This is a genomic window from Singulisphaera chitinilytica (assembly GCF_049331405.1).
Lineage (GTDB): Bacteria > Planctomycetota > Planctomycetia > Isosphaerales > Isosphaeraceae > PoT.
On record NZ_CP186274.1, the window covers coordinates 6,724,943 to 6,782,613 of the forward strand.

Annotated in this window: 40 protein-coding genes (2 of these 40 running past the window's edge); 23 read left to right on the plus strand and 17 right to left on the minus strand. The window is 65.9% G+C overall.

Annotated elements, in window-relative coordinates; all coding sequences use genetic code 11:
* The 9 genes from ACOYYX_RS26515 to ACOYYX_RS26555 form a co-directional block, all read right to left on the minus strand.
* Positions 1-402: the 5' portion of a 6-pyruvoyl trahydropterin synthase family protein gene (locus ACOYYX_RS26515; RefSeq protein ID WP_422925288.1), read on the minus strand. It extends 90 nt beyond the left edge of the window; only the first 402 of its 492 coding nucleotides appear in the window; it begins with the start codon at positions 400-402; its stop codon lies beyond the left edge, outside the window.
* Between the two features lie 77 nt (positions 403-479).
* On the minus strand, positions 480-1,394 hold the full coding sequence (locus ACOYYX_RS26520; protein WP_422925290.1) for a triphosphoribosyl-dephospho-CoA synthase: 915 nt from the start codon (positions 1,392-1,394) through the stop codon (positions 480-482).
* Positions 1,391-2,281 carry an ATP-grasp domain-containing protein gene (locus ACOYYX_RS26525; protein WP_422925292.1) on the minus strand — a complete coding sequence of 297 codons (891 nt, stop codon included), beginning with the start codon at positions 2,279-2,281 and terminating at the stop codon, positions 1,391-1,393. Before ACOYYX_RS26525 ends, ACOYYX_RS26520 begins: the two co-directional genes overlap by 4 nt.
* Before the next feature lie 33 nt (positions 2,282-2,314).
* Complete coding sequence (gene mch, locus ACOYYX_RS26530) at positions 2,315-3,259, minus strand: methenyltetrahydromethanopterin cyclohydrolase (RefSeq protein WP_422925294.1); 945 nt, start codon at positions 3,257-3,259, stop codon at positions 2,315-2,317.
* A 20-nt stretch (positions 3,260-3,279) separates the two neighbouring features.
* Positions 3,280-4,104: a formylmethanofuran dehydrogenase subunit C gene (locus ACOYYX_RS26535; protein WP_422925296.1), complete on the minus strand. Its 825-nt coding sequence runs from the start codon at positions 4,102-4,104 to the stop codon at positions 3,280-3,282.
* Positions 4,105-4,356: 252 nt separating this feature from the next.
* Positions 4,357-5,247 (minus strand): SPFH domain-containing protein, encoded by an 891-nt coding sequence (locus ACOYYX_RS26540; protein ID WP_422931667.1) that lies wholly within the window; start codon positions 5,245-5,247, stop codon positions 4,357-4,359.
* A 147-nt stretch (positions 5,248-5,394) separates the two neighbouring features.
* Positions 5,395-6,288, minus strand: coding sequence for a formylmethanofuran--tetrahydromethanopterin N-formyltransferase (fhcD, locus tag ACOYYX_RS26545; protein WP_422925298.1), 894 nt, complete (start codon positions 6,286-6,288; stop codon positions 5,395-5,397).
* Between the two features lie 79 nt (positions 6,289-6,367).
* Positions 6,368-8,014, minus strand: a complete 1,647-nt coding sequence (locus ACOYYX_RS26550; RefSeq protein ID WP_422925300.1) for a formylmethanofuran dehydrogenase subunit A — start codon at positions 8,012-8,014, stop codon at positions 6,368-6,370.
* Positions 8,015-8,105: 91 nt separating this feature from the next.
* Positions 8,106-9,443: a formylmethanofuran dehydrogenase subunit B gene (locus ACOYYX_RS26555; RefSeq protein WP_422925301.1), complete on the minus strand. Its 1,338-nt coding sequence runs from the start codon at positions 9,441-9,443 to the stop codon at positions 8,106-8,108.
* A gap of 315 nt (positions 9,444-9,758) precedes the next feature.
* On the opposite strand from ACOYYX_RS26555, the gene ACOYYX_RS26560 reads away from it, so the two are divergent.
* From ACOYYX_RS26560 to ACOYYX_RS26600, 9 genes are all read left to right on the plus strand, one after another.
* Positions 9,759-10,538 (plus strand): SDR family NAD(P)-dependent oxidoreductase, encoded by a 780-nt coding sequence (locus tag ACOYYX_RS26560; RefSeq protein ID WP_422925303.1) that lies wholly within the window; start codon positions 9,759-9,761, stop codon positions 10,536-10,538.
* 66 nt (positions 10,539-10,604) lie between these two features.
* A complete protein-coding gene (locus ACOYYX_RS26565) occupies positions 10,605-12,011 on the plus strand; it encodes a DUF6513 domain-containing protein (RefSeq protein WP_422925305.1) in 1,407 nt (468 codons plus the stop codon).
* Complete coding sequence (locus ACOYYX_RS26570; protein ID WP_422925307.1) at positions 12,008-12,580, plus strand: DUF447 domain-containing protein; 573 nt, start codon at positions 12,008-12,010, stop codon at positions 12,578-12,580. The genes ACOYYX_RS26565 and ACOYYX_RS26570 overlap by 4 nt, the downstream gene beginning before the upstream one ends.
* Before the next feature lie 83 nt (positions 12,581-12,663).
* Positions 12,664-13,635 (plus strand): beta-ribofuranosylaminobenzene 5'-phosphate synthase family protein, encoded by a 972-nt coding sequence (locus ACOYYX_RS26575; RefSeq protein ID WP_422925309.1) that lies wholly within the window; start codon positions 12,664-12,666, stop codon positions 13,633-13,635.
* 83 nt (positions 13,636-13,718) lie between these two features.
* Positions 13,719-16,064, plus strand: coding sequence for a hypothetical protein (locus ACOYYX_RS26580; protein ID WP_422925311.1), 2,346 nt, complete (start codon positions 13,719-13,721; stop codon positions 16,062-16,064).
* A 657-nt stretch (positions 16,065-16,721) separates the two neighbouring features.
* Positions 16,722-17,798: a sulfate/molybdate ABC transporter ATP-binding protein gene (locus ACOYYX_RS26585; RefSeq protein ID WP_422925313.1), complete on the plus strand. Its 1,077-nt coding sequence runs from the start codon at positions 16,722-16,724 to the stop codon at positions 17,796-17,798.
* A 153-nt stretch (positions 17,799-17,951) separates the two neighbouring features.
* Positions 17,952-18,284, plus strand: a complete 333-nt coding sequence (locus tag ACOYYX_RS26590; protein WP_422925315.1) for a hypothetical protein — start codon at positions 17,952-17,954, stop codon at positions 18,282-18,284.
* A 152-nt stretch (positions 18,285-18,436) separates the two neighbouring features.
* On the plus strand, positions 18,437-19,369 hold the full coding sequence (locus tag ACOYYX_RS26595) for an alpha/beta hydrolase (RefSeq protein WP_422925317.1): 933 nt from the start codon (positions 18,437-18,439) through the stop codon (positions 19,367-19,369).
* Between the two features lie 861 nt (positions 19,370-20,230).
* Positions 20,231-29,152, plus strand: coding sequence for a GH36-type glycosyl hydrolase domain-containing protein (locus tag ACOYYX_RS26600; protein ID WP_422925319.1), 8,922 nt, complete (start codon positions 20,231-20,233; stop codon positions 29,150-29,152).
* Positions 29,153-29,464: 312 nt separating this feature from the next.
* Here ACOYYX_RS26600 and ACOYYX_RS26605 read toward each other — a convergent pair whose 3' ends face one another.
* Entirely contained in the window at positions 29,465-29,740 is a 276-nt protein-coding gene (locus ACOYYX_RS26605) for a hypothetical protein (protein WP_422925321.1), read from the minus strand.
* Between the two features lie 1,242 nt (positions 29,741-30,982).
* On the opposite strand from ACOYYX_RS26605, the gene ACOYYX_RS26610 reads away from it, so the two are divergent.
* Entirely contained in the window at positions 30,983-32,875 is a 1,893-nt protein-coding gene (locus tag ACOYYX_RS26610) for an ABC transporter ATP-binding protein (RefSeq protein ID WP_422925323.1), read from the plus strand.
* A 7-nt stretch (positions 32,876-32,882) separates the two neighbouring features.
* On the opposite strand, the gene ACOYYX_RS26615 is transcribed toward ACOYYX_RS26610, so the two are convergent.
* Both ACOYYX_RS26615 and ACOYYX_RS26620 read right to left on the minus strand, forming a co-directional pair.
* The gene (locus ACOYYX_RS26615) at positions 32,883-34,085 is read right to left on the minus strand and encodes a hypothetical protein (protein WP_422925324.1); all 1,203 of its coding nucleotides are present in this window, start codon (positions 34,083-34,085) and stop codon (positions 32,883-32,885) included.
* On the minus strand, positions 34,082-35,359 hold the full coding sequence (locus ACOYYX_RS26620; RefSeq protein ID WP_422925325.1) for a glycosyltransferase: 1,278 nt from the start codon (positions 35,357-35,359) through the stop codon (positions 34,082-34,084). The genes ACOYYX_RS26615 and ACOYYX_RS26620 overlap by 4 nt, the downstream gene beginning before the upstream one ends.
* 524 nt (positions 35,360-35,883) lie before the next feature.
* Here ACOYYX_RS26620 and ACOYYX_RS26625 point away from each other — a divergent pair.
* Positions 35,884-37,587, plus strand: a complete 1,704-nt coding sequence (locus tag ACOYYX_RS26625) for a PAS domain-containing sensor histidine kinase (RefSeq protein WP_422925327.1) — start codon at positions 35,884-35,886, stop codon at positions 37,585-37,587.
* Between the two features lie 72 nt (positions 37,588-37,659).
* Positions 37,660-38,211 carry an opioid growth factor receptor-related protein gene (locus ACOYYX_RS26630; RefSeq protein WP_422925329.1) on the plus strand — a complete coding sequence of 184 codons (552 nt, stop codon included), beginning with the start codon at positions 37,660-37,662 and terminating at the stop codon, positions 38,209-38,211.
* A gap of 16 nt (positions 38,212-38,227) precedes the next feature.
* Here ACOYYX_RS26630 and ACOYYX_RS26635 read toward each other — a convergent pair whose 3' ends face one another.
* Together ACOYYX_RS26635 and ACOYYX_RS26640 are read right to left on the minus strand one after the other, a co-directional pair.
* The gene (locus tag ACOYYX_RS26635) at positions 38,228-38,755 is read right to left on the minus strand and encodes a hypothetical protein (RefSeq protein WP_422925331.1); all 528 of its coding nucleotides are present in this window, start codon (positions 38,753-38,755) and stop codon (positions 38,228-38,230) included.
* A gap of 195 nt (positions 38,756-38,950) precedes the next feature.
* Positions 38,951-39,448, minus strand: a complete 498-nt coding sequence (locus ACOYYX_RS26640; protein ID WP_422925333.1) for a hypothetical protein — start codon at positions 39,446-39,448, stop codon at positions 38,951-38,953.
* A 269-nt stretch (positions 39,449-39,717) separates the two neighbouring features.
* On the opposite strand from ACOYYX_RS26640, the gene ACOYYX_RS26645 reads away from it, so the two are divergent.
* The 10 genes from ACOYYX_RS26645 (at position 39,718) to ACOYYX_RS26690 (ending at position 49,735) form a co-directional block, all read left to right on the plus strand.
* Positions 39,718-40,542 (plus strand): sugar phosphate isomerase/epimerase family protein, encoded by an 825-nt coding sequence (locus ACOYYX_RS26645; RefSeq protein WP_422925334.1) that lies wholly within the window; start codon positions 39,718-39,720, stop codon positions 40,540-40,542.
* A 346-nt stretch (positions 40,543-40,888) separates the two neighbouring features.
* Complete coding sequence (locus ACOYYX_RS26650; protein WP_422925336.1) at positions 40,889-41,845, plus strand: sugar phosphate isomerase/epimerase family protein; 957 nt, start codon at positions 40,889-40,891, stop codon at positions 41,843-41,845.
* Between the two features lie 236 nt (positions 41,846-42,081).
* On the plus strand, positions 42,082-43,038 hold the full coding sequence (locus ACOYYX_RS26655) for a glycosyltransferase family 2 protein (RefSeq protein WP_422925338.1): 957 nt from the start codon (positions 42,082-42,084) through the stop codon (positions 43,036-43,038).
* A 40-nt stretch (positions 43,039-43,078) separates the two neighbouring features.
* A complete protein-coding gene (locus tag ACOYYX_RS26660) occupies positions 43,079-44,143 on the plus strand; it encodes a CDP-alcohol phosphatidyltransferase family protein (protein WP_422925340.1) in 1,065 nt (354 codons plus the stop codon).
* Positions 44,136-44,903, plus strand: a complete 768-nt coding sequence (locus tag ACOYYX_RS26665; RefSeq protein ID WP_422925342.1) for a glycosyltransferase family 2 protein — start codon at positions 44,136-44,138, stop codon at positions 44,901-44,903. The genes ACOYYX_RS26660 and ACOYYX_RS26665 overlap by 8 nt, the downstream gene beginning before the upstream one ends.
* Positions 44,900-45,610 carry a class I SAM-dependent methyltransferase gene (locus tag ACOYYX_RS26670; protein ID WP_422925344.1) on the plus strand — a complete coding sequence of 237 codons (711 nt, stop codon included), beginning with the start codon at positions 44,900-44,902 and terminating at the stop codon, positions 45,608-45,610. Before ACOYYX_RS26665 ends, ACOYYX_RS26670 begins: the two co-directional genes overlap by 4 nt.
* Complete coding sequence (locus ACOYYX_RS26675; protein ID WP_422925346.1) at positions 45,607-47,106, plus strand: hypothetical protein; 1,500 nt, start codon at positions 45,607-45,609, stop codon at positions 47,104-47,106. The genes ACOYYX_RS26670 and ACOYYX_RS26675 overlap by 4 nt, the downstream gene beginning before the upstream one ends.
* Positions 47,103-48,200 (plus strand): glycosyltransferase family 4 protein, encoded by a 1,098-nt coding sequence (locus ACOYYX_RS26680; protein ID WP_422925348.1) that lies wholly within the window; start codon positions 47,103-47,105, stop codon positions 48,198-48,200. Before ACOYYX_RS26675 ends, ACOYYX_RS26680 begins: the two co-directional genes overlap by 4 nt.
* Positions 48,181-49,542 (plus strand): glycosyltransferase family 9 protein, encoded by a 1,362-nt coding sequence (locus ACOYYX_RS26685; protein WP_422925349.1) that lies wholly within the window; start codon positions 48,181-48,183, stop codon positions 49,540-49,542. Before ACOYYX_RS26680 ends, ACOYYX_RS26685 begins: the two co-directional genes overlap by 20 nt.
* Positions 49,529-49,735: a hypothetical protein gene (locus ACOYYX_RS26690; RefSeq protein ID WP_422925351.1), complete on the plus strand. Its 207-nt coding sequence runs from the start codon at positions 49,529-49,531 to the stop codon at positions 49,733-49,735. The genes ACOYYX_RS26685 and ACOYYX_RS26690 overlap by 14 nt, the downstream gene beginning before the upstream one ends.
* Here the strand turns inward: ACOYYX_RS26690 and ACOYYX_RS26695 are convergent.
* Together ACOYYX_RS26695 and ACOYYX_RS26700 are read right to left on the minus strand one after the other, a co-directional pair.
* Positions 49,689-50,864, minus strand: a complete 1,176-nt coding sequence (locus ACOYYX_RS26695) for a mandelate racemase/muconate lactonizing enzyme family protein (protein ID WP_422925353.1) — start codon at positions 50,862-50,864, stop codon at positions 49,689-49,691. The two genes, ACOYYX_RS26690 and ACOYYX_RS26695, sit on opposite strands and share 47 nt — an antisense overlap.
* A 126-nt stretch (positions 50,865-50,990) precedes the next feature.
* Positions 50,991-52,868: a metallophosphoesterase gene (locus tag ACOYYX_RS26700; protein ID WP_422925355.1), complete on the minus strand. Its 1,878-nt coding sequence runs from the start codon at positions 52,866-52,868 to the stop codon at positions 50,991-50,993.
* A gap of 561 nt (positions 52,869-53,429) precedes the next feature.
* Between ACOYYX_RS26700 and glgX the strand changes: the two genes are divergently transcribed.
* The gene (gene glgX / locus ACOYYX_RS26705) at positions 53,430-55,601 is read left to right on the plus strand and encodes a glycogen debranching protein GlgX (RefSeq protein ID WP_422925357.1); all 2,172 of its coding nucleotides are present in this window, start codon (positions 53,430-53,432) and stop codon (positions 55,599-55,601) included.
* A gap of 89 nt (positions 55,602-55,690) precedes the next feature.
* On the opposite strand, the gene ACOYYX_RS26710 is transcribed toward glgX, so the two are convergent.
* Positions 55,691-57,671 carry the 3' portion of a DUF1549 and DUF1553 domain-containing protein gene (locus ACOYYX_RS26710; RefSeq protein WP_422925359.1) on the minus strand. The gene runs 212 nt beyond the window's last position, so only the last 1,981 of its 2,193 coding nucleotides appear in the window; its start codon lies off the right edge, out of view; it ends in the stop codon at positions 55,691-55,693.

Genomic DNA, 57,671 nt, shown 5'->3' on the forward strand with positions numbered 1-57,671 from the left:
AAACGCCTTGAAGAGTCGGTCGGCGATGTAATTGGCGAGGAGTTCGGCCGTGGTGTTGGCGATCGGCAGGAGGACGCATTCCTCGCGGGGGAAGCTCCAGTAGCGGTCGCCGTAGGTGACCTTCCAGTTGGAGCCGTCCTCGTGCAGCTTGATGAACCTGTTCTCGGTCGGCAGGAGCATCCGGTGGTCGAGCTCGTCGACGATCTCCTTGGTGAGATCCTTGAGCGCGATGAAGTCGAAGACGTAGTGATTCTCGTCGAGGTCGTCCTCGACCTCCACGGCGGTCCGGTAGTTATGCCCGTGGATCCGCTCGCACTGATCGCCGAGGTAGGTGATGAAGTGGCCGGAGCTGAAGACCAGGTAATCCTTGATGACGCGGACCTGATAGCGCGTGGCGGGCACGGTCGCGAGACTCCTCGAAGTGTGGCGATTCTCGGGGTTGGTTTGAACGGATCGGAGGCCTGTTCCCGCGGTGGAATTCAGGCGTCCGCGAACCCCGACTTGTCATCCGAGGCCGCACGAGACCAGGATGACGGGCCCAGCGTCCTGGGCATGCTGATTGTCCCATCCATGAGCGCCACGAACAAGGCGGCCGACACGAGATCGGCCGATGTCCCCGGGTTCCTCGAGTGCCCCTCGGTTCGCAACCAGGCGTCGAATTCGCGGAGGAGCCTCGGCCCTGCCGTCGAGTCGGGCCATCCTCCCGCAAGGACTTCGGAGGCCTTTCGCGACGCCTCCTCAGCCTCGGCGAGCCCTCGTTTCCTGGCGATCAGGCTGTCGGGATATTTTGCGAGCAAGGCGAGGAAGCAGGAGGTGATGGCCGTCTCGAGCGGGTGGCCGGCTTCGAGCGAGCGTCGCAGAGCCGGGCATGCCAGATCGAAGATATCGACATAATCGAGGGCGTATTGCCGTGCGATCAGGTCGCGATCGGCGGCCAGTCGCATGGCCTCGACGAGCGTGACGGTGGGCTCGTCGGCCACATCCTGCTCGCTGGCTGTTTGTAATCCGCCGGGCTGGGCCAGGCGGATCGCCTTGTAGACGAGGGAGGCGTCGGCCAGGGTCGTGCCCGCGAGGATTCGGCCCACCCCTTCGCGAAGCGGCTCTCCTTCGGGCACCGCCGCGAGCGGCGCAAGCAGGAGGATCATCCCCAGGTTCGTGTTCGACGCGACGACCCGGCGCGTGGCCCGGACAGCTTCGAAGATGGAGGCTCCGACCCCCTGCTCCCTCGCGAGGTCGAGCGGGTTCGCGATCGCCGAGGCGCTCAGCAAGAAATCGAGGAAGTCGATATCCTCGAATGCCCGCCCGGGGTGAACGTTCCCCGGTTTGCGCGCGGAGACTTCGAGGATGCAAGCGATCTGGGCGACCTGCCCCGGACTCAGCCCCTTCGTTGTCATCGCTTGCAACCTTTGAGATACGTGAGGATTTCCGAGGCCACATCGACCCCCGTCGCCTGCGCCAGGGCCCGCCAGCCGGGGACGGCGTTGACCTCGACGACGACGAGCCCACCCCGGTCGAGGTCAGGCAGCAGGTCGACCCCGGCAAGGGGCGCGCCCACGGCAGTCGCGGCCTGCAGGGCTAGCTCCTCGATATCGCGTTCAAGTGAAAAAGCCTCGGCCCGCCCGCCAACAGCGATGTTCGTCCGCCAATCCCCTTCCGGAGCGTGGCGTCTGATGACCCCCAGCACCCGGCCGCCGAGCACGAAGACGCGGAGGTCGTAGCCGGGATGCCGGACCATCTTCTGGACGTAGAGTACCGAACCGAGCCGCTCGAGCGTGGAGAAGGCCCTTCGCGCCAGCTCGCGATCCGAGACTCGCAGTAGGCCCCGACCCTCCGAGCCGAAAATCGGCTTGATCACCACGTCGCGTCCGAGCTCGTCGAAGGCCGCGAGGGCCTCCTCGGCCGACTCTCCGGTCCAGGTCTCGGGCACGGGCAGGCCCGCGGCCTCGAGCTGCGCCAGCGCAAGGTATTTATCGACCGCGACCTCGACCGCCCGCGCCGGATTGAGGACGGGGACGCCCAGAGCCCCAAGCCGGTGCAGCGCGTCCATCCGGAAGACGACCTGCTCGAGGGTCCCCGGCGGCATCATCCGCACGAGGATGCCATCGGCATGGGTCAGGTCGATGCCGCCCGCCTCGATCCGAGCGTGGCCCGACCGCACGCGCCCGACCACGCTCGGGAATGGCAGGGCGTCGAGCTGGACGTCGACGAGTCGGCTGGCACGTTGCAGGTCTTCCACATGCCAGCCGAAGCCGGAGACCAGGGCAATCAACCTCGGGCGCACGTGGGGAAGGCTCCGGTCCGGGCGGCTCGAGGGTCAACCGAAGAAGGAGCGTGCCAGCACGTCCGGGGCGAGCTGCCCGAACGAGTGGACGCGGCCGGTCTCCACGTTCTGGAAGACGATCTCGGCCGGGCTGAACAGGTGCGGGTCGACGTCATAGAAATTGTTGTTGTAGCGTGCGAAGATCGCGGCGAAGGGCTCGCCGTGGTCGTGGGAGGAGGTCGACGGGACCTTGGGCCCGACCTCCTCAATGCTCGCGTCGTCGCCGGTGACGTAGAGCACGACACGCGCACCGTAGAGGATCGCGTCATTGGTCCGGCCGATGGCCGCGAGGTCATTGGCCGCGACGGGGGGCAGCGGCGCCGTGCCGTGGGCCGACAGGATCCGGTCGAGGTCGAAGCCGAGCTCGTGCAGCTTGTGGAGGGACGTCTCGACCGAGCGGGCGACGATCTGCACGCTCCCCGCCAGGCTCGCCGTCGGCGCGACGAGGAGCGTGACGGCCGAGGGGGCGATGCGGCAGGCCGAGGCGATCATGGCGATGACCTCGGGGGTCGGCTTCTTGCGGGCCTCGAGCACGCCGACGACGCATTCGGCCTCCTCGATCCCCCCAAGCTTCTCGAAGATCGGCTCCCCGCCCCGGGCCGCCCGCATGGGGCCCGATCCCATCGCGAAGTATTTCCCCTCGCTGATGGCCCAGCCCGCGTACTGGCTGGCCAGGCAGGCCTGCACGGGGTGGTCGGTCACCACCTGCACATGCGGGCAAGACTTGCCGGCCACCTCGCCGGGTACGATCGAGACGTCGGCGAGGTCGGCGAGGCAGACCCTGGCCAGCTCGATCCCCGTCGCCAGCCCGCCCCGCACTTCGATCCCGCAGTCGACGAATCGCCCGCCGCGCTCGATCGGATGCTCGACGACCTTCCGCTCCTCGGCGCGAGCCAGGAGAGCCTCGACAACCCAGAGCGACCGCTTATTCAGATTCATCAACGCCTCACCCATCGGCATCAGATCGCGGCCAGGATTTCCCCCTGACCTCCCTCGACCAGATCCCCATTGTACCGTTGCAGCCTGCCGGAGAAAGTGGCCTCAGGCACGGGGAAGCCCCATTCCATCAGCCGCTTCAGGTATAGGTTGAGGAACGGCGGCCTGAGATGCCCGCTCGGCACGAACGTGGGCAGCAAGCTCTCTTCAATCTTCGTCCCGGCCCCGAACAATGCGAGCGTCCCCCGCTTCATCCCGGCCCCGAGCCGTCTCCCGACCTCGCCAAACGTGAAGATCGACCCGGCGACCATCCCCCGCCCGAGCCCATCCCCGCTCCGTCCTCCGACTGCGATCATCCCTCGCCGCATGATGTGCCCGACGTCCACCCCGGCGTCCCCCTCCACGAGGATCACCCCGTCGCGCATCCCGAGGCGACTCCCCGGAAAGGCCGAGCCGAGGTAATCCCCCGCATTCCCCTTGATGCGGATCAGACCCCCCCGCATCTCCGCCCCGGCCCAATGCCCCACATTTCCTGCAATCGTGAGCATCCCGCCCGTCATCTCCGCCCCGGCCTCGGTCCCGACGTCCCCTTTGACGGTCAGCGTCCCCGAGGCCATCTTGCGGCCGATCCGCCTGACGTTCTGCAGGTCCCCTTCCAGGACGAGGTGGCCGTCCGCGAGATCCCCTTCGACGACGAACAACTCTCCGATTTCAGCTTTTCCATTACCGATCGGCAACGCGAGGCTGGAAATCTCCGAGCTCGAGAGCCCGGCCAGATTTTCAGGGACGAGCCCTGTGGCGTCGATCGTCAGCCTGGTCGTCGCACGCCAGCGGAGGGTCAAGGGCATGAGGTCGTGTCCCCGCGTTCACTCGTACGCTTCGTAGATTCTGGTTCGCACATCTTAACCGACCGCATCGAAGCAGGAAATCCAGGTCAGGTTCGCTCGTCGTGCCGGAATGATATCGATTCGCAAGGATTCAAGTTGCTGGTCGTGTATTCCATGAAAATAGCAATGAATGTAAAAAAAAGAACGCGAGTAGTTGAAGCCGCTCGCGTTCAAATCGGACAGTGAACCATGAATTCACATCATTCGGAATGGTCACTTCGGCTTTTCCGCCGCACCATCTCGGTGCTGGATGTGGTGGACGGCGTCGGCCGAGATCATGGCGTTGCGCATCTGTGAGGTCAGGTCGGTGAGGCTGCCGGGGGAGTGGGGGATCAGGATCGTGTTGGTGACGGAGGAGGCCCCGACTTCCTTGAGCGTGTCGAAATACTGGGTCATCAGGACGAGGTTCATGACGTCCTGGGCGGTGGCGCCCTGGACGCTCTTCTGGAACTCGTCGACCGACTCGCGGAGGCCGTCGACGATGGCGCGACGCTGGTCGGCGATGCCCTTACCTTGCAGGGCCTTGCTCTGGGCCTCGGCCTCGGCGGCCTTGACCTTGAGGATCCGGTCGGCCTCCCCCTTCTCGGTGGCGGCGATCCGCATGCGCTGGGCGGCGTTGATCGCGTTCATCGCTTCCTTCACCGTGGCGTCGGGGTCGATGTCGGTGACGAGCGCCTTGACAATCCCGTAGCCGAAGTCGTACATGACGTGCGACAGTTCGTTCTTCACGGCGTCGGCGATCTCGTCCTTCTTCTCGAAGAGGTCGTCGAGCTTGATGCGGGGGACCCGTGCCCGGACGACGTCGAAGACGAACGCGGTGATCTGGGTGTTGGCGTTAGCGAGCCGATAGAAGGCGTCATAGACCTTCTCGGGCAGCACGTGATATTGCACGGCGACGATGACATGGACGAAGACGTTGTCTTCCGTCTTGGTGTCCACCCTCACGTCAAGCTGCTGGACCCGGAGGTTGAGCCTCCCCGCGATCGTCTCGATCAGGGGGATCCGGAAGTTGAGGCCCGGCTCGGCGACCCTCGAGAATTTGCCGAATCGCTGCACGATCGCGGCCGACTGCTGGTTCACCGTGAATAACGGCCCGAACGCCATGAAGATCACGCCGAGGATCACGATTATGACCAGGAAGCCCAAAAACCCTGAAAGCACGGCGATTCTCCCAAGAAAACACGTAATCTCAAGTTGAAGAGGCATTCGCCTCCTCAAAGAGAATATTGCGCGTGGTCGAATCCGAGCGCATTAATAACGGTTCAGGACATCATGCGGGCGGATGAGGAAGGGGCCGAGCTTCCCGCCGTAGTTACCCGACGTGATCGCGACGACCCCCGGCAAGGCCCCCGCGCGGATGCCGACGGCCGTGGCCCGCTCGACCGACTCGAGCGTGAGACCGTCGATCACGATCTCATACACGCACTCGACCTCGGGTGGGAGGGTCGACTCCACGAGGCCGCGTAGTGTCGGGGCGAAGGCCGTGTTCGTGCTCGCCCGCAGCGCCTTGTACTTGCTGCCGACCTTCGAGCCCGACCTCGCGATCCCCCCGGGGAACGGCAGGATGATATCCGGGCATTCCCGCATGGCCCTCACGGCGACTTCCGTCGCCTCCAGGGCCCGGGTCGGGTCGTCGCCGAGCAGGATGATGTTGCCGCCGGCGACCCCCTTCGTCGTGCCGAAGGTCTCCTCGCAGGTGAACTCCCCGTCCATGACCGGGATCCGCCAGTATCGTCTCCCTTCGAGCCGCTTGGAGATCTGCCAGCCGTCGCCGAAGTAGCGGAGCTTACTGCCGACACCGATCGTCTTGTCGGTGAGCGGCAGGCCGTTGTAACAGGCCGTCGTGGGGCAGGTCATGATGCATTGGCCGACCCGGTTCGACAGGGCCTTTTCCAGGGCGTCGCGGCTGAAGGCGAAGACCAGGATGCTGACGCCAGGGCGGCCGTCGGGGGTCTCGTCGGGGGGTAAGACGCGCTCGATGGATGCCTCGGCGTCGCAGGCGATGACGCTGGTGGCGTAGCCGGTCATGGTCCGCCCGGCGATCTCCGCCCAACCCGGGGTCGCCGCCGTGATGATCGCCCGCGCGGCGGTCATCGGGAACGCCTCGGCGAACGTGTCCTCGATCGTGACGCCTTGGATCTGCATCAGGGGATCTCGATTCCGGTCATGGACGTTGAGGGCCTCTGCCCGGCCGTTGGGCGATCGGTCTGCTTCTTCTCGAAGGCTACTCGCCCAGGTTTTCCGCCGAGTCGATCTCCTCGTCACCGACGAGGAAATTGGCGTACTGGATCGAATACTCGCGGGCGAATTCTTCCCGGATCTTCGGGATGATGTCCTGGTCGAAGTCGGGGGCCGAGTGCAGTGTGAGGCCCTGGGGCGACAGGCGCAACTCGCCGTCGTCGAGGATGATCTCGCCCGCCTTGAGGACGTATCGCGGCATCGAGAACATGCGGCGCTTGTCGTCGTTAGGGGCGTAGATCGCGACGTCCCCATCGGCCCCAACGCCGAGGTGCCCCTTGTTGGCGAGGCCGAGCATCCGGGCGGGGGCCGCGCGAGTGATGATGGCGATCTCCGAGAGGGAATACTCGCGGCCGAGGTCTCCGAGACCCGACCTGGCTCGCACACGGTCGGGCAACGCCTGGAGCATCTCCGCGCGGAGGCCGCGGTCCATCAGCAGGGCGATGATCTGGGGATAGGCCAGGAACGAGCCGCCATTGGGGTGGTCGGTGCTCATGGCGACGCGCCAGGGGTCATCGACGCGCAAATACCACTCGAGTCCGATCGCCCACTGGAGGGCGTGGACGAAGTTCTTGTCCTCGTACGTGATCGGGACGACGCCGCAGCCGGTCTCCACCTCGACATCGTGGCTGATCCACTTCCGGCCGGTCACCTTGTGGAGGAACTGCCCGACCGCGCCGTCGGCGGTCATGCTCGTCGTGTCGCCGAAGAGGACCTGGCCGACGTCGACCGTCAGGTTTTCATGCGTGTTGATGTAATCGGTGAGCGCGGGGACCTGCGAGTCGAATGCGCCGGTGTCGTCGGTTGAGCCGCCGTAGCTGTGGAACTGGATGTGAGCCAGGTGGGCCCGGTGTCCATCCAGCGTGCGGAGGGTCTCCAGGGTCGTGGCGGCGTTCCCCGGCAGGCCGAGGTTCATCGTATGCAGGTGGATCGGGTGGGGCAGGCCGAGGTCATCCGCCGCCCTCGCGAGCTCGACCATGATCTGGCGAGGGGTCACGTCGAAGTGGGCCACGCGGTCGTCGAGCCGGGAGATGTTGCCATGCCCTTGCTTCCAGTTCTCGACCCCACCCGGGTTGACGACCTTGATGCCGTAACCCTTGGTCGCCCCGAGGAGCCACGCGACCTGGTCGCGGAGTCCGGCCCGGTCCCCGGCATGGATCAAGTCCATGATCGTATGATTATTGCCCGCCAGGATCAGGATCGCCTTATCGATGATGGGGGTATCCCTGAGCTCGTGGTGGGCGTGGCGGGCGCCGAGCGGGGGGATCGCTGCGTCGACCGCCGACGTGTAGCCGAGCCCCGCGTAGCGATAGCCGGTGGTGAAGCTCGAGGGGACGCTGCCCAGCGTCCCCGAGCGGAGCCGGGCGGTCCGCTCGACGGCGGCCTCGCGCCTCTCCTCGGGGCGGAGCATGCGGGCCGAGTTCACCTTGGAGCCGGCGATGTGGCAATGGACGTCGACGCCGCCGGGCATCACCACGTAGCCGCGAGCGTCGATGGTGCGATCGGCCCTGGCGTCGGGATCGGTGGGCGGGCCGGAGACCTTGCCGTCGGTGATCCAGATGTCGCGGACCTCATCGTCGATGCCGTTGGCGGGGTCGACGACCCGTCCTCCCGCGATTCGGAGCGTCGTCATGCCGGGAAGACCCCATGGCCGCGAACGAGAATGGATCCCTTCGAGACCGGATGAAATGCCCACCTGATGGAATGAGTCATCAATTCCATGTTCACGTCGCGAGCCTGCCTTCGATCTCGGCCAACCAATGGGACACGGTGGGTCGCCCCTCGTCGATGGAGGCGCGGAGCGGGAGGCTCACGCCATCGACCCGGGTCACCGAACCCCCTGCCCCGATGCCATAGGTCGCGGCGTCGAGGGAGACGGTCGCGTCGGGCATCGCCGTCGTGGCCCTGGGCCCGATCATGACGGTCTTGAGCGGCGATCCCCCGGCAACTCGAAGCTTGGCCAAGAGTGCCTCGGATGGCGGCTCGCCGAGGATCACCACGGCGTCGAAGGCTTCCCGCTCGAGGAGGACCGGCGCTGAGGTGGCTCCAGGCAAGGATTCGGGCGAACCGCCCGCGAGGCTGAGGCTCGTGGCGAAACCCGTCTGCCAGGTCTGCACCGCCGAGGCCCCCGCGGGGTTGCCGCGCGAGCCGAGGTCGAGGATGACGAATCGAGTGAAGCTGTTGAGGTCCCTCACCAGCGACAACGCCGCTTCGGAGGCGGCCGAACCGCCTCCTTCGCGCACCAATCGCGAATCCACGAACATCGCGCCGTACTTCGCCCGCTTGAGGCGTTCGGCCAGGGCCTGCAAGGTTTCGAGCGAGAGGCCTGTGGTAGATTCGACGCGAGCCGGGTCGAGTTTGAGGCCCCGGAGGAGGCCCCGGAGGACCCAGAGCGTTTCGAACCACGTTTGCGGTGGTAGCGAGAGGAAATCGTCGGCTCTCTCGGCGGTCTTGGTCCGATGGTCGTCGACGACGATGACGTGGCGACCGGCTCGACCCTCGGGCACGAACCGACCTTTCGGCTCGACCGAGTAGCGGCTCCAGTGCCTCGAGTGCGTCACGACGGGGTCGACGCCCCAGAAGAGGACGAGGTCCGCGCGGTTCTTGACCTCGCCGAGCGTCGAGGAGACCCTCCCCACCCGCTGGACGGCCCGGACGTATTGCTCCGGTTCGGGGCTCCAGGACGAGTCGACGACCGCACCCACACGATCGGCCAGGGCCAGTGCCGAGGCCACGGCCTCGTTGCTGACCTGGGAGAGGCCCAAGATCAGGGGAGCTCGCGACGTGCGCAGGATCTCGGCGACGCGGTCGAGGGCGGCTTCCGATGAGGCGGGCGTTCCATCGACGGTCGCGACGGGCACATCGTCCCGCGAGCGATCGGCCAGGAACCAGGCTCGGCCGGTCGCGCAGGCGTTCTCGACCTCGCGCACCTTGCCGGCCTCGACCGAGACCGTGAGGTCGTCGCAGAGGCAGCCGCACTGGAGGCAGGTGACGTCGGAGACGCGTTTCACGGGCCCCGCATCGCTCGCGAGGGCGAGGCCTGATTGCGGCGGGTTGGACATCGCGCGACGTTCGCTCCCTGACTGGATCGTGGGGGCCGACACCCTGGGCCCGCCTGGATTCTCCCAGAGGCCCCCCGCAGTGTCAAACCGCCGACTGGACAGGCCTCGTTCTGTTCGTCCGGATGATCGCGTCGCGACAAACCTGACGGCGCCATCGTGACATCGGCTTCTCGGGGTTGGCCCGCGGTTTTCGGACGTGTGCGGAGCCTTGACGGCATGTCGAACCTTGAGAAAAGGGGGAAATCCGGCTACAAAGTAAGGGAACCCGACGTGACACAAGTGGCCTCCCCAAAGACTCCCTCGGCGCGAATTCGGATGTCAGATTCCCCGCAGCATTCACCATCGTGGCGAGGCCTTCGAGCGGTCGTCCTGGGCTCGACGTCGGGCATCGGCCGCGCGGTCGCCCTGGCCCTCGCGGATGCGGGGGCCGACGTGATCATCCACGGCCATACTTCGAAGGACGCCGCCGAGGAGGTCGCCAACGAGGTGGCCGATCGCGGTGGGCGATCCCACGTCATGCTGGCAGACCTTGCGGATCTCGGGGTCTGCGACCAGCTGGCCGAGCGGGCCTGGAACTACTGGGGAGGGCTCGATGCCTGGCTCCAGATCGCCGGGGCCGACACGCTCACGGGCGAAGGCGCGAAGCTCGGGTTCGACGAGAAGCTCGACCTCCTCTGGAAGGTCGACGTCCGCGCGACCATGCGCCTGACCCGCGCGATAGGCCAACGGATGAAGCAGCAGGGGCACGGCTCGATCGTCACGATGGGCTGGGATCAGGCCGAGACCGGGATGGAAGGGGACTCGGGCGAGATCTTCACCGCGACCAAGGGGGCGATCATGGCCTTCACGCGGAGTCTGGCCCTGAGCCTCGCTCCCGAGGTCCGCGTCAATGCCCTGGCCCCGGGTTGGATCAAGACGGCCTGGGGGGACTCGGCATCATCCACCTGGCAGGATCGCGTGCTCCGCGAGACCCCCCTGTCGCGCTGGGGGAAGCCGGAGGACGTCGCCCAGGTCGCCAAATTCCTCGTCGGCCCCGACTCGACCTTTGTGACCGGGCAAATCGTCCGCATCAATGGCGGGGCGGTCCGGGGTTGATCGCGACGGCGGATCGTGCGTGAAGGCTGGATGGGGTCGGTTCGAAGTGGAATGGGGGATGGTGCCGTGGGTGAAGACGTCGGGTCGGATCGGCCTCGACTGCTCTTCGTGACCGGGCGCCTCGCCGAGTTCTCGCTCCGGCAGGTGCTCGACGAACTCGCACCACGCGCGGGGTTCCACCCCGAGATCGCCGTGCTCCCGATTACGGTCGCCGCGCTGATGCCGCCGAAGTGGGTGGCCAGGCACCTGGAAGTCCCCCCCGGCATCGAAAAGGTGATCCTGCCGGGATTCTGTCGAGGCGACCTGAGCATGGTCATCGAGAAGGCCGGCGTCCCCGTCGAGCGCGGCCCGGAAGACCTCCGCGACCTGCCCCGCCACTTCGGCCAGGCCGACACCCGCATGGAAGGCTACGGCGCGTTCGACATCGAGATCCTGGCGGAGATCAACCACGTCCCCCGCCTCTCCCCGGCCGAACTGGCCGCGGCGGCCAGCAGATTCATGGAAGAAGGGGCGGACCGGATTGACGTCGGCTGCGACCCGGGCGGACCCTGGGCGGGCATCGGCGACGCAGTCAAGCTCCTGGTCGACCTCGGGTGTCGCGTCTCCGTCGATAGCTTCGACCCCGTCGAGGTGGCGCAAGGCGTGGCGGCGGGGGCCGACCTCGTGCTCAGCGTCAACAATACGAACCGCGAACATGCCGCCGACTGGGGCGTCGAGGTCGTCGCCATCCCAGACAAGCCGGGCACGCTCGACGGCCTCGACGAGACGATGGAACTGCTCCAGCACCGGGGCGTTTCTTTCCGGGTCGACCCGATCCTCGAGCCGATCGGCTTCGGCTTCGCCGCGTCGCTGGGCCGGTATCTCGACTGCCGCAGGCGGTATCCCGAGGTCCCCTTGATGATGGGGATAGGGAACCTGACGGAGCTGACCGACGTCGACTCGGCGGGCATCAACACGCTCCTCATCGGGTTCTGCCAGGAGCTTTCGGTCGGGAGCGTCCTGACCACGGCGGTGATCAACTGGGCACGGTCGTCGGTCCGCGAGATCGACCTGGCCCGCCGGCTCAGCTATCATTCGGTGAAGAAACGGATGCTACCCAAGCACCTGGAGCCGCGCCTGGTCATGCTCCGCGACCCCAAGGAGCCGCGTCACGGCCCGGAGGTCCTGGAGGAACTGTCGCGCCGGATCAAGGATCCGAACTGGCGGATCTTCGCCGAGGATGGGATGATTCATGCGATGAACGGCACGGCCTACCTCCGCGACCCGGATCCGTTCGTGCTGTTCGACCAGATGCAAGTCGCCGACCCCTCCCATGCGTTCTACCTCGGGGTCGAGCTGATGAAGGCGAAGACTGCGCTCACGCTGAACAAGGCTTACCGCCAGGACCAGGCCCTCGACTGGGGCTTCCTGACCGAGCCGGAAGTGAGCCACCACGAACGCAAGAAACGTCGGGAAGGCGAGGCGGGTCCGTGATCCTCGAAGGCATCGTCACCACGCTGAACCGCCAGAAGGCCCTGAACATCGCCCCCATGGGGCCGATCGTCGAGCCCGACATGCGTCGGTTCGTCTTCCGGCCATTCAGGACCTCGACGACGTATGCGAATTTGAAAGAGACGGGCGTCGGCGTCCTGCACGTCACGGATGATGTCCTCCTGCTCGCCCGCGCGGCGATCGGCGAGCCGGTCTCCCCCGCGACCCGGCCGGCCGAGGTCGTCGAAGGGGCAATCCTCCGGGATGCCTGCCGCTACTTCGAGTTCCGGGTCGTCGAGTCCGACCTCAGTAACGATCGCGCCACGTTCGTGGCCGAATGCGTCGCCGAAGGGCGCCTCCGCGACTTCTTCGGCCTGAACCGCGCGAAGTTCGCCGTCGTCGAGGCGGCGATCCTGGCGACCCGCGTCGGGATCCTGCCGTCCCAGCAGATCCTCGACGACTTCCGGCGCCTCGTCCCCCTCGTCGAGAAGACCGGCGGAGACGCCGAGCGCGAGGCCTTCGAGCTGCTGAGCCGATACGTCCAGGACGCGCGGCCGGCCGCCGCGAATTGATCGGCGTATGATGAAGTTTTCGTGCTTTTGGTTTTTAGCTTGAATTCGCACCGCCTGATTTCCAAACCGGATCCGCCCCGCTAATGACTCGACTTCGCATCAAGACTCCCAGCCGTCTCCACTTCGGACTCCTGGGCTGGGGTCCGCACTCGACGCGACAGTTCGGCGGGTTGGGCTTGATGATCGACGAGCCGGGGATCGAGCTGGAGGCCGAGTCCTCGGCGAGCTGGCAGGCCGAAGGTCCGCTCGCGTCGAGGGCGCTCGAGGTGGCCGAGCGGATCTCGGACCGACTGGCCGACGCGGGGACGCCGCCTCCCGCGGCAAGGCTCGTCATTCGTAGTGCCCCGGACGAGCACATCGGCCTCGGCGTCGGGACGCAGCTCAGTCTGGCCGTGACACGGGTGCTGTGGGCGCTGGCCGGCAGGGACGAGCCGCCGATCCGCGAGCTCGCCAATCTCTCCGGGCGAGGGCTCCGCTCGGGGATCGGGCTCCACGGCTTCGAACGCGGCGGCCTGATCGTCGACGGAGGTCGCGGGCCGTCCGGCTCGCCCCCTCCCCTGCTCGCCCATTATGATTTCCCCGAGAAGTGGGGGATTCTGGTCGTCATGCCCAGCCGACTCGCCGGGCTGCACGGCAGCGAGGAGATCCAGGCCTTCTCGACCCTGCCCCCGATCCCCGAGGCGACGACCGACCGCCTTTGCTCCCTGCTCCTGCTCGGCCTCCTGCCGGCGCTCATCGACCGCGACATCGCGAGCTTCGGCGTCGCCTTGGCGGAGATTCAGCGTCGGGTCGGCGAGTGTTTTGCTCCGGCCCAGGGGGGGATCTTCGCCAATCCCGAGGTTGCCGCGATCGTCGACGAGTTGCAGCAGCAAGGATTGCACGGGGTCGGCCAGAGTTCTTGGGGGCCGACGCTCTACGGCTTCAGCGCCGAGCCCGAGGCTCGCCGCGACGAAATCGTCGACCGCCTCCGGGCGCGCCTCGGCCTCGACGCCGCCTCCCTCTTCTGGACCAGGGCGAACCGTAGCGGAGCTATGTTGGAGTGGATCGAGACATAGGACTGGCTCCTCCCGCATCCCTGGGAGGGCCGTACCCGGTCCGGCAGGCCATCCTTCTCATATCAAGGTCGGGGACGTCCACGATGACCGTGCGAAGGCCATTGCGAATCGCCCTGGGATGGCTGTCCCTGGCCATTGCGTCGTCATCGAACGCCCAGCAAATTGGCCCATCGGATCAACTCCAGGAGCGTCGGGGGCGGTTCGAGTTCGAACTTTCGAAGCCGGCACTCACGAGTGCGGGGATCTTCGACGCCAAGGGGCGGCTCGTCTGCTCGCTATGGTCGCTCAAGACCCTCGAGGCGGGCAAGCACTCGGGTCAGTGGTTCTACCGAGACCAGTTCGACCGGCCGGTACCGGGGACCGGGTACGAACTCCGGGTCATCGCCAATCGCGGGAGCTACGAGAACGTCGCGATCATCGGGAACACCGGCAACGACCGCCCGACGCATACGCCGGGGTACATGCAGTCGGTGGCCGTCGACGCCGAGGGCTCCATCTATACCGCGAATTACTGGGACGAGGCCGGGGCCGACTTCAAGAAGTGGGATTGGCAGGGCAAGAGCGTCTACGACGCCGACTTCCAGATTCGCAACGGCGACCCTAATGGCGGACCCTACGCGATCGCCGTCGATGATACCTTTCTCTACTGCAGCGTCGGAGGTTGGGACCGTCCCCCCTACAACTCTCGCCAGCAAATCCAGCGCTTCCGACTCCGGGACGGCAAGCCCGAGCCGTTCACCGAAGCCGCCGAGAACCAGGGGCACATCCAGCTCCACGAATGGCCCGAGAAGCGGCTCCCCCGAGGGGTGCAGGCGAAGGACGCGGAGTTGATGAAGATGCCGCTGAGGGCCCTGGCCGTCGGCGGCGAGAGGCTCTACGTCTGCGATGCGCTCGAGGGCAAGATCCGGATCTTCCACAAAGGGACGGGCAAACCCCTCGGTGAATTCCGCGTCCCCTTGCCGACGGCGATCGCCGTCGGCCCCGACGGCCGGGTCTGGGTCGGGCACGAGCACCGGAAGGTCACGGCCTTCGACGCCGACGGCGGCAAAGGCTCCTTGATGATCGAGGACCTTTCGGACGTCGGCTCGCTCGCCATCGGGCCCGAGGGACGTCTCTACGTGGCCGACACCGGGGATGCCCGCGTCAAGATCTACGAGACCGACGACGGCGGGGCCCGGATCGTCGATTTCTTCGGACAGAAGGCCAAACCTGGGGACTCGGAAGCCGATCACTTCCACTCGCTGCTAGGTGTCGCCGTCGACTCCAAGGGGAACCTCGCCACGATCCAGAAACTGCCGATGGGGGGAGCCTGCCTGGCGCACTGGTCGCCCGACTTCAAGCTCCAATGGGAGCATCGCGGGCTCGAGTTCGTCTCGCTCGGGACCTATTCCAGGGAGAGCCCCGACGACTTCATCTCGCTGACCTATCATCGCTATCACCTGAATCGTTCGGCGAGCCCTCCCAGGGCCGAGTACCGTGGCTGTCTGCTCTCGGAAGACTCGAAGTACAAGGCCGACGTGCATGGGGTCCCCCGTCTGGTCAAGCTCGGTGACGCTACGTTCTATTACACGGCCCAGGGGGACGGGATGCAGGTCTTCCGGCTCGAGGGCAAGGCCTTCCGTCCCGCCGCGATGGTCGGGGGCCGGGCCCCGTCACCCGAAGGCAAGGTCGACCTCAAGGGGCCGCTGGGGCAATGGGCCTGGAGCGACCGCAACCGCGACGGGAAGGTCCAGGCCGGCGAAGTCGTCTGGTTCCGAAAGCCGGGCCAGGGGAAATACAGCGTCTTCGGCATCAACGTCGACGAGCGCGGGAATTTGATCCTGTGCGACCAGGAGACGCGATCGATCAAGGAACTCCCCATGCTGGGGCTCGATGAGCACGGCAACCCACGCTACGACTGGCGATCGGAACGCGTGATCGTCCCTCGCGACTCCTCCATGGCGAGGCTGACCCCGCTCATGGCCGTCCGGGCCGACGACGGCCGGCTCTATGCCTTCTGCCGGAGCGAGACCTGGCCCCAGCCCAAGGACGGCGAGGGGGCCTGGATGGCGGGGTGGGTCGTGAGCAGCTACTCTCGAGTCGGAGAGCTGCTCTGGGCCACCCCCTTGCCCCAGATGTGCGTCGGCCTTGACTATGTGCCGGGGGGGGGCGTCCTCCTCGGTTGGTATGAGAAGGCACATGTCTACCACTATAACGCCGACGGCCTCCTGATCGGCACCGCAGTCCCCGGCGCGGTTGCGGGGGGGACGACCGGCTACCTTGACAACACCGCCGCCCTCGCCGCTAATCGCGACCCGCGCGATCACCTCATCGACGTCTTCACGTCGGACAACTACCTGTACCGGATCCTCTGGTATCGCCTCGACGACCGCAAGATCGAGACCATCCGCGGCGCGATCGTCGACGCAGGGCCCTCGGCCAATCGTTGAAACGGATTCGTTATTTCGGGCGGGCGAGCCTTCCCTGGCCGGATGAAGCGGAGAGCAGGGAAAGGAAGTGACCTCCCCGGCGTGTCCCGACGCCGGGTCACGCTTTGCGTACGAGATGCCGGGGAGGCGATGGGGCGGGTCCGAATCAGAGCTTCCACGAGTGTACGATTCGAGTCGTGAACAAAAATGCGATGATTGAAGTCGGTTGGTTCGGAGTGCGCGGCGCGGACCACGAACGTCCGGATAGGCCCATCGGCCTCGCCGCGATTGCGCCCCGATCCCTGAGGCAGCCGGTATTTCGGATCAAAGATTGAATTGAAGATGTGCGTCTATTGAACGCGTGTCATCCTTCGGCTTGCCTGGAGATGGTTGGCCATGGTTGCTCCGGAAAAGCGATCGTTGTTGAGGACGAGTGACATCATTCTGCGAAACAGCTTCCGAGTCAAGTCTGATTTTCATCATTCCGATCAAATTGATCGAGATTGATGCTGCGCGCCATTTCCGACTCGAATCGATGATGACGCCTCTCGCCTAAAACTCATCTCCGATTGCACTAAAATTTCTTGACTAAAACGGTCGACAAAAGCAAGATAGGCGACGCGTGGAAGGGCATCTCTTCGAAAAGAAGTGTCGACGTGTCCGCACTGGACGATTGGCATGAGTATTACGATCGACGGAGTCAAGAAACGCTTCGGTTCTTACGTCGCGTTGGATGGCGTTTCGTTCTCGGCGCCGGCCGGCAAGCTCGTGGCGATCCTGGGCCCCTCCGGCTCGGGCAAGAGCACGATCCTGAGGGTGATCGCCGGGCTGGATGCTCCCGACGAGGGCCGCGTCTTACTGGACGGCGAAGATGTCAGCAAGCGACCGACTCGCGAGCGCGGCGTGGGCTTCGTCTTCCAGCACTATGCTTTGTTCCGCCGGATGACGATGCGTCAGAACATCGCGTTCGGACTCGAGGTGAGGAAGCTCCCGAGGGCCGAGGTCCGCACCCGGGTCGAGTCGCTGATCGACCTCGTCCAGCTCGAAGGCCTGGCGGATCGCTACCCCGGCCAGCTCTCGGGGGGCCAGCGTCAGCGAGTCGCGTTGGCGAGGGCCCTGGCACCCCGGCCTCGCCTGCTCCTGCTCGACGAACCGTTCGGCGCCCTCGACGCCAAGGTGCGGGTGGAGCTGCGTTCGTGGCTCCGGGAGCTCCACAACGAGTTCCCCGTCACGACGCTCTTCGTGACCCACGACCAGGAAGACGCGACGGAGGTCGCCGACCGGATCGTCGTCGTGAACCGAGGGGTCGTCGAGCAGTCCGGGCCCCCTGGAGAACTCTACGACAACCCATCATCGCCGTTCGTGACCGAGTTCCTCGGGCAAGTGAACGTGCTCCGGGGCCAGACCGTCGGCGGCATTGCGATCCTTGGCCAGGGGATGCTGATCCCGACGAGCGCCGATGTCCCCGACGGGCCCGTCTCCATCTATGTCCGGGCCCATGATTTCGACATTCGGCGCGAGCAGAACGGGCATCACTCCTGGCCCGCCGCCGTCCGCCGGCTGACCCCGATCGGTGGCGCCGTCCGTCTTGAACTCGAGCTGCGCAACGGTTCGAGCCTCGATGCCGTCATCACCCGAGGCCGGAGGCAGGATCTCGACCTCGTGCAAGGTGACGACGTCTTCGTCGCCCCCAGGAATATCCAGGTGTTTCAAGACGTCGCGGCTCCCGCGATGACGGGCGTGGCCTTGGCCTGAGCGACGCATGCCAGGAGAGCACCCGCCGCCGTTCTTCTGATCAGCATGAAACTCGATGGGTGAGACGTTGCTGATGAAACGTCGCAAACCATTGTTCAACGGTTGGATCTGACGAGAGCCTAATTCATGGTCGCGAGGAAAAGGAGGCCGACGATGTCGAGAACGGGATCTGGCCTGGCCGTGGCGACGCTCAAGCAGCAAGTCGAGATCATCGACAGCGGGACGATCAGCCTCGATAGCCTCTGGCGGGCGGCCGGGCAACCGGCCGGCAAGGACCCGAGGGCCTGGGCGAGCCTGGCCTCTCCCCTGGTCGCGAGCCTGGCCGACTACCTGGCCACGGTCTCGCGAGGGAAGACGACCAGGAAGGGCGAGCCCGCGCCCATCATCTGGGAGTGGCAGGCGGCCGACAGCGACCCCTGGCATAAGGGGGACCTGATGAGCGTCCCCTACGTCGCGCAGATCTACGCAGCCTTCCTCGACTCATAACCCTCTCGACCGACAGGAGCTTCGCCCGGTCTGCCGCCCAACCCGAAGGGGGAACCGAGTCGCCGCTAGAGGTTTGACAGGGCCTTTTGGCACCGCCAAACTGGGCCGGTCGTGACCTACCCTCAACGGCAGGCTGAAGGCGAGGCAACTCCATGCAGATGATCCTGGGATCCTTGTTCGTCCTGGCCCTGGCGGCCTCGACCCTGTCGGCGGCCGAGATGCCGAAGACATTACCGCTCTGGCCCGAAGGGGCGCCCGGCGCCCTCGGCAAGGAGACCGGCGACGAGTTCCACGCGGGCGACATTCCCACGCTGACCGTCTATAAACCCGAGGCGGAGAAGGCGACGGGCGCGTCTGTGGTGGTCTGCCCCGGCGGGGGCTATGGCTTCCTGGCGACCGAGCACGAAGGCAAACACGTCGCCGACTGGCTCAACTCGCTGGGCGTCACGGCCGTCGTCCTGAAATACCGCCTCGCGCCGAAATATCATCACCCGGCGATGATCGAAGACGCCCAGCGGGCGATCCGCACGGTCAGGGCGAACGCCAAGGAGTGGAAGCTCGACCCCAAGCGCGTCGGGATCCTCGGCTTCTCTGCCGGCGGGCACCTGGCCTCGACCGCCGCGACCCACTTTGATAAGGGGAAGGCCGATGCGAAGGATCCGATCGACCGCGAGAGTTCCCGGCCCGATCTAGCCATCCTCGTCTACCCCGTCATTGCCCTGGCCACCCCTTATGGCCATGCCGGCTCGCTCAAGAACCTTCTGGGCGACTCCCCATCCAAGGAATTGGTCGAGAGCCTCTCCAACGAGACACAGGTTACCAAAGAGACGCCGCCGACCTTCCTCGCTCACACGAACGAGGATTCCGCCGTGCCTCCCGAGAACAGCCTACTGTACGCGCTGGCCATGCGCAAGGCCGGCGTGCCCGTCGAGCTCCACGTCTTCGAAAAGGGGCAACACGGCCTCGGCATCGGGATTGGCTGGCCGAGCCACAACATCGCCCCGGACGAGGCCTTTCAGGCCTGGCCCAAGCTTTGCGCAACCTGGCTGAAGCACCGGGGCTTCCTGGCTCGCCAGGGTCTGTGATTTTAACAGATCCGCGATAGTTTCAGGTTGAACCCTCGGAGTGATGTCTTCGTTCGCCCCGGAACGAGGACGTTTCCCTCCGAGGTTTTCCTTCTCTCTCCTCGCAAATTGCATCCTGCAGTTACGCCACTTTTCGCTTCTTTTGCCCGGATATCGCATTCGGACATTCTTATGCCTTTCCGAAAGAACCTCTCTCCCCTCCCGACTTTGGGACAAGAACGAGAGCGGACTTGCCACCTGACGTCGGCTCATCCGCCTTCATCGAATCGAGATGCTTCGAACGATCAATCCGCTTGAGGTCGGACCCTCGGAGCGATTATCCTGTGGAAGGTGCGACCTGGCCTATGTGCCGGAGCGTGTCATTTCTCCGTCCGTCCTTACGTTCACCTGGCGGATTCCCGGTTAGCTCGATGCGATTCGAGCGATTTTCCCCTCATGCGGATCGGGATCTGGCCAGTCGAGGACGAGCAGCGGTCTTGTCGCCTTCTCCCTGCTCAAATCCGTTTCGGGATGATCCCCATGTTCGCCCGGATCGAGACTGACCCCGATGGTTCTCGCCATCTTTCCGGTGGCTCGCCATCTTGGGCACATAAATTGCCCCTGTGTTCGCCCGAGTCGGATTGCCCACACGAACCTCCCGAGCGACGTCGCAGTTGCCTCGCCCGGGCGGTTTCCCGCCAACGCCCTTGACTCGTGATCTCCACTCCGAGTTTTATCGTTGCGATCCTCCATTGAGTGAACAGATAGCGAGCGCGTGGGCTCGGCCTCAGACTACGCCCGTGCTGGATATGTTTCCGGAGCTGTCGGGCTCCGGATCGATCGGGTACGGGTCCGAATTCGCCCTGGGAGATTGAGAACGGGATGAGTATTTCTTTCGCCGCGCAGGCTCCCGCCGACTCGTCGGCGGGCGGGACGTTGGCCCAATTGTTGGTGGATCCCCTGGGGCGAGATCCGATCCGAGCAGAGCTCCTCGGCCAGGAAGGCCTCGATGCCCAGGCCAGGCAACTGGCGGAAGTCTGCGAGTTGGAAGAGCCGAAGCTGGCGAACAGCCCCCTCCTGCGGCGTTTCGAAGAGAATGCGAAGCTGCTCCATCAGGCGCTCACGCAGGTCTCGGCCACGGACAAGAAGAATCAACGGCGGAGCCTCGATGCCGAATGGCTCGCCGATAATTTCTATATCGTCGAGGACGTCCTGCGCGAGGTGCGCCGGGACTTCCCGCAGGGCTACGACCGCGAACTCCCCAAGCTCAATGACAATCCCGTCCGCGGCTATCCTCGCGTCCATGCGATGGCCCTCTCGCTCGTCGCCCACACGGATGCCGAGCTCGACGAGGCCAGGATCACGCGCTACATCCAGGTCTTCCAGGAAGTCAGGCCGCTGACGATCGGCGAGATCTGGGCCTTGCCCACGATGTTCCGCCTGGTCCTCGTCGAGAACCTGCGGAGGCTCTCCGACCAGATGATCTGGGGCTGGGCCGAGCGAGCCCGCGCCGAGGCCCTGGCGCCCGCCTCCGCCCCGGATAAGGCGGTCGCGAAGGAGCTGAGCTCCCTGTCCGACCCGTTCGCCGTCCGCCTGCTCCAGTTACTCCGAGATCGAGGCCCGGCGGGCTCCGCCGCCTTGCAGTTGCTCGAAAAGACGCTCGCCTCCCAGGGGGGCGAGGCGAATGAGGTCATCCGTCGCGAGCACGGCAGACAGGCCGCCAACCAGATCTCGATCGGCAACTGTGTCATCAGCCTGCGCCTCCTGTCCGCTATGGACTGGAATGCGGTCTTCGAGAAGGTCAGCGTCGTCGAGCACCTCCTGCGAGAGGATCCGGCCGGGGTCTACCTCGCCCAGGACTTCGGGACGCGCGACCGCTATCGCCGCTCTGTGGAGAAGATCTCGCGAGCCTCGGGAGAAGACGAGCGCGACGTAGCCCGGCGTGCGCTGACCCTCGCGCAAGAGTCTAATGGTCAAAATACCGCCAGGAACCACGTCGGCTACTACCTGATCGATGAAGGCTTGCCGACGCTCAAGTCTTCGTTCTCGAACTACAAGGAGCCCTTCCGCGAGCGGCTCCTGAGGATGGTCCTTGAACACCCTCGCGCGGTCTACTTCGGTTCGATCGGCCTGCTCTTCGCGATTCTGGTCGGCATTTTCTTGCCCAAGGGCGGCACGGCCGCTTCCTTAACTTTGGAAATGTGGGCGATCCTGATCCTTGTACTACTCCTCCCGGTGAGCGAGCTGGCCGTCGGGATCGTGAACCACGTCCTCACGTTGGTCCTTCCCCCTCGGGTGCTCCCCAAGCTGGAGTTCAAGGAAGGGATCCCGGCCGACTGCTCGACGTTCGTCGTGATGCCGAGCATGCTGATCGGGCCCAGGAGCGCGGCCAACCTTCTGGAGCGGCTCGAGATCCACTACCTGGCGAACCCCGACGCCCAGCTCAGGTTCGCCCTGCTCACGGACTTCGCCGACTCGCCGCAGGAGCATGCGCCGGAGGACGAAGGGTACATCCAGGACGCCCTGGCCCGCGTCCGAGAGCTCAATGAACGCCACTCGCCGAACGGCCCCGACCTCTTCTTCATCTTCCATCGCCGTCGCGGTTGGAACCCGGCGCAGGGTTGCTGGATGGGCTGGGAGCGGAAGCGAGGCAAGCTCCAGGAGTTCAACCGGCTCCTGCGCGGGGACCGACGAACCGGCTATGCCTACGTGAGTTGCGACCTCGCCGACCTGCCTCGGGCCCGTTTCGTGATCACGCTCGACGCTGACACACAGATGCCGCGCGACACGGCCCGACGCCTGGTCGGGACCCTGGCCCACCCGCTCAACATCCCGAGGATGGACGCGTACAATCATCGCGTGCTGGAAGGGCACGGGGTCTTGCAGCCGAGAGTGAGCTTCCACCTCACGGCGGCGACGCACTCCCGGTTCGCCGCCGTGCTCGCGGCCTCCGGAGGGATCGATCCCTACTCGTCGGCGGCCTCCGACAGCTACATGGACCTCTTCGGCGTCGGCAGCTTCACCGGTAAGGGTATCTACGACGTCGACGCATTCGAAGCGGCCACGGGGGAGGTCTTCCCCGAGAACCGCATCCTGAGCCACGACCTGATCGAGGGGAACTTCGCCCGCTGCGGGCTCACGACCGACACGGAGTTCTTCGACGACTTCCCCGCGCGTTATCACGCCTATGCTCGCCGCGAGCATCGCTGGATCCGGGGTGATTGGCAGCTCCTCCCATGGCTTGGGAGCCAGATGCCGACCCCTTATGGGATGCGTCGAAACCCGCTGCCGATCCTCGAGCGCTGGAAGCTCTTCGATAACCTGCGGCGCAGCCTTGTGCCGCCTGCGTTGGTCCTCTTCCTGATTCTGGCCTGGACCGTCCTGCCCGGCTCGGCCTGGCGCTGGACGGCGATCGCCCTCACGATCCCCGCCCTGCCCTTGCTCCAGACGGTGTTCGCCACCCTCGTGAGCTGCGGGCGCAGCGGCTCGCTGTCGGGGCTCCTGAGGCTCCGAGATAGCGTCCCCGCTTTGATGGCTCAGGTGCTGTTCTCGATCACGTTCCTGGCGAACCAGGCGAGGATCTCGCTCGACGCGATGATCCGGACGCTGGTCCGCCTCTTCGTGACCCACCGGAACCTCCTCGAGTGGGAGACGGCCGCGTCGACCGAGCGCCGCCTCGGCTCGGGGATCGCCAACTTCGCCCTCACGATGTGGCAGGCACCCGCACTGGCGATCATGATCGCCGGCCTGATCCTGGCCGTTAACCCGGGAGCGATGTGGGCCGCGTCCCCCTTGCTGCTCGCCTGGTTGCTCTCCCCCCTCGTGGCATATTGGGTCAGCCAGCCGAAGCCGATCGCCGAGTCTCCCCTGACGACCGAAGATCGTCGAGAGCTGCGCCGAGTCGCCAGGAGGACGTGGCACTTCTTCGAACGGTTCGTCGGCGACGAGGACAACTGGCTCCCTCCCGACAACTTCCAGGAGATCCCCGACGGCCGGATCGCCCACCGGACGTCCCCGACCAATCAAGGTTTGCTACTGCTCTCGACCCTGGCCGCCCACGACCTAGGCTACCTCGGGTTCCGCAACCTCGTCGAGCGGCTGGAGAAGACCTTCGACACGTTCGAGAAGATGCAGAAACACTGGGGGCACTTCTACAACTGGTATGACACCAAGACCCTGGAACCGCTCGCCCCGCAGTACGTCTCGACGGTCGATAGCGGCAACCTGCTCGGCTGCCTCGTCGCGCTCCGGGCGGGCCTGAAGGAAAAGGCAAACGGCCCCCTCCTTGGAGCCGAGGTGGCCGACGGTTTCCGGGACATCCTGGGCCTAGCCTTCGAGGCCTTCCGCTCGATCCGGACTCCGTCTGGCTCCGAGGCCGCCGCGACATATAAGGCCATTGAGGAGGGCTTCCGCCGGCTCGAGGCCCAGCTCGACGTGATCCCCGCTGACCTGCTCGGCTGGGATGAGTGGCTTGGGCAGTTCGATTGGGCCGTGAGCGCACTCCTCGGCCAGTTGAAGACGCTCGCGGCCGAGTCGGGCATCCCCGCCGGCGCGATCACCGCGGTCGACGAGCCCAAGCCCGGACGGCTCGCCACGGCCGATACCGAGCAGCTCTCACGAGACCACTCCGACAGCCTGGTGAAGTCGCTCGAACGAGCCGAATACTGGTCGCGGAAGACCCTGTCCACGGTCCACGAGCGTCGGGCGGAACTCGCCTCGCTCGCGCCGTGGGTCGGCTCGTTGCGGGATTGGCTCGAGAAGGCGAAGGCCGATCCGTCGAGCCTGGATCATCGCCAGGCGGCCCGCGAGATTCTCGCGCGTCTGAATTCCCTGAAGGCGGTCTCGACGCTTCCCGAAGACGTCGTGAGCCGGTTTGAGGCCTTGACGCAGGATGGGCAGGCCGGTTCGGGGCTGTCCAAGGTCGTCGCAGAATTGCGGGAGTCGAGTGGGGGCGATCTGCTCGCTCGCATCGACTCCTTGATCGCTCGGTCCTCGGCGCTTGCCGCCGGGATGGACTTCCGCCCCTTGTACAAGCCGGAGCGTCACCTCTTCGCGATCGGCTGCAACCTCGTACAAGGTCGGCTCGACGGGGCCTGCTATGACCTGCTCGCCTCCGAGTCGTGCCTGACCAGCTTCCTGACGGTGGCCCGCGGCGAGGCTCCTCGTCGGCACTGGTTCCAGCTCGGCCGGCCTTACATCCGCGCGGCGGCCAAACTCGGCCTGGTCTCGTGGGGCGGCACGATGTTCGAGTACCTGATGCCCCGCCTCATGCTCAAGAGCCTACCGGGGACCCTGCTCTCCCAGGCCTGCGAGACGGCCGTCGGTCGCCAGATCGAGTACGGCAAGGAGCACGGCATCCCCTGGGGCAATTCGGAATCGGCCTACAATGCGCAGGCGGCCGAGGGGGACTACCACTACCAATCGTTCGGCACCCCGGGCCTCGGCCTGAAGCGGGGCCTCGACAAGGACCTGGTCGTCGCCCCCTACGCCACCGCGTTGGCGACGATGGTCGCCCCTCGCGAGGCGCTGGAGAACCTGAGACGCCTGGCCAATGAGGGGGCACTCGGGTCTTACGGCTACTACGAGGCCCTCGACTTCACCAGGGAACGCGTCCCCCGCGGCAGGCACTACGCCGTCGTGCGGTCGTACATGGCGCATCACCAAGGGATGAGCCTGGTCGCCCTGACCAACACCGTCCTCGACGAGCCGATGCCGCGACGGTTCCATTCCGACCCGATGGTCAAGGCCGTCGATTTGCTGCTCCAGGAACGCGTCCCCCGCGATGCGCCCGTGATCGAGACGGAGGAGCCGGAAGCGGCGGCACCGCTGGCGCACGAGGAGGAGGAGAAGGTCGGGAGGCCGCCGCTCCTGAGCCGGCGGCTCACCAGCCCGATGACCCCCTCGCCCCGCACGCACCTGCTCTCGAACTCTCAGTACCACGTCATGCTCACGAACGCCGGGTCGGGCTACAGCACCTGCCGCGGCTTCGACGTGTCGCGCTGGCGGGAGGACGCCACCCGCGACGCCTACGGTCAGTTCTATTATGTTCATGACCTCACGGGTGGCTCCGTCTGGTCGGCGGGCTACACGCCGATCGCCAGGCCGGCCGACGACTATGAGGTGACGTTCTCGTCGGACAAGGCGGTTTTCCGGCGCCTGGACGGCAAGATCGAGACGATGATGGAGGTCGCCGTCTCGACCGAGCGTTGCGCGGAGGTCCGACGGATCACCATCGCGAACCACGACGGCCAGCCGCACGAGATCGAGCTGACGAGCTACGTCGAGCTCGTCGCCGGCCCACGCGCGGCCGACCGGGCCCACCCGGCGTTCGGCAAGCTCTTCCTCGAGACCGAGTGGATCCCCGGCTCCGAGGCCCTCTTCTGCCATCGCCGGCCCCGATCGGCCGAGGAACGCCCCGTCTTCCTCGTCCACGTCGCGGCGGCCGAGGCCAAGCTCCAGGGGACGACCCAGTTCGAGACTGACCGCGCCCGCTTCATCGGTCGCGGTCGGACGACCGCAGACCCCGAGGCGATCAACAAGGGCCTCTCCCTCTCGGGGACGACCGGCCCGGTCCTCGACCCGATCTTCAGCCTCCGGCATCGGTTCCGGATCGCCCCGGGCGAGTCAGCGATCCTCGCCTATGCGACGGCCTTCGTCGACACCCGCGAGGAGGCGCTGAGCCTCGCGGACCACTTCCACCAGTCGACGGCATCGATTCGCGTGTTCGAGCTCTGCTGGGCGCAGAGCCAGGTCGAGCATCGCCATCGCGGCTGGTCGTCCGATGACGAGCCGCTCTATCAGAGGCTGGCGTCGCACATCCTCTTCGCCGCGCAGACGCTCAGGGCCGCGCCCTCGGTGATCGCCGCCAATCGGCTCGATCAGACGGGCCTCTGGCGGTATGGGATCTCCGGCGACCTGCCGATCGTCCTGGTCCGGATCGCGAACACGGCGGAGATCGGCCTGGCCCGAGACCTCCTCCTGGCCCACTCGTTCCTCAAACTCAAGGGCCTCGATTTCGACCTCGTCTTGCTCAACGAGGATACGTCGGTCTACTTCAACGAGGGCAACCAGCAGTTGCTCGATCTCGTCCGCTCGAGCGATTCCCGCGACCTGGTCGACAAGCCTGGCGGTATCTTCCTGCGGAGCGGCTCGCAACTGACGCCCGAGGGGGTCAACCTCGTCGAGGCCGTCGCCCGCGTCGTCTTCATCGGCGAGCGCGGCCCGCTCGTCACGCAGCTCGACCGCATCGAGCGGATGCCGACGCTGCCGGACCCTTTGAATCCGACGCGAGAGCCGAAGGGGGACCTCGGCATCGAGATCCCGATGCCGGCCGACCTGCAGTTCGGCAACGGCCTCGGCGGCTTCAGCGCCGATGGGCGTGAATACGTGCTGAACGTCCGAGGATCGGGGAATACCTATGTGCGTCGGAACGGCAAGCCCCGATCCGAGCCGAACCCGCACCCGGTCCTCCCTCCCGCCCCCTGGATCAACGTCGTCTCGAACCCGCAGTTCGGCTTCATCGTCTCCGAAGGGGGGGCGGGCTATACCTGGGCGGGCAACAGTCAGCAGAACCGGCTCACCCCCTGGAGCAACGACCCCGTCGTCGACCCCGCGGGCGAGGTCGTCTACCTGCGTGACCTCGACACGGGCGAGGTCTGGTCCCCCACGCCCCTGCCGATCGCCTCGGCCTCGAACACGCTGGTCCGTCACGGCCAGGGGTACACGTCCTTCGAGCGGCTCTGCGGCGGGATCCACTCCGAGCTGACCCTCTTCGTCGCCAACGAAGATCCGGTCAAGCTCGTCCGGCTCAAGCTGAACAACACGTCGGGCGAAGAGCGGCGGCTCGATGCCACCTTCTACGTCGAGTGGGTCCTGGGGACGAACCGCGACATGACCGCGTCGCAGGTCGTCACCGAGCTCGACCCGGAGACCGACTCGCTCCTCGCCAGCAATGCGTTCCGGACCGACTTCTCCGAACGCGTGGCGTTCGTCGGCTCGAGCGTGGTGACGACCTCGGCGACAGGCGATCGCGGTGAGTTCCTCGGGCGCTACGGCTCGACCGCCGCGCCGGCCGCCTTGCGTCGCGAGGGGCTATCGGGTCGCGTCGGCGCCGCACTCGACCCCTGCGGTGCGATCCAGGCGAAGTTCACGCTCGCGCCGGGCGAGGAGAAAGTCCTCGTCTTCTTCCTGGGCGAGGCGTCGAACCGGGGCGAGGCCCTCGACTTCGTCCGTCGCTATCGGGACGCCCAGCGTACCGAGGACGAATGGGGCAAGGTGCAGGGGCACTGGGATTCGTTCCTCGGGACGGTCCAGGTCGAGACGCCCGACGCGGCGATGAACCTGCTGCTCAATCGCTGGCTCCCATATCAGGTGTTGAGCTGCCGCGTCTGGGGACGCTCGGCCTTCTACCAGTCGGGCGGGGCCTACGGGTTTCGCGACCAACTCCAGGACGCGATGGCCCTGGTCTACGGGGCACCCGACGAGGCCCGAGCCCAGATCAAGCGTTCCGCCGCCCGCCAGTTTCTCGAGGGGGACGTCCAGCACTGGTGGCATCCCCCCGTCGGTCGCGGCGTCCGGACGCGGATTTCCGACGACTACCTCTGGCTCCCGTTCGTCGTGGCCCACTACGTCACGACGACTGGCGACGCGAGCGTCCTCGACGAGTCCATCACGTACCTCAAGGCCCCCCTGCTCGCCGAAGGGCAGGAAGAGTCGTACGAGGCGCCCCCGACCTCCGAGGTCTCGGAGCCGGTCTACGACCATTGCGTCCGTGCCATCAAGAATGGGATGAAGACGGGCGTCCACGGGCTCCCCTTGATCGGCACAGGCGACTGGAACGACGGAATGAACCGGGTCGGCAACCACGGCCGTGGAGAGAGCGTCTGGAATGCCTGGTTCCAGATCGCCGTCCTGACGCGGTTCGCGGTCCTGGCCGATTCGCGAGGGGACGCGGGCACGGCCCGTCTCTGCCGCGACCATGCCGAGGCCTTGCGGGCGGCCGTCGAGAAGGAAGCCTGGGACGGCTCCTGGTATCGACGCGCCTACTTCGACGACGGCACGCCCCTCGGCTCGTCCGAGAACGACGAGTGCAAGATCGACGCGATCGCGCAGGCCTGGGCCGTCATCTCGGGTGCGGGGGATCCTCGGAGGGCGAGCCAGGCCATGGCCGCCGTCGAAGAATCGCTTGTGCGCCAAAATGATAACTTGATCCTGCTGCTGAATCCGCCCTTCGATACCGGCACGCTCAAGCCGGGGTATATCAAGGGGTACGTCCCGGGGATCCGGGAAAACGGCGGGCAATACACGCACGCAGCAACCTGGGTTGTGTATGCGACCGCACTCCAAGGCGACGGGCGACGGGCCTTCGAGCTCTTCCGGATGCTGAACCCCATCACGCATTCGGGCGACGCGGAGTCGGTGGCTCGCTACAAGGTCGAGCCTTACGTGGTCGCCGCCGATGTGTACGGCCAGGCCCCTCACACGGGGCGAGGAGGCTGGACCTGGTACACCGGCTCGGCCGCCTGGTTCTACCGGGTCGGGCTCGAGGCAATCCTCGGCTTCCAGATCCACGGCGATCGCCTGGAACTGGATCCGAAGATCCCCGGCGACTGGTCGAGCTTCACCCTCAGCTACCGCAAAGGAAGCGCTCGCTATCGAATCGTCGTCACGAACCCCGAGGGCATCGGCCGGGGCGTGAGCAAAGTGACGCTCGACAATGAACCTTTAACCGGCAAAGTCATCCCGCTCGTCGACGACGGACGCGAGCATAACGTTGAGGTCGTCCTTGGGGAAAGCAAGGACTGACCCTGTCGGTCGCCGTCGGAGAACACCCCACGCGCATGGTATAAGGGGCCTGAGACGTAAGTCCAGGTCCCTACCCTTGCGCGCCTCGGGTTATCTCCGACTGAACATTGGAACAATTCTCAATGAATTGCCGGAAATTGTACTTTTTATTGCAAAAGTGAATGTATGGGGAGACACATCACCGAGGTGGACTGCTTTCCCTCGCCTTACTTGGGCGATATGGGCGAGGGATCGGGCAGACAGTCGCGGGGGAATGTGAGAAGTTGAGTTCCGAAAGGATTTCGGATCTCGGAAGAACGGGAAGCAAGCCCCTCATCGGCTCCGGAGCATGCCGCGCATCTGAAGGTGGCTAACCGGCAACGTGGCCTCCTTAAGCCGGGAGGAGAGCTTGTTTTCCACGGTCTGCGCCGGTCGGACGCCCGTCCGATCGTCGACAATCAGGGTTTCCTCGAACGCGAAGGTTGCGTTCAGCGTATTGAACGAGAGCCGGTCTCCACCTTTGCTAACTTCGCCAATCCCTGCGGTTCCAGTGGCGACGGGGGAGGCAGCAGGAGTCGTAGACGATTTGACAAGTTCACTATTCATCATCAGATTTCCCTCCTTAACAAGCAAGGCGGAGAGTTGCATCGTACGCCATGTGGAGGAGCAAATGGCATGCCCCTCGATTACCTGGACACGATTAACGTCTGAAAGCAGGACATCTTGATCGAATGTTTAACGGACGTTGGCAAAGCCGTCATGGAAGAGCTAGCGGTGCAGCATCTCGTTTAACATGACTTTGCGGAGGTGCCGTGCGAGAGAGTGGCGAATTTGAAGAGTCGCAGGCCGTCGAGCCTTGAGAATGGCAGAGGAGTCGGAGCGTGGTTCATGGAGATCGGTGATTTCGTCGGAAAGGCTCAGAGAGATTTTGGACGCAGACTAGTACGTAAAGTTGATTGGGAGCCGCTAACTGGAAGTTACAGAATTCTCGATTTCGGCCCAACCTCGGCCGCTCTCGCGGCCTTTGTATGCATGCATGTTCTGCTTTTGGTACGCCCCATGAGAGCGAGTGTGGGGCACCATTGCCCAGAGTCGCTACAGTTTGTCAGCCCAGTCCGTAAGGTTGGATATTCCTCCAACACGTGATCGAGATTGCGAGCGGGCTGGCGTCACTCTCATCATAATAATGCGGCTCGACGACTTCGATTCTATGGTGACAGACTGTTGATAAGGCCAGATGAAGGATCTCGGAATATTCCGTAGAAATCCAAAAACGACTTCGCATCCCACCCCCACTCCTGCGTAGAAGTACGGAGTGGGCAGGGCAAGCTTTTCCCGCCGGGCAGCCTTGAGCGCCGGCGAAGAAGAGACCCCCTCACGTCGCCTCGAAACCCGTCGCCAGAATTTTGAATCGGAATATGATATTTTATTGTCTCGGCCCCAGGTCGACTTTTGCCTAGAAAATGGGCACATCGCCGTGGAAACCGACTTGCCGAATTTTGGGTGCACGTTAGCATTTTGAGACTCTTGTTCCTGTGTGCCCTCAACGATTCATAAAGTAGGACGTAAAGCCCTTTCTCGGGACCTTTCAAGGTGAAGGCTTGTGAAGAAATGTTTAGTCCGAGCACTCGGCACGGGCATTGCCTTCTGTTCCAGGGCGTAAGCGGCAACTCCCTTCTTCAACCGCTTACTTTTCCCCCGCGATCCAACCCGGCCTGATGGGCCCGGTTGAGGGGATAATTCCTCTCTCTTCCGCCGACTGAACCCCGAAGTTACCTCCGTTCGATCGACTCGACCCGACGTAGTTTCCACATCCGCCGACACTTCCCGATTCGACCAGGTGATATGACGATGGCTCAGCGACTGTACATGCCGCTCAAAGGCTTTTGGCGCGAACTCCGCACCATCGCCCATAGAGGACGCGAGGTATGGCGCTTGGTCGCCTGGCGGCAGCGGCTCGCATTGGCCGCCGCCGTCGTGGTGATGAGCGGGACCAGCGCGGCCTGGACGGCGATCCCGCTGTTCCTCGGCAAGCTCGTCGACGCGGTCAACCCCGAGTCGCAGCAAGCGTTGGGGCCGGGGGGCATCCGCAGCGTCGCGGCGTACTACCTCGCGCTGATCGGATGCGCTTATATCTTGCGTGAAGGGCTCAACGTCCTCCGCCGCTATCTCGTCGAAAAGACTTGCACCCGGATCGACCGCGATATGTGCGTGAAGCTGGTCTCGCACCTGATGACGGTCGAGCTGGCCTCGATCTCCCAGGATCAAGTGGGGTCTCTCCACGGCCGGATCACGCGGAGCGTCGAGGGCTTCGTCCGCTTCCTGCGGATCAGCTTCCTCGACTTCTTTCCGGCGATCCTGACGGGGACCTTCGCCCTCACGGCCGCGGTCTCCAAGCAGCCCAGGATCGCCCTGGCGATGGCCGGCGTGATCCCGGTCTCGGTCGGCCTGACGATCTGGCAACTCCTCACCCAGAAGGGCGTGCGGCTTGGCCTGCTGCGGAGCCGCGAGGAGATGGACGGTACGGTCGTCGAGCAACTCACGGGCATCGACTACGTCCGAGCCGCCCACACCCACGTCCAGGAGATCGGCCGCGTCGAGCGGGCCGCCGAGCGTCGACGGTCGAAGGAGTTGCGGCACCACTTCGAGATGTCGCTCTTCGGCTGCGGCAAGGCGCTCAACGAAGGCTTCTTCCACCTGCTCGTCATCGCCTTCGCCGTGACCCTGTTCGTCCAAGGCGGCATCCGCTATGGCGACATCCTGACGTTCTCGGTCCTCTTCCTGAACGTGATGGCGCCGCTGAATGAGATCCACCGATTCATCGACGAGGCCCACGAGAGCAGCCTTCGCGTGGGGGACCTCGTCGACATCCTGAATCAGCCGTCCGACCGATCGTTCAGCCCGCTCAACCCGCAGGAGCCTCGGCTCGAGGTCGGCGCACCGCTGTTCGCCTGCCACGACCTGACCGTCGACTATCGGACGCCGGACGGGACGCTCAGGCGGGCGCTGAACGGCGTCTCCCTGACGGTCCGCCATGGCGAGACGATCGGCGTCGCCGGTCGTTCGGGCTGCGGCAAGTCGACCTGGCTCCGGGTCATGATGCGGCTGACGCACCCCAGCGGCGGCAGCGCCGAGATCGGCGGAGTCCCGCTCGAGTCGGTCTCACGCGAATCGATCGGCCGCCTGATCGGCTACGTCGGGCAGAACCCGTTCGTCTTCTCCGGCACCATCGCCGAGAACATCGCGTACGGCTATGAAGGGGAGGCGACGCTCGACCAGATCCGTCGTGCGGCCCGCCTGGCTTGCATCCACGACGAGATCATGGCGACGCCCGGCGGTTACAACGCCCGCGTCACCGAGCGTGGCCAGAACCTCTCGGGCGGCCAGCGTCAGCGGCTCGCCTTGGCCCGGGTCTTCCTCAAGAATCCGCCGGTCCTGATCCTCGACGAGGGGACCTCGGCGCTCGACAACATCAGCGAGCGGAGCGTGCAGCAGGCGATCCTCCGGGCACGCCAGGACCGCACGGTGATCCTGGTCGCACACCGGCTGACGACCCTTCTCGACGCCGACCGCATCTTCGTCTTCAACGAAGGTCAGGTGGTCGAGAGCGGTACATATGAGGAACTCGAACTTCGAGGCGGCGTCTTCAACGACCTGATTCGCTCGGCCTCCGAAGGGGTCCCCGTCGGCGAGGCGGCCGCGTCGCTCGAACTTGTCATGGAAGAACTGAAGCTGATCGCCTGACGCCCAATCAGCGCGGGGCGGCTTCTTCCGAGGCCATCCAGCGCCGGATCGCGTCGAACAACTCCCGGCTCCTGGCGAAGAACAGGAAATGGTCTTCGCCGGGAAAGACCGAATACGTGACCCGGCATCCTTGCTCTCGGAGCAAGTCGATCGCCGGGTCCACGCTTTTCTTGGGGACGTTCCAGTCGCGATCCCCCTGGAAAACCAGGACCGGCCGCCCCGCCCAGCCTCGGCTGAATGCGTCGGAGCCTAACTCATCCCGTCGCATCGTCGGGGAGAAATAGATCAGGCCTCGATACGCATGGGGATACCTCCGGCCCGTCCGCGTGACCCCATTGCCCCCGTCCGAGATCCCTCCCAGGTAGACGCGGTCATGGTCGATCGGGAAATGCTCGAGCGCATCGCGGCGCACGCGCTCGACGGCCGCGGCCCCTTTCTCCCCCCAGAAGCCGAAGCCATAGGTCGGGCAGATGATAGCGAAGCGTGCCTCTTCGGCGAAGGCTCGCCAGGCCCAGGCGAACAGCTTGAGGTTGCCGCCGTTGCCGTGCAGGAACACGATGGCCCCGAGCTTTTCCCCGGCTCGTGGTTTCGGAATATATGCATAGTAATGGCCAGCGTCGAAGGATCTGCCTATGAGTTCGTCGACGGCCAGATATGACACCGACCCGAGCTCGCGCTGATCCGGTTGCATCTCGGCCTCGAGGGCCAGCCGCGTGGCGATCTGCCTGAGCCGGCTCGCATGATCCCGCTTCATCCAGGGGACCAGGCGCGACATCAAGGTCACGGCGAGCTTCACCTGATCCACTTCCGGGATGAGATTCAAGGGGCTGTGGCGCCTGAGATTCCCCTCGCCGAGGAATCGGGACTGGAGGACGCCGTACTCCGACGAGGAGCGTCCCGGCGGAGCATTTACGATCGCCTGCCAGCCGAGCCACGCCCATAGACCTGCGAGGATGACGAGGCCAACCGCCCACGGCCAGGGGCGTTGTGATCGAAAGGCAGCCATGCTCAGGACCAGCATCCCGAGCGTCGCGAGGGCCCAGAATCCCGCGAGCCGACCACCCCTGGTCTCGGCGATTACCGTGAGCAGGGCGAGCGGGCCCAGGGCGACAATCGCCCCGATCGCGAAGAGTGGCCAGAGTAAGCGGCCAAGCTGGCGGAAGCGCCGAGGCGGGGGTTGAGATCCAACCTCCTCGAGTTGTTCGCTCATCCCTGGATCTTCAACGGCGTGGGTTCGAGGTCGAGCGTCTCCTCGATCACGCGGCACGAGCGAGCGAGAGAGTTCCGAGGTCGGAGCAACTCGGCGTATTTCCGGGCCTGGGCATGCACGAGCGGGGACTCGATGAGTTCCTTGAGTCGGCTCGCCACAGCGGGGGCCTTGAACTTCGGCACCTCGAGCGACCTGGCGACCCCGAGCCGTTCGAGACGATAGGCGTTGTCGTGCTGGTCGTGGGCCAGAGGCATGATGAGTTGCGGCACGCCAGCGGCCAGCCCCTGCGCCGAGGTCCCGATGCCCCCGTGATGCACGACGGCCGCGGCCCGGGGGAAGATCTGGCTGAACGGGACGCGATCGAAGTTCCGGATGCTGTCGGGGAGGTCGGCAGGGATCTGGTCGCGGAAGGGGGATAGCAGCACCCCTCGCTTGCCCAGGCGACGACAGGCGTCGACGGCCTCGCGGAAGAAGTCGCCGCCGAACCGCATGGCGGAGCCGGGGGTGAAGACGATGGGGGCCGCCCCCGCGTTCAGGAAGGCGTCGACCTCGGGAGCGAGCGGGGCGAGGTCGCTCTCGTCATACAGGGGGAAGTCGGTGAGCTTGAGGTGTTTCGGCCAGTCCTCGGGAGTCTGCGCGTACCACTCGGGGAAGAGCCCGAGGATCCGGGTCGGCGAGGTGTTCCATTCCTTGAAGAGTCGTTTCCTGGGGGCGAGCCCGAACTCGGCGCGGAAGGCGTTGACCTGCGGGGCGATCAGGCGATCGATGATCGCGACGTCGGCGACCCAGAACATCCAGCGGTTCCAGAGCTTCGGCATCTTGTTCGAGGCGGGGAACCCCGCGATCCGGGGCGGGTCGATGAAGCTGCGCAGGATGGACGGTTGCAGCAGGACGGTGACCAGCGGGATGCCGAGGGCCTCATGGGCCACTCTCGCGCCGACGGCGGTGATCGGAGCAGCCACGACGGTCTCGCCCGGCACGTTCAACTCGCGGATGATGTCGAAGGTCGGTCGCATCGGCCGGACCATGGCCCACTCGACGACGAACTTGAACCCCCGCGCCGGGTCCCAGACTTCGGGACGCTCGATGACCCTGTCGTAATCCTCGGCGGTGCCGAGCTCGACGAGGTCGAGGCCGACGCGCTCGGCCAGGGGGCGGAAGTGGCCGTTGGTGATCAGGGTGACGCGATGGCCCCTGGCCTGGAGCCCCAGGCCGAGCGACACGACGGGATGCACGTCCCCCGCGCTTCCGATGGCGATGAGCAGGATATTCACGTCCGTTTCCCCGAGTCAGGTCGATTCAAGCCGGGTCCGAGCGGAGGCTTGAACCGTCGGCTCCCGCATTTCTTACAACGATGGTCGTCGGCCCATTGCCCCTCGACGCCGGCCGTGCATGGCCCCTCCGAGAGGGCTCCGTCGAAGGATTTGTCCTGCAAAGCTTTTGTGCCGAGAACCGGGCCTGGTAAGATATCCCTTGACGAGGACCTCCAAGTCTTGGCATCGGCTTCGCGAGTTAAGAGTGACGGCGCTCGACTAGCGAGCCGTGATTCCGGTATGCGATCCTGGGGTCGTCCCGCGCCAATTCGTCCGGTTCCGATCGATCATCGTGTCGTTACACCCCACGGCCAGCCCGATTATACACGGTCATAGGTCGTGTTTGCTCGACACGTTGCGACCGGGAGTGTTCGGCACGAGGGCGGGCGTCTCGTCGGATTTTGTCCGTTCTCATGTCTCTCAGCTCATAATAAATAAGAGAGATTTTCTTGCCGAGGAATGGTCGGCCTGGAGGAATTCTCCCAATGGCGACGGTGCAACCAGGAGAGGGGCCGATCCGGACGCCGACGCACCTCCATTGGAACGGAGGCGCCATCGATGCGCTCCTGGCGGGCTCGCCCGACCTCGTCTATGTGTGCGACCGGACCGGCACGATCTTCTACACCAACCCCGCCGGCTCGCGCTACCTGCACAAGGATCGCTCCGAGATCGTCGGCCTGACCTGGGACGAACTGGGCCTCCCCTGCGACCGCGCGGCCGAGCTGTCGTCGCAGGTCCGCCAGGTCTTCGAGTCCGGCCGGGCACTCCTCGGCGAGTTGTCCGTGCCGATCGCGACCGGAATCGACACGTGGGAGACCCTCCTCTCCCCGATCCAGGGCCCCCAGGGCCAGGTCGAGGTTGTCGTGGTCGTCCTGCGCGACAATTCGAAGCGACGGCGGGCCGAGCAGGCCTTGCGGGAGAGCGAGGAGAAGTATCGGCTGCTCGCCGAAAACTCCACCGACGTCATCTCGCGGCACGATCCGTCGGGTCGCTACCTGTACGTCTCGCCGGCCAGCCTGGCCCTCACCGGCCACGAACCCGAGGAACTCCTCGGCCACCTCCCCTGGGAGATTATCCACGAGGACGACCTGCCCCTCGTCCACGAGGCTCATAGAGCGATCCTGAATACGTCGGACACCTCCACCGTGACCTGCCGGCTGCTCCACAAGGGCGGCGGATACGTCTGGGTCGAGACGAAGACCCGCACGATCCGAGACCCGGCGACGAACGAGGTCCTGGAGATCCAGTGCAACACCCGCGACGTGGCGGCGCGTCGCGAGGCCGAGGATCAGCTCCGCAGCCAGAACGCCCTCCTGCGCGAGACGATCCGCTCCGAGCGCGAGACGCACGAGGCGCTCAAGCGTGCCGAGGCCCAGCTTGTCCAGGCCGAGAAGCTCAGCGCCCTCGGGCAGATGGTGGCGGGGGTCGCGCATGAGATCAACAACCCGCTCGCCGTCGTGACCAGCGATGTGACGGTGCTCCGCCGCGAGGTCGGCTATCTCCGCGACCTCCTCGGGTTCTGGCACGAGGCCGAGGACCTTGTCGGGGCACAACGTCCCGAACTCCTCGCCAAGATCAATGACCGCGCCGAGCAGGTCGACCTGCCGTTCCTGCTCGAGAACCTCGACCGCTTGATGGATCGGTCGAATGAGGGGCTACGCAGGATCCGTCAGATCGTCCGCGATCTTCGCGACTTCGCGAGGTTGGACGAGGGGGATCTGAAGGAGGCGGACATCAACGAGGGGATCGCCTCGACCGTCAACCTGATCAACGGCCGGGCCAAGACCCAGGACGTCAAGCTCGAGACCGACCTCCAGCCTTTGCCGAAGTTGACCTGCTACCCCGGCAAGATCAATCAGGTCGTCCTGAACCTGCTCTCCAACGCGCTCGACGCCTGCCCGAGCGGCGGCAAGGTGACCGTAGCCTCGTCCTGCGTGCCGGGGGGGGTCGAGCTGCACGTCAAGGACACCGGCCAGGGCATCCCGCAGGCGATCCAGGACAAGATCTTCGACCCGTTCTTCACGACCAAGCCGATCGGCCAGGGCACGGGCCTTGGGCTCTCGATCAGTTACGGGATCGTCCAGGCCCACGGCGGGACCATCAGCGTGGAGTCCAAGCCGGGCGACGGGACGGACTTCATCGTCAGACTACCCCTCGAGATGCCGAAGACGCCGCCCCCCTCGTCGTGATCACGCGAGTGATCGCCATTGATTGTGCGACCTCGGATTCAACTTGCTCGTCGGCACGTTTCAGGAGACACGATGTCCCGCTTGATCGAATTCTACCGAGGCGAGGCCGAGGACCACGAAGGCAGGAAACTCCAGGATTACTGGGCCTTCTCGGACGACGATATCGAGATGACGCACAACTTCATCTCGTGGATGTTTCCCCTCCGGAAGCGGAGCCTCTTCAGCTACGAGGCACCGACCGTCGACGACGATGACACGGCCGCCTTCGGGGCCGAGTACCAGATCCGGAAGAACCTCATCACGTCGCTCGACCGCTTCCTGGCATTCCTCGGCCTGGAGAGGGTCGAGGGCCAGGTCGTGAAGGGGGCCGACTTCGAGGCCAAGAAGGTCATCTGGGCCGGGCCCGACCACAACTGGCTGAGGATCGAGCGGGTCCTGCAATGCCTCCGCCTCTTCAGCTTCGAGCAGGAGGCGCTCGCCCTCTTCGACCGGCTGGGCCGGCTCCGGGGGGAGGTCGGAGCCGGCATCACGCCGGAAGCCTATGCACGCTGGCGGGCCGCCGCGATGGAGGAAGACCCGAGCTGGCTGGCCGCCGCGCAGAAGTTTGACGAGGCGCAGGAGTGAACCAGCCTCGGCTCGCTCAAGGCCGCTGCTTCGGGGCTGTCGTCCGAGGGATCTGGGTGTTCGGGACGGTGGGGATCACCTGGGTATTCGGCCCCATGGGGATCGCCGTGCGGCCGATCGACCGGGAGCCCCGGATGATGGCGTTCTCGGAGAGGGCGCTCTGCACGCCCAGGGGCGAGAGTCCCTGCCCGAAGAGCGGGTTGGCATAGCCCTGGCCCGGGTAGAAGTATTGCTGCACCCCTGCATACCCGGGGGCATAGCCGGGCGTGATGCCGGAATAGCCATAGCCTAGTCCGGCCGCTGGATAAGCGAAGTTGGGATACCCGTAGCCATAACCGCCCGGCCCGGCATAGCCCCCGCCGTAGGCCGGGAAGCCGTACCCATAGCCCATGCCGCCATATCCGTAGCCATACATGGGATAGCCGAGGCCCGCGGGGAATGGGCCGATCTGGGCCTTCGCGAACGATGCCGGCGCCAGGAGGAGGACGCCTGCGAGCAGCATCGTGCGGAGGGGGCGGGGCAAGCCTCGTCTGGGCCGATTCATCGTCGGGCTCCTCTCGTGGGGTCGGGCCAACGTGCACACGCATTGACCAATCCGTTCTGTAAGCCTACCTCATTCATTGTCTCTCGGGCTCGAGACGCGCGTAAAGGGGGGCGTGCGGACCCGACGAGTCAGCCTTTGGTCCGTCCGCTCGGTGAGACGCACGCTCGCGAGCGGCTTGGCCCTTGCGAAGCAGGGTCACTTCTTGGCAGGAGTGGCGGTCTTGGTGGCGGCCTTCGAGGGGTCGACCGCCTTGGAGACCGGCGGTGCCGTGATGCCCCCCACCTGGCTCCGCACGGGCTTCGTCGGGGTGACATAGCGGGTGGCGGGGGCGGCCAGCCTGGGGGCCGTGATGCTCTCGACGCCCATCGAGGCCAGGCCCGGGACGATCAGCAGCGTCAGAATCCCAAGCGAGGCGGCGTGGGTCGGGTGGAACTGGAGGATCAGGGTAAAGACCCCGAACCAGACGATCGCCTGGAGCGCGGTCTTGGCGATGTCGGCGGTGTACATGGTGTCGTAGGTCGGATGCAGCCAGGTCGCGAACGCGGCGAGGATCAGCGAACCGCTCGCCACCTTGAGCCCGGCGCGGGGCGTGACCTCATCGTAGAACTGGTCCTGGGCCACCTCGACGACGGTGAAACAGGCTACGAAGAGAACCAGCCAGTATATCAACAGCGGCAAAAGGATTGCGCCCATGCGTGATCATCCTTCCTGAACGATTTATGGAATGAAGCTGGCGTCCCAGATCGGCTCGACCCGCCGTCGTCGGTGCCAGCCCGACGCCATGCTCGACCATGGTGCCGCGACTGCATTGTTCTCCCGACGAATTGCGACACCGTATTGACTCATGCTAACCCGCCGGTGCCCGCTTGGCCACACCGCGAGGTGGCGGTTTCGCGGCCGAGCGTCTACCATGTGGGGCCTTGGAACGGACCCCCGCGCCCCTGTCTCCGGGAACGCCCGAAATGATTCGCCTCAGCGCCTTTGCGGACGAGATCTCCAAGGACCCGCTCGAGCAACTCGAGATCCTCCAGCGCCACGGGATCCGCCACATCGAGTTCCGGTCCATCTTCGGCGTCAACGTCCTCGACCTGAGCGAGGCCCAGCACGTCGAGTTCCGCGACTTGCTGCATCGGCGCGGGTTCGGCCTGAGCGCGATCGGGTCTCCCCTCGGCAAGATCAAGATCACCGAGCCGTTCGAACCGCACATGGAGCGGATCGAGCTGGCGATGAACCTCGCCGACTTCTACGCGACGCCTCGGATCCGGATCTTCAGCTACTACATGCCTCCCGGCGAAGACCCGGTCCTCTACCGCGAAGAGACCGTCAGGCGAATGACCTACATCGCCGAGCAGGCCTCCGCCAGGGGCATCCAGCTCCTGCTCGAGAATGAGAAGGGGATCTACGGCGACACCGCAGCCCGGGTCCTCGATCTGGTCGAGACGGTCAACTCCCCGAGCCTCTCCCACGCGTTCGACCCGGCCAATTACGTGGAAGTCGGCCAGCCGATCGACGAGGCCTGGTCGGCCCTGAAATCACGAGTGACGCACTTCCACGTCAAGGACTACGACGCCAAGCTCCATCGCAACGTCCCGGCCGGCTCCGGCGATGGGAAGATCCCGGAGCTCATCGCCGACGCCTTTGCGAGCGGCTACGACGGCTTCTGCGTCCTGGAACCCCACCTGGTGATCGCCGAGCTCTCCTACGGCTTCACCGGCCCCGAACGCTTCGGCGACGCCGCCCGGGCGCTCCAGGGGATCCTTGACGAACGGGAGATCCCTTACGCCTGATTGCCGACCTCGCGATCAAATTGAACCCCTTCCGTTCGACGGCCACGCCGATTCGGCCGTAAGGATTCGGGAGGAGCCTCGACGCCCGGGGAACACGCTCGCCGGCCCGAGGGTCTCGGGAATGAATTCCTGCTGGATTCTGCAAGTCTGCATGGGTGTCCATACGGTGCCTTCGCGTCGATGCGTCCATCCTTCGCGTCCAGGGCCGGATGGACGCAGCCTCGGCCCATCAATGAGGTTGCGAAGGCGGCCGAGGCAGTTGACCGGGGGGATACCGCCTCTATAGACTGCGTGTCTGCCTGTGCCAAAACAGGCCGAATCCCCTTGCTTTGGGAGATGCCTTGCGATGACCGAATCCTCCATCTCGCGACGGATGTTCGTTCGAGGCGCCCTGGTCGGCGGCGCCGCCGCCTTGGGTCTGGGATCGAGGCCCACCTGGGCCGCGGACGTCACCGGGCAGCCCCCCGCCGGAAAGATCGGCGACTTCAAGATCTCGCTCGCCCAGTGGTCGCTGCACAACGCGCTCTTCAAGAAGGAAATCGATAACCTCGACTTCCCCAAGATCGCCCGCGAAAAATTCGAGATCGACGGGGTCGAGTTCGTCAATCAGTTCTTCAAGACCAAGGCCCACGACTCGGCCTACCTGAAGGACCTCAAGACGCGGGCCAAGGATCACGGCGTCACCTGCGTCCTCATCATGATCGACGGCGAAGGCGACCTCAGCTCTCCGTCGAAGGCGGAGCGCGACAAGGCCGTTGAGAATCACAAGGCCTGGGTCGACGCCGCCGCCGCGCTTGGCTGCCACTCGATCCGCGTCAACACCGGCGGCCACTACAGCCCCACCGACGTCGGCGCGGTGGCCGAGGCCTGCTCGGCCCTGACCGAGTACGGCGATAAGAATCAGATCAACATCATTTGCGAGAACCACGGCGGGCCGTCGAGCGACCCCGACGCGCTCCTCGCCCTGATGAAGGCCGTGAACAAGCCCCGGTTCGGCACCCTGCCCGACTTCGGCAACTTCCCCAAGGATCGCCGAGGGAAATACACGATCGACATCTATGATGCGATCGCCCGCATGATGCCCTACGCCAAGGGGGTCTCGGCCAAGAGCTACGACTTCCGCGAGGGGCAGGAGATCGCCCTCGACTACGCCCGGATCATGAAGATCGTGACCGACAGCGGCTACAACGGCTTCGTCGGCATCGAGTACGAAGGCAGCCGCCTGAAGGAGCACGAGGGCATCGTGGCGACCAAGAAGCTGCTCGACTCGCTCAAGGGTGCCACGTACACCCCGGCGGTCTGAGTCGGCTTCACGGAGTCAGTTCCGAGATCGACGGCAGCCTCGGCCCGCAAGGGTTCGAGGCTGCTTTCGTTCCGCTTTGGATTGGCCCGGCGAGCGGGAAAGGGCCTGCTCGATGGGTGAGGCTCATTTCACCCCGCGCAGGCGCAACCCCGGCTTGACCGAATCCGGGTGGCACCGTATCGTACCGGCGATTTCATGCCGGACTGCGCAGGGACGCGCGTTATATGCCCTAAGGGATGGATCCCGTGGTGGTCGACCGCACGCACATCCTGGTGCTGAACTACAACGGGCGAGGGCTCTTGGCCGAGTGCCTCCCCTCGATCGTGGCGGCCGCCGAGCGTGCCTCGGTCCCCTGCTCCGTCTCCGTTATCGACAACAGCTCGACCGATGATTCAATCGAATTCCTCCGACAGGCCTGGCCGAGCGTCGGCCTGATCTCGGAGCCGAATCGAGGTCTCGCCTCGTTCAACCACGTCCTCGCCAGGCTGGACGAGCCGGTCGTCTTCCTGCTCAACAACGACGTGAAGCTCGAGCCCAACGCGATCGATCCGCTGCTCGCCGCCTTCGCCGAGCACGACGACGTTCTGTTCTCGGCCCCCCAGTGCTGGACATTCGACGGCCTCGAATACGAGGGGATGCGGACGCGCATCCGGAGCCGGTTCGGCATCGTCCAGGGGATGTGCCGCGTCCCCGGCCACGAGGCGAAGGTGGACCTGCCCGACCTCACGGCCTCGGCGGGCCCGATCCTGGCCGTCGATCGCCAACGTTTCCTGGATCTCGGCGGCTATGATCCCATCTTCTTCCCCGGGCGGATCGAGGACCTGGATCTTGGTTTCCGGGGCTGGATGGCCGGCTGGAAGGGGTACTACGTCCCCGGCTCGAAGACCTATCACCAGGGTTTCGGCTCGTTCGGGCCCGCGCACGGCCAGGCCGGTTGCGACCGGCTCGCCGCGAGGAACAGCCTGATCTTCGCCTGGAAGAACCTGAGCGGTCTGAGGCTCGCCCGGCACCTCGCCTGGCTGCCGATCCGCCTGATCCACACGCTGGGGACCTTCCGCCCGACCTTCGCGGTCGCCTTCGCGGAGGCCCTGGCGCGACTTGGGGAGGTGCTCTCCGCTCGAAGGGCCCAGGAGGTCGGTGAGGCAGGCTGGGTGGCCCGCCAGGAGGCCTATTTCCGACAATTCCGCTGGTGATTGGCTGTCCCGTTCGCGTCAAGTCGCAAGGAGGCGACCGATGTCCCGTCAGTCCGTCCAACTCGTGATCGACGCCCGCCCGAGGGGTCCCGTCGGGCCGCTCGCCGGCGAATTGATTCAGGGACGGTCCGTGCTGGCGCATCTCGTCGAGCTTGCCCTGACGTTCGACACCAACGCGGTCCAGATCCATGCAAGGCTCGAGGATCACCCACGGCTCGAGTCGCTCCTTTCGGATCGTCAGTCGGGCCGATTCGCCTTCTCGACCGGCCCCCCCAACGAGGGTGCTGTGGTGCTGAGGACGGACAGGCTCTACGACCTGACGAAGCTCCGCCGGGTGGTGCGCCGGGGCGGCGACCCTGAGTCGGCCGTCATCTGGCGGCTCGATCAGCCTCACGGGCTCAGCGGCGCCGACGCCGAACTGAGCCGCCGACAGACCTATCAGCCGCTCGGCCGCTACTGGGCGTTGATGCCCGCGAAACGGCTGGCGCGGTCCCTCTGCCAGACCCGCGTGCGCCCCAACTGGCTGACGCTGGGTTCGGCCTCGTTGGTCCTCGGCACGGCGGCGCTGACGGCCTTCGCACCGCCCTGGACGCTCGTCTGCATCGCGTCGGCGGTCGCCCTGGCCGTGGCCCTGGTCCTCGACACGGCCGACGGCCACCTGGCTAGGCTCCAGGGGACATCGTCCGACTTCGGCCGCTGGCTCGACGGGAGCCTGGACGAGGTCGGCGACATGGCCCTGCACGCCGCGATCGCCTGGGGGACGTACGCCCAGACTGGGCACGTCGCCTGGCTGCTCCTGGGCATGCTCTATGGTATGAGCAAATACCTCTTCTTTGCGATCACCAGCTCGTCCCCCGAAGAACCCAAGCCGGGCTTGCCGAGCCAGCCCCACGTGGCCTCGTCGACGAACCTCAAGCCGGTGGCCATGCCTGCGCCCCGAACGACTCGCCTGGTCCGCCTGATCGGGCATGCCGATGTCCGCTGGCACCTCTGGATTGTGCTGGCCGCCGTCGGGCGCCTGGACCTGGCGCTCGTGGCCTACAGCCTCTATTTCCCCCTGCGGACCTCGGCGGCGGCGGCCAGGAGGGTGCTACACCATGCCTGACGCTCGCGTCTCCGCGCTCATCCTCGCCAAGAACGAGGCCGAGAACCTGCCCGACTGCATCGCCTCGGTGCGCTGGGCCGACGAGGTCATCGTCGTCGTCGACGCCGCCAGCCACGACGAGACCGAGGCGATCGCCAGGAAACTTGCCGATCGCGCGATCGTCCGCCCCTTCGACGACTTCGCCAGCCAGCGCAACGCCGCGCTGGATCTTGCGTCAGGTGATTGGGTCTTCGCCATCGACGCCGACGAGCGGGCCACCCCCGAGCTCGAGGCCGAGGCCCGTCGCAAGCTCAATGACTCCTCCGCAGGCCTGGCCGGCTACCGCGTGCCGATCCGGAGCGTGATCCTGGGCCGATCCTTCTCCTACTCGGGGACGCAATACGACTTGCCGCTCCGACTTTTCCGCCGAGGGCTCGGTCGCTGGGTGGGCGCGGTCCACGAGACGGTCGACCTGCAAGGCGATGCCGGTCAGCTCGAACAAGCGTTGAAGCATCGGACGATCCCGGATATGCAGACGTTCCTCAGGAAAATCAATGAATATACGACGCTCGAAGCCATCAAGTTCGAGCGTGAGGGCCGTCGTCCGCACCCGGTCGACCTGACGCTCCGCCCGGCCTGGACGTTCGCCAAGCTCTATCTCGGCAAACAAGGCTTCCGCGACGGCGTCGAGGGCCTGGCCTTCTGCGCCCTCTCCGGCTTCTCGGTGGCGGTTCGGCACTGGAAGCATCGCGAGCGCCTTCGACTGCGGGGGGCCTCATGACGACCTCCATCGCCCACGAATATGAGGCCGAAGTCGCCGCGCGGTTCGACGAGCTCCAGGCCCGGTTCAAGCGGGTCGTGCCCGACGACGATGCCCGGCTGCGGGCACTCGTCTCGACCCTGGAGCCGCTGCGGGGCAAGCGGATCCTCGACCTCGGTTGCGGCAAGGGGCGATTCGCGTCGAGGCTGGCCGAAGGCGGGGCCGAGGTCGTCGGGATTGACCTTTCGGCCGGGATGCTTGAAGAAGCCGAGGGCCTCAATCGCGTGCGATGCTCGGCGAGTCGGCTCCCGTTTGCGTCGGCATCCTTTGATGCGGTGGTGGCGGTCGAGGTCTTCGAGCACCTGGAGGCGATCGACCCCGCCTTATCCGAGGCGCGTCGGGTCCTCCGCGATGGCGGGATCCTCGCGATCGTCGACAAGAACGCGGCGTCGCTCAACGCGCACCGCCCCTGGCTGCCGAGCCTGGCGGTGAAGTGGATCGACCAGCGCCGAGGCCGCTGGATGTACCGCCACGACGAGCGGGTCCGCGAGCGCTGGTTCTGGCCCCGGCGATTGAGCATACGATTGAGGCGAGACTTCGAAGACGTCTCCGTCCGCTACCTGCTCTCGCCCAATGAGGCCGATCGCTGGGTCTTCCGGCAGTTCCCGGCCGCTCGCCTGATGACGGTCTGGTCGGCAAAGGTTGCCGTTGCCGGGAGGGCCGCATGAACCCGCTCACACTGTCGGGCCTGCCCCCCCTGCCGCTCCTGCTCTGGGAGACCCCGCCGGGCCTGGAGCTGATCCTCGGGCAGGAAGGGATTGCTTGCGTCCGGGCCAAGGAGACTCATCCCCTCGCATTTCGAGGTGGCCGATTCGTCCTCTACGACGGCCGCAAGGTCTCCGCGGCGAAGCTCCGATCGGCCCTCAGCCCCGAGCACGTCGCGCTCGATATCGACCTGCTCCGACGTGAGGATGGCCGCGACCCGTTCGAGGCGCTCGTCGACACGAAGGGGACCCGCGTCTCCTGGAAGGTGGACGAGGGGATCGTCACCGAACGCGTCTCGCGAGTCGCCAAGGCGGCGATCCGCCATCGCCTGATCCGCAGGCTGCGGCATGCCGTGAACCAGGCCGGTGGCGTCTGGGCGAGGCTTGCGCCGTTCCCGTTCCCCTATCGCTCGGCCTTCAACTTCCGCGCGGACCTCGACGAGTCGGTCGTGGAGGATTACGCCAGGTACGCCAGGGCGCGTCGGCCGCTCGACGATTGCTGCACGCACTTCGTCAGCACGCACGCCTATGGCCGCGAGCCCGAGGTGCTGGAGGACCTGCTGCGTTGCGACACGCAGTCGCATGGGCACTACCACTTCATCTATCGCGACCCCGAGGCCAACCGTTGGAATCTCCGCAGGGCCCGCCGGATCCTCGAGGATGCGGGGTTCGCCTCGGTCGGGTTCGCCGCCCCGCACGGACGCTGGAACCCGGGGCTGGACGCGGAGCTCGAGGATTTCGGATATCTTTATTCGTCTGACTTCCAGCTCGGCTACGACGACTTGCCCTTCTTCCCCTGGCGTGGCGACCGCTTCTCGAAGGTCCTGCAGATCCCGATCCACCCAATTTGTGAGGGGATCTTCAACGAGGCGGGGATCGACGACGGCCGGGTTGTTGCCGAACACCTCGCCCGCACGGTGATCGCCAAGATCGAGGCGGGGGAGCCGGCGTTCGTCTACGGCCACCCGGAGCGTCGGCTGGCCCGCTATCCCGAGGTCCTCGCCACGCTCGCGAGGACGATCGCGAACGAGCCGCTTCTCTGGCGTGTCACGCTCAGCGACTTCGCCAAATGGTGGCACTGGCGCCACGCCAGGCGATGGTCACTCGTGCCCAAGACCGAGGATCGGCTCGAGCTCCAGTTCGAGGAGTGGAGTGTCGAGTACCCCCTGGCGCTCGAGGTGGCCCGAGGCCAGCACGTCGCTCTGGTGCCCGTCACCGGGCCCCGGATGCTTTTGAGGCTGGAAGACCTCGCCTATGAGCGTCGCGAGCCTTCGATCAACCACATGCCGTCGACCGTCGCCTCCCCCCGGTCGGCGAGCCTGAAGGCCGCGGTGCGTGCGGCCCTCGACTGGGAGACCGTCACCCCCGTGGACGACCTCCCCACGAACCTGTTCACCGATCGCGTCAAGAAGCGGTTGCGGCAATGGCGAGGACCGCTGGGCGTGGAGGCTGCTCGATGAAGACGTCCCCGATTTACGCCTGGGCCGCGGCAAGATCCCAGGGCGCGATGCTCCCCGGCTCGATCCTCTATCACGCCCCTTCGGTCGTCTTCCAGGCGCCCGGCGGCGGCGAGAACCAGCTCGTCCAGACCGGCCGGCACCTCGAAGACCTGGGCCTGAGCATCCGCCTCTTCTCCCCCTGGCTCGACCGCATCGAGGACGCCCGGCTGCTCCACCTCTTCGGGATGTCCCGCGAGGGGCTCGAGCTGGCGAAGGTGGCCAAGGCCCGCAAAGTCCCGATCGCGCTCTCGCCGATCTGCTGGTTCGAACCCAGGGCCATCGCCGCCCTCGCGACCGACCCGATCCGTCGGGCCTGCGACCTCGCCAGGTGGGGTGTGAAGCGGCTGGCTCCGAAGGTTCCCGGCTGGCGACGCTCGCTGCTCGAACTCGCCGACGTCGTCCTGCCCAACTCCGAGGCCGAGGCGCACCAGTTGAACCGGCTCTTCGGCACGAGCCTCGCCAGGATCCGCGTGGTGCCGAACGGCGTGTCGTCGACCTTCGCCTACGCCTCGGCGACCACCTTCCGCGAGGAGTATGGCGCGGGGGACTTCGTGCTCTACACCGGGCGGATCGAGCCCCGCAAGAACGTGCTGGGGCTGATCGAGGCGGTCGCGGCACTCGGGCTTCGCCTGGTGGTGATCGGCACGGTGCCCCCAGGTCGTGAAGCTTACGCCGAGGCCTGCCGACGCGCCGGGGATGGCCTGGTCCGCTGGATGGGGACGATGGAGCACGACGACCCGAGGCTGGCCTCGGCCTTCGCGGCGGCCCGCGTTTTCGCGCTGCCGAGCTGGTTCGAGACCCCCGGCCTCGCCGCGCTCGAGGCCGCCCTGGCCGGCTGCCCGGTCGTGGTCACGCCCTACGGATGCACACGCGAATATTTCGGCGATCGGGTCGAGTATGCTCGCCCCGACCGCCCCTCGGAGATCGCCCGGGCGCTGATCCGCGCTTGGGAGCAAGGGGCCGACCCCCGCCTCGCGGCGCACGTCGGCTCGCGATATCTCTGGTCGGACGTCGCCCAGCGAACGGCGGAGGTTTATGACCAAATTGCCGGCTGAACCCAAGCCCGTTCCGATCCGACGCTACCGCTACAGCAAGCTGCGGTGGCGGGTCATGGTCCATGTCCTCGACGCCTTCGGCTCGATGGGTATGTGGCTCTGGCGCCGCTTTCGCGAGGCACCCAGGCCGGGCACCCCTCGGCGGATCCTCGTCGTGCAGCTCGACCACCTGGGCGACGCCGTCCTGACCAGCCCCATGTTGGCCAGGCTCCGCGATGCCTATCCCGAGGCCACAATCGACGTGCTCGCCTCGCCCAGCAACCTCGAGGTCTTCGAGGCCGACCCCAACGTCGACCACGTACGGCTCGCCGCCCGCAACTGGTTCGAACGCCAGTCGGGTCGCTGGGCTCTGGGCTCGGCCGTCTGGGAACTCGGGAGACGACTCCGGGGCACCGCCTACGACCTCGGCATCGACGTCCGCGGCGACATCCTCACCGTCCTCGTCCTGACCCTGGCGGGCATCCCCCGCCGCGTCGGCTGGACGATGGGGGGCGGCGGCTTCCTCCTGACGGAAGCGGCCGAGTGGATCCCCGGCCGCCACGAGGTCGAGTCGCGACTCGCGCTCCTCGACCGCCTCGGTGTCCCGGCCGAAGGCCCACCTCGCGTCGTTGTCCACGCCACCGATCGCGACCGGATCGAGGTCGGGCAATGGCTTCGCGAGGCCTGGCCCCTGCGTGAGGCCCGAGTGGCCACGCAGTCGGTGAAGGCCAGGCGTGAGTCGGGCTCGGCTCGACGCGCCAAGAGCCTGGTCGCCCCCGTCGCTACCTCGACCAGGCTCGAAGGGGACGAGGCCGACTGGCTGCACGCCGGCCGGTTCGGCTCCGAGGCGCCCCTGCTCGCCGTCCACCCCGGCGCGGGGACCTCGGCCAAGCGCTGGCCCGCGCAATACTGGCAGGCTCTGATCGGCCGCTTCCTCCAGGACGGTTGGCGTGTCATCGTGGTCGGGGGCCAGGTCGACGTGGCCGTGGCCGACTCGCTCGCGAGGCACCCGAACCTGAGGAACTGGACCGGCCGCATGACGGTCCGGCAGACGACGGCCTTCCTCGAGCGCGCGGACCTCTTCATCGGGGCCGACTCGGGGCCGGCGCACCTGGCCGCCTCGGCGGGGATCGCCTCGGTGGTGCTCTTCAGCGGCACGAACCGCTCGGCGCAATGGCGCCCCTGGTCACGACGCTCTCTGGTGCTGCGCAAGGAGGTCCCCTGCCGACCTTGCCACCACAAGACCTGCCCGCTCGCCGACCACCCTTGCATGACCGGGCTCAAGCCCGAGCGAGTGTATAAGGCGTCGAAGAGGTGGTGGGCACGCCTGCACCGCGAGGAGTCGCCCCATGCCCCGATCTGAGGACACAGGCCGGCGGATCGACTGGCGAGGCTGGCTGATGCTCGCCTGGGTCCTCTGGTTCGGCGGCCTCTATGCGAAGATGATTGTCGAGCGACGCGGGGCGAAGTTCCGGGCGATCGTCGGGGCGTCGAGCAAGGACTCAGGGATCAAGAGCGATCGTCGACCCGATACTTCTCCAGGGCCTCGCGGTTGAGCGTGTAACCGAGGCCCGGCTTGGTGGGCAACTCGAGCTGTCCGTCCACGATGCGGAAGTCCTCGACGAGCAACTCGCGGCGGAGCGGCGACTCGGCCAGTTCGCTCGGCATGAACTCGATGTAGGGGCAGTTCTCGGCGACCGCGGCCATGTGGGCGCTGGCGGCGATGCCGAGGCCGGTCTTCCAGCAGTGCGGGACGACCGAAAGGCCTCGCTCGGCGGCGAGCTTGCAGACGCGCATCGCCTCGGTGAAGCCGCCGACCCGCCCGAGGTCGGGCTGGAGGACGTCGACCTTCCCCTGGTCGGCGAGGTCGAGGAACTCGAAGTGGGTGTTCTGCCACTCCCCGGCGGCGATCGGGATCGGCGAGCGCTCGTGCAGGAAGGCATGCCCCTTCAAGTCGTCGATGTCGATGGGGGTCTCGATGAAGGCGAGATCGTAAGGGGCGAGCCGCTCGATCACGCCCAGCGCCGTCTCGGCGTCGGGCCAGGCGTAGGCGACGTCGACCATCATCACGAGGTCGGGGCCGACCGCCTTGCGACATTCGGCGACGACCTCGACGATCGCCTCGTTCGGCTCCTGCAGGCCGTTGTGGCTGTACGGGCCGTTGAGGCAGACCTCGAGCTTGGCCGCGCGGAAGCCCAGCTCCTTCGTCTTCCTCACCTTGGCGACGAGGGAGTCGGTGTATTCCTGGAGGGTCCAGCCCGTCGGCAGGAGTGACGCATAGGGCGTCACGGGTCGGGGGCCTTCGCCGAGGAGCTTCCAGATCGGCACGCCGAGGGCCTGCGCCTTGATGTCCCAGAGGGCGATGTCGATGGCGCCGAGGGCGCAGATCAGTGCCCCGCGCCGGCCGGTCATCTTGGAGCCGCTGTAGAGGGTCTCCCAGACCTTCTCGGGCTCCATCGGGTCGGCGCCCAGCAGCATTTCCTGGAGGCCTCGCCCCATGCAGTGGGTGCCCCGGGCCTTGATGCACTCGCGGGCCACCCAGGGGTTCGTGTCAGTCTCGCCCACGCCGACGATCCCCTCGTCGGTGTGGACCTCCACGATCAGGTCGTCCTGGGCCGACGAGCAGGCCTCGGAGCTGTAGTCGGGGGCGAGTAGGATGTGGAGGTCGATTCCCGTGATCTTCATGTCGGTCGCCTGGAGCCATCTCGATCGGTGCGGGCGGGACGCGAGTCGAGACGAATGTAGCGGCCGGGCCCGGCGAATGCCAGGATCAAGCCGGGCCCGGATCCTGGCGACGACGTGAGGTGCGGATCAGCGCGAGCGGGCGAGCGTCGGGGCCGGGGCGGGCTTGTCGATGATGAGCCGGTCGACCTCGCGGCCTTCGAGATCCCAGGTGCGGTAGGTCAACCGATTCTGGGTCGCGTCGATGTCGATGGTCTGATAGGTCGAGACCTGACTGAAGCTGGTCGCGGTGTAGTCCCTTGGGTCCACGTCGCAGTACTTCTCGCCCGAGACGGAGACGACGTACGTGGTCCCCAGGGCGTTCGACTCCACCGGGCGATTGCCGTGCATCGGGTAGGTGCGGAGGTACGCGTGGTCGTGCCCCTGGAAGACCATGTCGACGTGGTGCTTGTCGATGACCGGCACCCAGGCCTCGCGGAGCGCCGGGTTCTGCCGGGTCGGGTGCGAGGCGTAGATCGGGTGGTGGAACATCACGAACTTCCAGGTGGCCCGCGTCCGGGCGAGGATCGTGTCGAGCCAGTCCGCCTGGGCCTGGGCGGCGTCGGCGTCGAAGACGGCCCTCGTGCTGTCGAGCACCGCGATCAGGCTGTCGCCATACTCGAACGAGTAGACGAGCTTGGGGTCGGAGTTCGCCGGGCCGTTGCGGGGCAGGTCGAAGTTGGTGGAGTAGAGCCAGGGGCCGCGGTCGAGGTACTCGTGGTTCCCCACGCAGGGCATGAGCGGGAGCCTGTCGAAGACCCCCTCGGCCCGCAGGAAGAAGTGGTCCCAGTTCGTCCGCTCGTTGCCCCGGTCCACGAGGTCGCCGGCCAGCAGCAGGAAGCCGGCGTCGGGATTCCGCTCGCGGGCCTTGTGCAGGAGTTTGCCCCAGCCTTCGAGGCCGCACTGGGCGTCGCCCATGTAGAGAAATCGGTAGTCGCGGACCTGCACAGGGGCGGTCCTCACCGCTTGCCAGCGGGTCCAGCCTTCAGCCGAGCCGTCACCGACTGCGTAGAGGTAACGCCGATCCGGCTCGAGCCCGTCGACCGTGACGCGGTGGCGCCGGACGACGGGGTCGTTGAGGAGTTCCCGGATCTCGACGCGGGTCGAGTCGCCGCAAAGGGTGCGGATCGAGAGCGAGTCGTGGGGTTCGGACTCCATGCCAACGGCCGGGGCGATCCGGAGCGCCGTGTGCTTCACGGCCTCGCTCGTGCGCCAGGTCCAGGACAGGCTCCGGGCCGGGTCGTTGCCGAAGGCGATGGCGACCTGATCGGGGGCCGAGCCGGAGACGACGTGCGTCTTCCAGACCCGCCCCTTCGCCAGGACGGTGGAGTTCCTCGCGTCATGCGGGGTCCGCAGAAGGCTCGCGCCCCGGAGCATCTCCGGCAGCCTCTCGATCCTGGTCTCGTGCCCCGAGGTCGTGCTGACCCCTTTACCCGCTGTTGCGACGGAGACGGCCTCGGGCGAGAGCTTCGTGATCGAGAGCGTTCCCCCCGTCGCAGGTCGCACAAAGGCGACGTAGTGCGAAGGGGATGCCCGGTCGAGCCCGTTCACCCCCAGGCCGATCCAGCCGGGCTCGAACCGCTTGCGGAAGATGGGCCAGTCCTCTCCCTCGATCCGCAACGTCTCCGAGACCCTGACGTATTTCTGGTCGGCCAGCCAGAAGGGGATCGCCGAGGGGCTGGCGGCGATCTCGACGATGGCCGGGCGATCCACCTCGAAGCGGAGGTAGCCGCGGCCGAGTGCATCGCGCTCCTCGTCGTTGAGCGCATTCAGGACCATCGCGCCATGAGGCGCGAGTTTCGAGAGCTCGGCCGCCGATCTCGTCTCGCTCAGGCGCTTGCCGATCGAGCTGAGCGTCTCGTCGGCCGAGGGAAGTTGATCGACGGGGATCTTACCTCCGCAGGCGGGCAGCATGAGGGCTGCGAGCAGGATCGGCACCAAGCATCGGACTGTGCACGAGCGTTCCATGCTCGAACCCCTTCCCTGGGCGCTGGAGGACGAGGACTTACCGAACACGTACATAACGGAATTCGTCCCGGCCTCAAAGAGCGAATTCCTTGAGTTTTCCGGGCTTTCCTCGCATTCGATCGCCAAAGCTTCGATTGACGATAGGCCTTCCTGGCTCAGGCCCCGATGGCATCTAAACTGGGGGTCCAGATCGCGCGTTTGAGCAATGGTTTTCTCGATGACGGCTTGGCCGTGATCGATCGAAGTTCCTGGCTCAACACTCGGATCTCATTCGAGGCCTGGATCGCTCGCAAGGGTTGTAGGGGTACAGCGGCCTGCGAGGCTCTCGCGGAGTGGGCCGTTTTGCGGCGAACTCCGGATTTGCATGCCACAATTGTCCATGTTCCGACCTGTGCCGATGGCGTCAGGTGGTCCCTTTCGGCCGGATGATCGGGGATCGGCGGCGACGGGATGGCTCCGCACCCGAAGTCCGTGACAGGGATGTGTCGTCGGGCGCGCGGATTGCTGTTCCCACTCCCAATTTTGTCATTGCATCTGAATAAAGAATTGCTGAGAGGCCCCATGCCCAAGATCTCGAACTTGCTCCAAGGCGATCCCGAACCGCTCGGCTCGACGGTGACGCCCGAGGGGATCAACTTTGCTTTCCAATCCGCCTCCGCGACCCGGCTCGAACTCCTCTTGTTTGATAATATCGCCGATCAACGACCGAGCCAGGTGATCCCGCTCTCGCCCGAGACCAACCGGACCGGCGATATTTGGCACATCTTCGTCGAGGGATTGCCGAACAAGACCCTGTACAATATCCGGGTCGACGGCCCCTACAACCCGGCCTCGAACGGGACGCGCTGCAACGTCGCCAAGACGCTGCTCGATCCCTATGCTGTGGCCGTGACTGGGGACTTCTACTGGCAGCCGGGCGATGCCCTCGGGTACGACAACACCGATCCCGAGGATCCGGACCGTCACCTCCGCCCCAGCCATGTGGATAATGTGGCGGGAGCCCCGCGCTGCGTGGCCTATCGGAGCGACTTCGACTGGGAGGAGGACCGTCACCCGGACATCCCCATCGAAGAGTCGATTATCTACGAGGTCAACGTCCGCGGCTTCACCCGGCACCATTCGTCCGAGAGCGACCTGGCCGGCACCTATCGCGGGTTCATCGAGAAGATCCCGTATCTCAAGGAGCTGGGGGTCACGGCGGTCGAGCTGCTGCCGATCATGGAGTTCGACCAGTTCGACGGCCCCTTCCGCGACCCCGAGACGGGCGAGCGATTGGCGAACGCCTGGGGCTACAACACGGTCGCCTTCTTCGCCCCCGAGTCGCATTACAGCTACTACGGCAAGCTCGGCCAGCAGGTCGACGAGTTCAAGATGCTCGTCCGCGAGCTGCACAAGAACAACATCGAGGTGATCCTCGACGTGGTGTTCAACCACACGCGCGAGGGGAATCACTACGGCCCGACGGTCAGCTTCAAGGGCCTGGACAACAACATCTACTACATGCTGGCCCCGAAGCCGGAGTTCTACAACGACTTCACCGGCTGCGGCAACACGCTGAACTGCAATCACCCGGTCGTCCGGAAGTTCATCCTCGATTGCCTCCGTTACTGGGTCACGGAGATGCACGTCGACGGCTTCCGCTTCGACCTCGCGGCGGTCTTCGCCGTCGACGTGGATCAGCAGGAGAAGGGCAAGACGCCAATCATCCACGAGATCGAGACCGACCCGGTCCTTTCCCGGATCAAGCTGATCGCCGAGCCCTGGAGCATCCGCCAGTATCGGCTCGGCAGTTTCTCCGACCGGCGCTGGGCCGAGTGGAACGGCAAGTTCCGCGACACGGTCCGCAAGTTCGTGAAGGGGGATGCGGGCGTTACCGGCGAGCTCGCCACGCGGATCGCCGGCTCGTACGACCTCTTCTCGCCGAGCCCCGACTCGGAACGCTCGCCGTTCCATAGCATTAACTTCGTCTCCTGCCACGACGGCTTCACGCTCAACGACCTCGTCTCCTACAACGAGAAGCACAACCATCGCAACGGCGAGGGCAACCGCGACGGGGCCAACGACAACGAGAGCTGGAACTGCGGCTACGAGGGGGAACTCGCGAATGCAGACCTCCCCGAGGAGGAGAAGGCCGCCATCGACCAGCTCCGTCGCCAGCAGATCAAGAACTTCCTGTCCCTCCTCTTCCTCTCGCAGGGCACGCCCATGCTGCTCTACGGGGACGAGATGAGGCGCACTTCGGAAGGCAACAATAACGTCGTCTTCCAGGACAACTCCCTGAACTGGATCAACTGGGAGTTCGCCAAGAAGCACTCCGAGATCCTCCGGTTCACGAAGCTCATCATCGCCTTCCGCAAGCGACACCAGATCGTCCGCCGCTGGCGATACCTCACGGGCGACGAGGTCGAGACGCCGATCCTCCGCAACATCAACTGGCACGGCGTCCGGCCCGCCGAGGCCGACTTTTCCGAGTCGTCGCGATTCCTGGCATGGGAGCTCGAGGCCTTCCAGACCGACCAGCGCTCGGACGTCCCCATCTACGTCGCGGCGAACTCGTTCTGGGAGCCCTTGACGGTGGAGCTTCCCCCGATCGAGGGCCGCCGCTGGTATAGAGTGGTCGACACCTCCCTGCCCCCCGGCGAGGATATCGTCCCCGAGGAAGAAGCCTTCTTCCTGCCCGAGACGAGCTATACCGTGCGGCCCCGCTCTACCATCGTGCTGGTCGCAAAGTGATGATGTGCTGATATCATGAAGCGAACGAGGCGGGATAATCAGTCCCGCCTCGTTCGCTTTGTTTCGTCGATTGGCGACAGGATTCGTCATCAATCGATGTAGATGAACTCGTTGGTGTTGAGTAATGCCAGGCAGAGGTGGGACCACGACGGGTCCTGAGCCAGGAAGGCACGGCCGAGTTCGAGCTCGAAGGCGTCGGGCTCCCGGCTGAACGCCAGGAGATACGCGAGCCGGAGGCGGGCCTCGATGTCGTGGGGGAAAGCGTGTTCGAGCCGTGCGGCCATGCCCTGGGCCGATTCGCTGGCGAACTCGCTATTCAGGAGGGATAGGGCCTGGGGCGCGATTGTCGTCACGGCGCGTTGCGGGCAGCTCGCGTTGGTGTCGGGGCGGTCGAAGGCCTCGAAGAAGGGATATCTGAGGTTGCGCCGGACGAAGACGTAGAGGCTGCGACGGTCGCGTTGATGTTCATCTGCCGAGACGGGCCAGACGGCGCCCTTGCTGCTCAACTTCGTCAGTTCGGCGGGGAGCTTGGGGAAGACCGGCGGCCCTCCCATCCCCGCTTGAAGCTGACCCGAGGCGGCGAGGAGGCTGTCGCGGATCGCCTCGCCATCCAGGCGTTGTCGTCGATAGCGCCAGAGCTGCTGGCCTTCGGGATCGACGGCGAGCCCCTTCGCCTGCGGGCGCGAGGACTGGCGATATGTCGCGCTCGTGACGAGGAGCCGGTGCATCGCCTTGAGGCTCCAACCCCGCTCGACGAATTCCGAGGCGAGCCAGTCGAGCAACTCGGGATGCGACGGCTCGGCCCCCATGATGCCGAAGTCACTCGGCGTCGCGACAAGTCCGCGGCCAAAATGATGCTGCCAGAGCCGGTTGACCAGGACGCGAGACGTTAGCGGGTGGTCCGGCTTCGCAAGCCAATCGGCCAGCGTCGACCGTCGCCCGCTGGATTTGGGGAATGTCGGGATCGTCGGCTCCGGTCCCGGCTCGATGGCGGGTGGAAACCCGGGGGTGACCTCCGGCCCCTTCATGTTGAAATCGCCTCGCTTCAACAGATACGTGGGCGAAGGCTTCGCGCCGTCCTCATCGATTCCCCGGGCGATCGGGAGCCGCGCAGGGGGCGACTTCTGGCGGCGATCGACTTCGGCCAGGAGCAACTGCCGGATCCGGGCCGTGGTCGGGTCGAATGCCAGAGTCCAGGCGCGGGGTCGGATGCGACGGTCGTGGCGCAGCGCGTCGAAGACCATCGCGACGTCATGCGCGTTCCGCTCATTCTCGGGCTTCTGGAAGGCGGCGACCACGTCGTCATTGAGTCCCCTGGGGACTCCCGCCGCGAAGATGCGGCGCACCTGAGATTCGAGGCCGATCAGGCTTTTTTGCAGGTCGGCGGTTTCGCGCAACCAGCGCTCAAGGCCTTGCTCGTGCTCGATCCGCTCGGCGCGAGAGGCCACGGGGTAGTCGTCGCGGAATCGCGCGGGGCCGAAGAACGATTGGAGCCGATAGAAGTCGACCTGACGGATCGGGTCGGTCTTGTGGTCGTGGCAGCGGGCGCAGCCGATCGTCAGGCCGAGGAAGGCCAGGCCCGTCGTCTCGGTGATGTCGTTGAGCGCGTTCTGCCGCCGGAGGCCCTGGTCGTTGAGGTCGACCATGTCGGGATAGCAGCGGTTGAATCCCGTGGCGATGAAGGCCGAAGGGTCGTCGGGGGCGGCCTCGTCCCCGGCGAGTTGCAGGCGCATGAAGGCGTCGTAAGGGAGGTCGCGGTTCAGGGCGGCGACGACCCAGTCGCGATAGCGCCAGGCATCGTCGCGGGCCTGGTCGAACTCGAAGCCGTCGGTGTCGGCGTAGCGAGCCAGGTCGAGCCAGTGCTGGGCCCAGCGCTCGCCGTATCGAGGGCTCGCCAGCATGCGGTCGACGGCTTTCTCATAAGCATCGGCCGAGCGGTCGGTGAGGAACCGTTTCAAGTCCTCGACATCGGGGGGCAGCCCGGTCAGGTCGAACGCGAGTCTCCGCAGCAAGGTGGCGCGGTCGGCCTCGGGCGAGGGTTCCAGCCCTTCCTCCTCGAGGCGGGCGAGG

What these genes read in the sequence shown, in the direction of transcription:
- ACOYYX_RS26520 (WP_422925290.1), bottom strand. Translation starts at nt 1,394, where the DNA reads ATGACAACGAAGGGGCTGAGTCCGGGGCAGGTCGCCCAGATCGCTTGC.
- mch (WP_422925294.1), bottom strand. Translation starts at nt 3,259, where the DNA reads ATGAATCTGAATAAGCGGTCGCTCTGGGTTGTCGAGGCTCTCCTGGCT.
- ACOYYX_RS26535 (WP_422925296.1), bottom strand. Translation starts at nt 4,104, where the DNA reads ATGCCCTTGACCCTCCGCTGGCGTGCGACGACCAGGCTGACGATCGAC.
- ACOYYX_RS26540 (WP_422931667.1), bottom strand. Translation starts at nt 5,247, where the DNA reads ATGGCGTTCGGGCCGTTATTCACGGTGAACCAGCAGTCGGCCGCGATC.
- fhcD (WP_422925298.1), bottom strand. Translation starts at nt 6,288, where the DNA reads ATGCAGATCCAAGGCGTCACGATCGAGGACACGTTCGCCGAGGCGTTC.
- ACOYYX_RS26550 (WP_422925300.1), bottom strand. Translation starts at nt 8,014, where the DNA reads ATGACGACGCTCCGAATCGCGGGAGGACGGGTCGTCGACCCCGCCAAC.
- ACOYYX_RS26555 (WP_422925301.1), bottom strand. Translation starts at nt 9,443, where the DNA reads ATGTCCAACCCGCCGCAATCAGGCCTCGCCCTCGCGAGCGATGCGGGG.
- ACOYYX_RS26560 (WP_422925303.1), top strand. Translation starts at nt 9,759, where the DNA reads ATGTCAGATTCCCCGCAGCATTCACCATCGTGGCGAGGCCTTCGAGCG.
- ACOYYX_RS26575 (WP_422925309.1), top strand. Translation starts at nt 12,664, where the DNA reads ATGACTCGACTTCGCATCAAGACTCCCAGCCGTCTCCACTTCGGACTC.
- ACOYYX_RS26580 (WP_422925311.1), top strand. Translation starts at nt 13,719, where the DNA reads ATGACCGTGCGAAGGCCATTGCGAATCGCCCTGGGATGGCTGTCCCTG.
- ACOYYX_RS26585 (WP_422925313.1), top strand. Translation starts at nt 16,722, where the DNA reads ATGAGTATTACGATCGACGGAGTCAAGAAACGCTTCGGTTCTTACGTC.
- ACOYYX_RS26590 (WP_422925315.1), top strand. Translation starts at nt 17,952, where the DNA reads ATGTCGAGAACGGGATCTGGCCTGGCCGTGGCGACGCTCAAGCAGCAA.
- ACOYYX_RS26595 (WP_422925317.1), top strand. Translation starts at nt 18,437, where the DNA reads ATGCAGATGATCCTGGGATCCTTGTTCGTCCTGGCCCTGGCGGCCTCG.
- ACOYYX_RS26600 (WP_422925319.1), top strand. Translation starts at nt 20,231, where the DNA reads ATGAGTATTTCTTTCGCCGCGCAGGCTCCCGCCGACTCGTCGGCGGGC.
- ACOYYX_RS26605 (WP_422925321.1), bottom strand. Translation starts at nt 29,740, where the DNA reads ATGATGAATAGTGAACTTGTCAAATCGTCTACGACTCCTGCTGCCTCC.
- ACOYYX_RS26610 (WP_422925323.1), top strand. Translation starts at nt 30,983, where the DNA reads ATGGCTCAGCGACTGTACATGCCGCTCAAAGGCTTTTGGCGCGAACTC.
- ACOYYX_RS26615 (WP_422925324.1), bottom strand. Translation starts at nt 34,085, where the DNA reads ATGAGCGAACAACTCGAGGAGGTTGGATCTCAACCCCCGCCTCGGCGC.
- ACOYYX_RS26625 (WP_422925327.1), top strand. Translation starts at nt 35,884, where the DNA reads ATGGCGACGGTGCAACCAGGAGAGGGGCCGATCCGGACGCCGACGCAC.
- ACOYYX_RS26630 (WP_422925329.1), top strand. Translation starts at nt 37,660, where the DNA reads ATGTCCCGCTTGATCGAATTCTACCGAGGCGAGGCCGAGGACCACGAA.
- ACOYYX_RS26635 (WP_422925331.1), bottom strand. Translation starts at nt 38,755, where the DNA reads ATGAATCGGCCCAGACGAGGCTTGCCCCGCCCCCTCCGCACGATGCTG.
- ACOYYX_RS26640 (WP_422925333.1), bottom strand. Translation starts at nt 39,448, where the DNA reads ATGGGCGCAATCCTTTTGCCGCTGTTGATATACTGGCTGGTTCTCTTC.
- ACOYYX_RS26645 (WP_422925334.1), top strand. Translation starts at nt 39,718, where the DNA reads ATGATTCGCCTCAGCGCCTTTGCGGACGAGATCTCCAAGGACCCGCTC.
- ACOYYX_RS26650 (WP_422925336.1), top strand. Translation starts at nt 40,889, where the DNA reads ATGACCGAATCCTCCATCTCGCGACGGATGTTCGTTCGAGGCGCCCTG.
- ACOYYX_RS26655 (WP_422925338.1), top strand. Translation starts at nt 42,082, where the DNA reads ATGGATCCCGTGGTGGTCGACCGCACGCACATCCTGGTGCTGAACTAC.
- ACOYYX_RS26660 (WP_422925340.1), top strand. Translation starts at nt 43,079, where the DNA reads ATGTCCCGTCAGTCCGTCCAACTCGTGATCGACGCCCGCCCGAGGGGT.
- ACOYYX_RS26665 (WP_422925342.1), top strand. Translation starts at nt 44,136, where the DNA reads ATGCCTGACGCTCGCGTCTCCGCGCTCATCCTCGCCAAGAACGAGGCC.
- ACOYYX_RS26670 (WP_422925344.1), top strand. Translation starts at nt 44,900, where the DNA reads ATGACGACCTCCATCGCCCACGAATATGAGGCCGAAGTCGCCGCGCGG.
- ACOYYX_RS26675 (WP_422925346.1), top strand. Translation starts at nt 45,607, where the DNA reads ATGAACCCGCTCACACTGTCGGGCCTGCCCCCCCTGCCGCTCCTGCTC.
- ACOYYX_RS26680 (WP_422925348.1), top strand. Translation starts at nt 47,103, where the DNA reads ATGAAGACGTCCCCGATTTACGCCTGGGCCGCGGCAAGATCCCAGGGC.
- ACOYYX_RS26685 (WP_422925349.1), top strand. Translation starts at nt 48,181, where the DNA reads ATGACCAAATTGCCGGCTGAACCCAAGCCCGTTCCGATCCGACGCTAC.
- ACOYYX_RS26690 (WP_422925351.1), top strand. Translation starts at nt 49,529, where the DNA reads ATGCCCCGATCTGAGGACACAGGCCGGCGGATCGACTGGCGAGGCTGG.
- ACOYYX_RS26695 (WP_422925353.1), bottom strand. Translation starts at nt 50,864, where the DNA reads ATGAAGATCACGGGAATCGACCTCCACATCCTACTCGCCCCCGACTAC.
- ACOYYX_RS26700 (WP_422925355.1), bottom strand. Translation starts at nt 52,868, where the DNA reads ATGGAACGCTCGTGCACAGTCCGATGCTTGGTGCCGATCCTGCTCGCA.
- glgX (WP_422925357.1), top strand. Translation starts at nt 53,430, where the DNA reads ATGCCCAAGATCTCGAACTTGCTCCAAGGCGATCCCGAACCGCTCGGC.